Below are 55,581 nucleotides of genomic sequence, written 5' to 3'. Positions count from 1 at the left end.
CGTTCCGCTCGCCCGGCACCGGTCCTCCGTCCGGAAAACCCCGCTGCGGCAGCACCGGGCGTCCCCGTCGTCGCCGGCGGATATGGGGAGCTGCCCGGGTCACGCCGCCGGGCTGCCCGGTGTGCGCTCAGTGCGTGGGAGTGACCGGATTCGCCGCGCCGAGCAGCCGGCCCTCGGCGTACATCAGCGCCACCTCCGGCAGCGTCCCTTCGCGCCCGCTGTGCAGCACGGTCAGCCGGGTGCTCAAGGTCGCGGCGGGCTCGGGCCGGGCGTCGATGCGGCGCAGCGCCTGGGCGGCGACGGCCCCTGCGGAGCCGTGCAGGGCCAGCGGCGGCAGCCCGTCCGGGCGGCCTGCGCAGACGGCGGTACGGATGCGCTCGGCGACGAGCTCGTAATGGGTGCAGCCGAGGACGACGGCGCGTACGTCCATCGGAGTGAGAGCGGCGGCCGCGGCGACGGAACGGTCGATGGCGTCCTCGTCGGCCTGCTCGACGGCGTCCGCGAGCCCGGGGCAGGGCACCTCGGTGACGTCGACGCCGTCGGCGAAGTCGCGGATGAGGCCGCGCTGGTAGGCGCTGCCGGTGGTGGCGGGGGTGGCCCAGATGGCGACCCGGCCGCCGCCCGCGGCGGCCGGCTTGATGGCGGGGACCGTGCCGATGACGGGCAGGCCCGGCTCCAGTTCGGCCCGCAGCGCGGGCAGCGCGTGCACGGTCGCGGTGTTGCAGGCGACGATCAGCGCGTCGGGACGGTGGACGACGGCGGCGCGTGCGGCGGCGAGCGCGTGCTCGCTCACGTCGTCCGGCGTACGCGGGCCCCAGGGCATTCCGTCAGGGTCGGTCGAGAGGACCAGATCGGCGTCCGGCCGCAGCCGGCGCACGGCGGCGGCTGCCGGCAGCAGGCCGATTCCGGAGTCGATGAGCGCGATCTTCACCCGGTCACCCTAGCCGACGGCCCTTGCGGTCCTGTCGGTGTGGGGCACACTGCGGCGAATGAGCACCATTGCGTGGATCGCCACGGGATCGCTGGCCGCGTGGCTGTGGCTGCTGCTGGGTCAGGGCTTCTTCTGGCGTACGGACCAGCGGTTGCCGCGGCGTGCGGCGCCGCGGTCCTGGCCGTCCGTCGTGATCGTCGTACCGGCCAGGGACGAGGCCGGGGTCCTGCCCGAGAGCCTGCCGTCGCTGCTGCGGCAGTCCTATCCGGGCGACGCCGAGGTGATCCTCGTCGACGACGGCAGCACGGACGGCACGGGCGAGCTCGCCCGCAAGCTGTCCGAACAGTACGGAGGGCTGCCGCTCACCGTGACGTCGCCGGGCGAACCGGAAGCCGGCTGGACCGGCAAACTGTGGGCGCTGCGGCACGGCATCGCGCTCGCGCGGACCCGCAGGCCCGAGTATCTGCTCCTCACCGACGCCGACATCGCGCACGAGCCCGACAGCCTGTGCGAGCTGGTCGCAGCGGCCGGCACGAACGGACTCGACCTCGTCTCGCAGATGGCGCGGCTGCGGGTCGCCACGGCCTGGGAGCGGCTGGTGGTGCCGGCCTTCGTCTACTTCTTCGCGCAGCTCTATCCGTTCCGCCGGATCAACGGGAAGCGCGCCCGGGCGACGGCCGCGGCGGGCGGATGCATGCTGCTGCGCACGGAGACGGCCGAGCGGGCGGCGATCCCCGAGTCGGTGCGGCAGTCGGTCATCGACGACGTGGCGGTGGCGCGGGCGGTGCGCCGGGCAGGCGGCCGGGTGTGGCTGGGGCTCGCCGAGCGGGTGGACAGCATCCGCCCCTATCCCCGTCCGGCGGATCTGTGGCGGATGGTGTCGCGCAGCGCGTACGCCCAGCTGCGGCACAATCCGCTGCTGCTGGCCGGGACGGTGGCCGGGCTCGCGGTGGTCTACCTCGCGCCGCCCGTCGCGGTGTGCGCCGGGCTGTTCGGTGCGGACGCCCCCGGGGACGCGGTGGCGGGCTGGACGGGGTTCGTGGCGTGGGCGGTGATGGCCGGTACGTACATGCCGATGCTGCGGTACTACCGGCAGACGCTGTGGCTGGCTCCCCTGCTGCCCTTCACGGCCCTGCTGTATCTGCTGATGACCGTCGACTCGGCGGTGCAGCACTACCGGGGGCGCGGTGCGGCCTGGAAGGGGCGTACGTACGCCCGTCCCGAAGCCGCACCGGACCGTTGACGCCTGGCGTAGGTCACTTCCTGCCAGGTGTCCAGTTCATGCCCCATCCGTAGGCGTAATCGATGGTGCGCTGGGGGCTGACTCCGCGTTCCGGCACCAGATAGCGCGCCTCACGCTGGACGACGAGGTCCCCGCCCTGATTGGTGATCAGGGCGAGGGCACAGACCGTGGAAGGGACGGTGCACTCGTCCAGGGAGAAGTCGATGGGGGCGCCGTGCTGCGGCTGAAGGGTGACGGTGGCGTGCAGGTCGGCGAAGCTGCGGGCGCCCTCGTAGATGGCGACGAAGATGACGACGCGGCGGAGCTCGTCCTTGTGGTCGAGGTTGATGGTGAGGTTCTCGCCGGTGGCCACGGCGCCGGTGCGGTCGTCGCCGTCGAGATGGATGTACGGGGGCTGGTGGAGCGAGCCGTACGCGTTGCCGAGTGCCTGGACGACTCCCTTGCGGCCGTCCGTGAGTTCGAAGAGGGCGCACAGGTCGAGGTCGAGGTCGGCGTGCATGGCGACGGCGCGGCCGAGCTTGGCGCCCCAGCCCTTGAACTGTTTGCGCACTTCCCAGTTGAGGTTGACCCGCATGGTGCCGGACGTGCCGCCCTGCTTGCTGAGCGAGACGGTCGGCGACTCCTTCGTCAGGGTGACCTTGGTGAGGCGCACGGGTGCGGGCGCGGGCGCGGGCGGTGCCGGGCGCTCCGGCGCGACGGCGGGTACTGCGGGCGCCGGCGTGTACGCCGGTGTCGACGGGGCCTGGGGCCAGGCGGGTGCAGGCGCCGGTGCCGGTGCCGGAGGTACGGCCGGTGCCGGTGCCGGGGGCGCGGTCCGCTGCGGTGCCGCCGCCTGCTGGGGCTCGTCGACCGTGATGCCGAAGTCGGTGGCGAGACCCTCGAGCCCGCTCCCGTACCCCTGTCCGACCGCGCGGAACTTCCACGCGCCCTGGCGCCGGTACAGCTCACCGAGGATGAAGGCCGTCTCGACCGTCGCGTCCTGGCTCTCGTAGCGGGCGATCTCCTTGCCCCCGGCGGCGTCGAGCACGCGTACGTACAGCCCCGGCACCTGTCCGAAACTGCCGCCGTCCGCCGATGCGGCGACGACAATCCGCTCGATGGCCGGCTCGACGCGGCCCAGGTCGACGAGGAGACGGTCGGTCGTCCCGTCCCCGGCGGTGCGCTTGCCGTCGTGGCGCACCGCGCCCGAGGCGTGTTCGGGCTGGTTGTAGAAGACGAAGTCCGCGTCGGAGCGGACCTTTCCCGACCCGGAGTCGAGCAGCAGGGCGGACGCGTCGACGTCGGGAACCCCGTTTCCGGAACGCCATCCCAACTCGACATGAACGCTCGGCGCGGGTACTGGAACATTCGCTCCCTTGAGCATGGACATTCTCGCCCCCATCACGGGTCCTCGTGCCCGGACAATTCCGTGCCGACAACCTAGCCGCGACACCGTCCGAGCGCCCCCCGCGACCCGTGGGTAACCCCTTCCTAGCTTGCCCTTTACACGATCTAGACGGTGCGCGACGACCGTTTTTCCCGAGTTCGCTCGCATTGGGGATCCGTGGTCACTCGGAACACGTCAAACAACCCTCTTATCGGGCTCCCCAATCAGCACATCGTGGGCTTAACTTATGTGCCATGACCTCCCCCCGCTCCGCCTACGGCGGCGGTTACTACGCCGCGCCGTCGTTCCCCGACACCCCGATCTACGACTCCCTGGTCGCGGAGCGGGGCACGCCTCAGATCGCCCCGATCCGAGTGCCTGCCGCATACGACACCGTCGGCAGCTATCTGCCGGCGCTGCCGGCGGCCCTTCCCGCCCTCCCGGCGGCCCCCTCGCAGCCCGCACCTTCGTACGGCTACCCCCAGCCGATGCAGCAGCCTGTGCCGCTGCAGCAGGCGCCCGCGCCGTACATCCCGCAGCAGCCGGCCGGCCCCCGCGGCTACCCGGGCGCCCAGCCGCAGCCCATGCCCCGCCCGGCGGCCGGCGGGTACGAGTCGATGCGCCCCGCCGCGGCGCCGCGTCCGATGCCCGCCCCTGCGCCCTACGAGGACCCGTACAACCGCCCGTACCAGGGCGGCGGCTACTGACCGACCGGGCAGTGACGAACGGGCGCCGGCCCACGGTCACCGGCGCCCGGTTCCGAGCGGCGGGCAGCCGTCGTCCGGCGGGACGCACGGGGTTCCTGGCAGGATGACTGTATGGCGAATCCAGTGCTCCGTTCCGTCCATGTCCACCCGGTGAAGTCGGTCGCGGGATACGCGCCCGACGCGGCCGTCGTGGAGCCGTGGGGCCTCGCGGGTGACCGCCGGTGGATGCTCGTCGACCAGGCGAGCAGGGCCGTCACGCAACGCCAGCACGCCCGGCTGGCGTTGGCCTCCGCCGAGCCGCTCACGGACGGCGGGATCCGGCTGTCCGCGCCCGGCCTGGCGCCGCTGAGCGTCACGGTGCCGGAGCCCGCGGGCACGGCCGTCGTGGAGATTTTTGGGGAGAAGGTCGAGGCGGTGCCCGCGGGCGCCGCCTCCGCCGCGTGGTTCGGCGCGTTTCTGGGCGCGCCGGTCCGGCTGATGCATCTCGACGACCCGGCACACCGGCGCCCGGTCGATCCGGACTATGCGCTGCCGGGCGAGACGGTTTCCTTCGCCGACGGCTTTCCGCTGCTCGCCACCTCCGTCGCCTCCCTCGACGCGCTGAACTCGCTCATCGCGCAGGGCGACCACCCCGACGAAGGCCCGCTGCCCATGAACCGCTTCCGGCCCAATCTCGTCGTGGACGGCACGCCGCCGTGGGCCGAGGACGGCTGGCAGCGCATCCAGGTGGGCGAGGTCCGCTTCCGCGTGGCCAAGCCGTGCGGGCGGTGCGTCGTGACCACCACCGACCAGCGGACGGCGGAGCGCGGCAAGGAGCCGCTGCGGACCCTCGCCCGGCACCGGCGCTTCGGGGACCGGCTGGTCTTCGGACAGAACCTGGTCCCGGAGCAGACCGGAACCGTGCGGGTGGGGGATCCCGTACAGATCCTCGACTAGCGTTCCGCGCCGGAGATCCGTCGGCCGAAGCGGCGAGAGATTCGAGGACCTCCTCGGCTGTCCTGGTCCGGATGAATGGCTTGGCCGGCCCCTGCACGAAGCCGGACGCCGAACTCTGGCACCCTGCCCGACCCGTGGTGAAGCGGAACGGCTGACCACACCCGGCCCCTGTCGTCGCTGCACGCTCAAGCAGCGGATCGACGGCCTCCTCACCGACGATACGGGCGCCGTCCGACCGAAGCTTCAGGCCCTCCACGACGCCCTGGCCAGCACCCAGCGGCCAGCGGACGGCGACGGCCATGAGCTGGCTCTCGAAGCCTCGCCTTCACCGTCGTGTCCGACCTGGCCTCCGGCTGACGTCCCCTGACCCACAAGGCCCTGGACGAACTCCCTGACAGCAAGGGCGTCGAGCACCTCCGCAGCGTCCTCGTGGCCGCCGGCGCACTGCCGCCCCGGGACGAACAGATGGTCCGTCCTCGAACGGCACGTGAAGGACCTCGGCGCCTCCCACGCCACCCCCGAGGGCGGCAGATCCTGCACCGCTACGCGACCTGGCACCTGATCCGCCGGCTTCGCCGACGAAGCCGCGGCAACGACATCACGCACACCCGGCTCATTTTCGGCAGGTGGGGCCGGGCGCTCCGGCTTCGCGATGACCGCAGCGCCCCCTCTCCACGTCAGCGACCGCGGTCGGCGGCGTCGACGGCCGCGTGAATCCGCTCGAAGGCGGACCGGAGGGTCTCCAGCTCGCCGGGTTCCAGTGCGTCGAAGACCAGCCGGCGGACGTTCTCGACGTGCGCCGGCGCGGACGCGGCGAGCTTCTCGTAGCCCTCGGGGGTGAGGATGGCGAGGGTGTACCGGCCGTCGGCGGGATCGGGCACGCGGCGGACGAAGCCCTGTTGCTCCAGCCGCCTGACCACGTGGGAGAGCCGCGAGAGGGACGAGTTGGCGTTGCCGGCCAGCATGCTCATCCGCATCGTGTGGCGGTCCTGCTCGGAGAGCATCGCCAGCACGTGGTACTCCATCCAGTTCAGGTCGGCGTCGCGCTCCAGCTGCCGCTCCAGCGCCGGGGGGAGCAGGGTCAGGACCCGCGCCAGCGACACCCATGCGGACAGCTCGCCCCCCTGCAGCCAACGCGGCTCCGTCGTCGTCGCCGGCCGCCCTCCTGTGTTCTTCGTCATGCGGACCACACTACTCGAGGGAGTTGAAGCTTCAAGTTGATCGGGTATTATTCACTTGAAGCTTCAAGTCATTGCCCATGCACCGCACAGATCAGGAATGCGCACATGACCAGGATCGGCATCGTCCTCGGCAGCACCCGCCCCGGCCGCAACGGCGAGAGGGTGGCCCACTGGGTCGTCGACCAATCCCGCGCCCACGGCGGCGACGCCACCTTCGAGCTGGTGGACCTCGCGGACTACCCGCTCCCCCACCTCGACGAGCCGCTGCCGCCGTCCATGGGCCAGTACCGGAACGCCCACACCAAGGAGTGGGCCCCGACAAGATCGCGAGCTTCGATGGCTTCATCTTCGTCACCCCGGAGTACAACCATTCCACCTCGGGCGTGCTGAAGAACGCCATCGACTACCTGTTCGCCGAGTGGAACAACAAGGCGGTCGGCTTCGTCTCCTACGGCGCCGTGGGCGGCGCCCGCGCCGCCGAGCACCTGCGGCTGATCGTCGGTGAGCTGAAGATGGCCGACGTCCGCACCAACGTGACGCTGTCGCTCTACACCGACTTCGTCAACTTCAGCGACTTCGCGCCCGGCGAACACCAGGCGGCGAGCCTGTCCACCCTCATCGACGAGGTCGTCGCGTGGAGCCGCGCCCTGGCTCCGCTGCGGGGCTGACAGGAACTGCCGGGTCGGTCCACGCCGATCGGCCCGGCACGCACCCGACACGCATCAAGGCGACGAGCCGGACACGCGCAGGCCGTCCAGGGCAACGTCGCTGGTGTCGACCTCAAGGATGGGGCCTGCACCAAGACTTGGTGGCTCGTCCCTGAGGACCCCGTTCTCGGCGACGGCGTGGTTCCTGCCGGTTGCGGCGTTGCAGGCCGCCACGCAGCCCGGAGTCACGCACCCGCACCATGCCCAGCTTTCTCTGCTGATCGGACGGGTGGCCCATGGGGCCTGCTCATGGGCGTCAAGAGATCAACGTGCACCGCCCAGAGCGTTGAATCGCCCTGCCGCACATGGCTTGCAGGCCAAGGACCTCCCGGCGGCACCGTGTGATGCGACTCCGCGCCGTAACGCGCGTAGTCATTCGGCACGTCGCCATCCCCTCACCGTTCAGAACCATCCAGAAAGGCGGATCATCATGGAATTCGGAATCTTCGGCGTCGGCGACGTCAGCCGTGATCCGGTCACCGGGCGCACGCCCAGCGAGACGGAGCGCATCGACGGGGTCGTGCGCACCGCCAAGCACGCGGAGGAGGTGGGCCTGGACGTCTTCGCCATCGGCGAGCACCACAATCCGCCCTTCATTCCCTCCTCACCGACGACGCTCCTCGGACACATCGCGGCCATGACCGAGCGCATCACGCTCAGCACCTCGGTCACCCTCATCACGACCAACGACCCGGTGCGCATCGCCGAGGAGTACGCGATGCTGCAGCACCTCGCCAAGGGCCGGGTCGACCTGGTGCTCGGCCGCGGCAACACCGTGCCGGTCTACGCCTGGTTCGGACAGGACATCCGCAAGGGCCTCGAGCTCGCGCTGGAGAACTACAACCTGCTGCACCGGCTGTGGCGGGAGGACGTCGTGGACTGGGAGGGCACCTTCCGCACCGCGCTCCAGGGCTTCACCTCCACCCCGCGCCCGCTGAACGACGTCCCGCCCTTCGTCTGGCACGGCTCCATCCGCACCCCCGAGATCGCCGAACAGGCTGCCTACTACGGCAACGGCTTCTTCGCCAACAACATCCTCGCGCCGTACGGTCACTTCGAACGCCTCGTCTCCTTCTACCGGCAGCGCTACGCCCACTACGGCCACGGAACCCCGGAGCAGGCCATCGTCGGCCTCGGCGGACAGGTCCACATCGCCAAGCGGTCGCAGGATGCGGTCAAGGCGTTCCGCCCCTACTTCGAAGGCTTCCCCCTGTACGCCGGCCACCGGCTCGAGGACTACATGGCCACCACGCCGCTGTCGGTCGGCAGCCCGCAGGAGGTCATCGACAAGACCATGGCCTTCCGGGAGCGCTTCGGCGACTACCAGCGCCAACTGTGGAACGTGGACGGCATGGGCCTGCCCGTCGAAGCCGCCCTCGAGCAGATCGAGCTCCTCGGTACCGAGGTCGTCCCCGTGCTCCGCAAGGAGATGGCCGCGCTCCGCGCGCCCGGCGTACCCGAGACCCCCACCCACGCGAGCCTGGTCAAGGCCAAGTACGGCGACGAACAGCCCCGGCAGCCGCGCCCGAACCCCAACCGCGGCGACAACGTCACCGGCACATCGCCCTACCGGGACAGCGACCCCGCCATCGCTGCCCGCTTCCCCGGGATCGGCTGAGCCATGACCGACACCGCACCCCCGACCGCCCGCCCGCTGACGCTCGTCGTCGTCAACGCCGGCCTCAGCGACCCCTCCTCCTCCCGGCTGCTCGCCGACCGCATCGCACACAAGACCGTCGCAGCGCTGCGCGAGCAAGGGCGTACCGCCACGACCCGCCTCGTCGAACTCGGCCCTTTGGCCGTCGACATCGCGCGAGCGGTCGTCTCCGGCAACCCCGGTGACCGCCTCCAGGCCGCGATCCACGAACTCGCCACCGCCGACGGGCTCATCACCAGCACCCCGGTCTACACCGCCGGCGTCAGCGGCCTGTTCAAGTCCTTCTTCGACGTCCTCGACAGCGACCTCATCGTCGCCAAGCCCGTGCTGCCCGCCGCTACCGCGGGCAGCCCCCGCCACGCGCTGGTGGTCGAGGACCAAGTCCGCCCCATGTTCGCCTACCTTCGCGCCCTCACCGTGCCGACCTCGGTCTTCGCCGCTCCCGAGGACTGGAGCGCGACAGCGCTCGGCGAGCGGATCGACCGCGCGACGACAGAACTCGCCGCCCTGATGGCCAGCGGCGTCGGCGACACCATCGCCGACCGCGCCTGGTCCGGCTACCAGCACCGCTTCGGTGGCAACGCCACGCGCGCCGAACAGAGCGTCGACGACGTCGACTTCACAACACCGCTCATGCGACTCGCCGCGGGCGGCACCCCAACGTGACCCAACCAGAAGATCATCCCATCCGGCCAGTCGACGTGACAGAGCCGGGAATTTCGACAAGGAGTCGCCGACATGCCTGACGAGACGATGCCGGCCTACCGCATCCCGTCGATCCACAGTTCCGCGCAATGGTCGCGGGTGCCCGTGCCGAAGCCCAGCTCCGGCGAAGTCCTGATCCAGATGACGGCGGCCGGGCTGTGCCATACCGATCTGGAAATCATGGACAAGGGCGCACAGTTCGTACCCCACAAGGACCGCCCCTACACGCTCGGGCACGAGAACGTCGGCTACGTGGCCGCGCTCGGCCCCGGGGTCACGGACGCGGTCGTGGGCGAGGCGGTCGCAGTGAACTCGGGCATGACCTGTGGCACATGTGAGTACTGCCTGGCAGGCCAGGACAACTACTGCGAAAACCCGCCCGGTTTCTACGGTCTGAGTGACGACGGCGGCCTCGCCCCCTACCTCCTCGCGAGGCGCCGCGACCTCGTGCCCATCGGCGACCTCGATCCGATCCAGGCCGCACCGCTCGCCGACGCCGGCGGGACCGCGTACGGTGCCGTCAACGCCGTCCTGCCCTACATCCGCCCCAACGGATTCGTGGTCGTGATCGGCATCGGCGGCCTCGGTTCGTTCGCCCTGCAGCTGCTGCGCCTGAACACCTCGGCCACCGTCATCGCGGTCGACCTGGCGGACAAGCTTTCCCACGCCAGTGGCCGAGGCGCCCATCACACCGTCACCAGCGACGCCTCGGCAGCCGCGACGATCAAGGAGCTCACGGGCGGTCACGGTGTCGACGCGATCATCGACTTCGTGGGGATCGATGCCACGTTGCGGCTCGCCACCGACGTCGTGCGTCCCACGGGCTGCATCAACTTCGTCGGTACGGGTGGTGGCACCCTGCCATTCCGATTCCAGAACCCGCCCTTGGGTGTGCACGTCGTCGCCACGGCCAGCTATTCGATGCGGGAACTGCAGGACCTGGTCAGACTCGCCCAGCGTGGCCTGCTCACCATCGACGTCACCACGTACGCCTTCCAGGACCTGGAGCAGGCCTACCGCGACCTGCGGGACGGTCGGATCGTAGGGCGCGCGGTCGTGACCTTCGACGGTGACCGGCCCGGCTGGTGACGGTTCCGCCCGCCGGCACGCTCCCCATCACTGGAGAACCCATGAACCCGACAGCCAAGACCACCGTACTGCCGGCCTGCTGTTGCTCCTCTGTGCCCAGTACCGGCGGCGATAGCCCTGCTGACCACCGGTCACATCGAAGAGGCGGCCGCGACGGTCCGCATCCGCCCCGGTGATGTCGCGGTCGCCCTGCCCGGGCCCGTCGCCGAGCCGGCCCTGAAGCAAGTCCCCGCTCGTCGCAGCCACGCGGTCCTCGCCCAGACCGACTCGCCCTGGCTCTTCCCCGGCGGCCGGCCCGGCCGACCTGTCAGCGCCTGGACCATGGGCGAAAGGCTCCGCAGGCTCGGCATCCGGCTCGCGGAGACCCGCTCGACCGCTCTGTTCCCGCTTGCCACCGAACTGCCCGCCGCAGTCCTCGCCCGCACCCTGGGGATCCACATCACCGTCGTCGTCAAGTGGCAGCGAGCCGCCGCCGGTGACTGAGCCGCTTACGCCGCCGACGTCAGCAACCGCACTCGCCCGCTTCGGTGAGGACGAGAGCGAAGGGCCGGCCGGCGAAGAACGGGACACGGGACTTGGCCTGTTGCTCGCCATGCCGGGTGAGACGCCTGTCCGTCCAGCTGGTGTGCTGTCCGGACAGGCGCCACTCGGTCTCGCCGTGGCGGACCAGCAGGAGGTCGCCCGCGGCGACACGCACCCTTTGCCGAGTGAGGGTTACTCGGCGGACTCGACGGCGTGGCCGCCGAACTGGTTGCGCAGCGCGGCGATCATCTTCATCTGCGGCGAGTCCTCCTGGCGGGACGCGAAGCGCGCGAAGAGGGAGGCCGTGATCGCGGGCAGCGGCACCGCGTGGTCGATGGCCGCCTCGACGGTCCAGCGGCCCTCACCGGAGTCGGCGGCGTAGCCGCGCAGCTTGTCCAGGTGCTCGTCGTCGTGCAGGGCGTTGACGGCCAGGTCGAGGAGCCAGGAGCGGATGACCGTGCCCTCCTGCCAGGAGCGGAAGACCTCGCGCACGTCGGTCACCGAGTCGGCGGCCTCGAGCAGCTCCCAGCCTTCGGCGTACGCCTGCATCATGGCGTACTCGATGCCGTTGTGGACCATCTTGGAGAAGTGGCCCGCGCCGACCTTGCCCGCATGGACGTAGCCGTAGTCGCCTTCGGGCTTGAGCGCGTCGAAGATGGGCTTGACGCGCGCGACGTGGTCGTCGTCGCCGCCGACCATGAGGGCGTAGCCGTTCTGCAGGCCCCACACGCCGCCGGAGACGCCGGCGTCGACGAAGCCGATGCCGCGCTCGGCGAGCTCGGCGGCGTGCTTCTCGTCGTCGGTCCAGCGGGAGTTGCCGCCGTCGACGACGATGTCGCCCTCGGAGAGCAGGTCCTTCAGTTCGTCGACGGTCGACTGGGTGGGAGCGCCCGCCGGGACCATCACCCAGACCACGCGGGGGCCTTCGAGCTTGTCGACGAGTTCGGTGAGCGAGGCGACGTCGGAGACGTCCGGGTTGCGGTCGTAGCCGATGACGGTGTGGCCGGCGCGGCGGATGCGCTCGCGCATGTTGCCGCCCATCCTGCCGAGTCCTATGAGGCCCAGCTGCATCGATGCCATGTCAGTTCACTTGCCTTCGGTGCTTCGGCCGCGCAGGACACGGTAGGTGGCGACCAGGGACTGGGTGGAGGCGTCGAGGCCGGGGACCTCGGCACCCTCCGTGAGGGCGGGCTCGACGCGCTTGGCGAGCACCTTGCCGAGTTCGACGCCCCACTGGTCGAAGGAGTCGATGTTCCAGATCGCGCCCTGGACGAAGACCTTCTGCTCGTAGAGGGCGATGAGCTGACCGAGGACCGACGGGGTCAGTTCCTTCGCGAGGATGGTCGTCGTGGGGTGGTTGCCCTTGAACGTACGGTGGGCGACCTGCTCCTCCGCGACGCCCTCGGCCCGCACCTCGTCGGCGGTCCTGCCGAAGGCGAGCGCCTGACCCTGTGCGAACAGGTTGGCCATCAACAGGTCGTGCTGACCGGCCAGTTCACCGAGCTCCTCGACCGGCTTCGCGAAGCCGATGAGGTCCGCCGGGATCAGCTTCGTGCCCTGGTGGATGAGCTGATAGTAGGCGTGCTGGCCGTTGGTGCCGGGGGTGCCCCACACCACCGGGCCGGTCTGCCACTCCACGCCGCGGCCCCCGCGGTCCACGGACTTGCCGTTGGACTCCATGTCGAGCTGCTGGAGGTACGCGGTGAACGTGGAGAGGTAGTGGCTGTACGGGAGGACCGCGTGCGACTGGGCGCCGTGGAAGTTGCCGTACCAGATGCCCAGCAGGCCGAGGAGCAGCGGAGCGTTGGCCGCCGCCGGCGCGGTGCGGAAGTGCTCGTCGACGAGGCGGAAGCCGTCGAGCATCTCGCGGAACGCGTCCGGGCCGATGGCGATCTCAGCGAGAGGCCGATGGCGGATTCGTACGAGTAGCGTCCGCCGACCCAGTCCCAGAACTCGAACATGTTGGCCGTGTCGATGCCGAAGTCGGAGACCTTCTCGGCGTTGGTCGACAGGGCGACGAAGTGCTCGGCGACGGCGTCGTCGTCCTTGAGGGCCTTGAGCAGCCAGGCGCGCGCCGCCGTGGCGTTCGTGATCGTCTCGATCGTGGTGAACGTCTTCGACGCGATGATGAACAGCGTCTCGGCCGGGTCGAGGTCGCGGACGGCCTCGTGCAGGTCGGCGCCGTCGACGTTCGAGACGAAGCGGAACGTCAAGTCCCGTGCGGTGTACGGGCGGAGGGCCTCGTACGCCATGGCGGGACCGAGGTCCGAACCGCCGATGCCGACATTGACGATGTTCTTGACGCGCTTGCCGGTGTGGCCGGTCCACTCGCCGGAACGGACCTTCTCCACGAAGACGGCCATCTTGTCGAGGACGGCGTGCACCCTCGGTACGACGTTCTCCCCGTCCACCTCGATCACGGCGTCGGCCGGAGCGCGCAGGGCCGTGTGGAGCACGGCTCGGTCCTCGGTGGTGTTGATCTTCTCGCCGCGGTACATGGCGTCGCGCTGCCCGAACACATCGGTGGCGGCCGCGAGATCCTGGAGGAGGGCGAGGGTCTCGTCCGTGATCAGGTGCTTCGAGTAGTCGATGTGCAGGTCACCGACCTGGACGGTGTAGCGCCCGGCGCGGCCCGGGTCGGTGGCGAAAAGGTCGCGCAGGTGCGTGCCGTTGAGACTGGCGCGGTGGTCCAGCAAGGCGGTCCACTGCGGGCGGTGCTTCAACGAGGGCGCGTTGTCAGTCATGTTGAACAGACTCCTTGGTGCCGGGGGCGCCCCCGTGCAGCGCGACGGCGTACATCTCGTCGGCGTCGAGGCGGCGGAGCTCTTCGGCGATCAGCTCGGCGGTCGAGCGGACCTTCAGGGCGAGGGTGCGCTCAGGCTGACCCGGAAGGGAGAGGGTGGCGAGGGGGCCCTCGGGACGGTCGATGCGGATCTCTCCGTTCGCCGTACCGAGACGGACCGCGGTGACGACGGGCCCCTCGGTCGTCACGCGCTCGACCGGGACGCCGAGGCGGGCGCCGAGCCAGCGCGCGAGCAGTTCGGCGCTGGGGTTGTCGGCCTCGGACTCGACGGCCGCGGAGACGATGTCGGCGCGTGCCTGGTCGAGGGCTGCGGCCAGCATGGAGCGCCACGGCGTGAGCCGGGTCCAGGCGAGGTCGGTGTCGCCGGGGGCGTAGGACGCGGCGCGGGAGGCGAGGGCCGCGAGCGGGTCCTCGACGGCGTACGCGTCGGTGATGCGTCGGGCGGCGAGCGCGCCGAGCGGGTCCCTGGCGGGCTCCTGAGGGGCGTCGACCGGCCACCACACGACGACAGGGGCGTCGGGCAGGAGCAGCGGCAGGACGACGGAGTCGGCGTGCAGGCCCACCTCGCCGTACAGGCGCAGGATCACGGTCTCGCCGGTGCCGGCGTCGGCGCCGACCCGGACCTCCGCGTCGAGGCGGTTGCCCTGCCGGTCGCGCGGAGAGCGGGCGGTGCGGTGGATGACGACAAGGGTGCGCGACGGGTGCTCGCGGGACGCCTCCTCGGCAGCCTTGATCGAGTCGTACGCGTTCTCCTCGTCGGTGACGATCACCATCGTGAGGACCATGCCCACGGCCGGGGTCCCGATGGCGCGGCGCCCCTCGACGAGCGCCTTGTTGATCTTGCTTGCCGTGGTGTCGGTCAGGTCGATCTTCATGGCCTGCGCCAGCTCCGTCCGTCTCGTGCGAGCATCTCGTCCGCTTCCTTCGGGCCCCAACTGCCCGAGGCGTACTGAGCGGGCCTGCCGTGGGCGTCCCAATGCTCCTCGATGGGGTCCAGGATGCGCCAGGACTCCTCGACCTCTTCCGTGCGGGGGAAGAGGTTGGCGTCGCCCAGCAGGACGTCGAGGATGAGCCGCTCGTACGCTTCCGGGCTGGACTCCGTGAACGATTCTCCGTACGCGAAGTCCATGGACACGTCGCGGATCTCCATCGAGGTACCCGGCACCTTGGAACCGAAGCGCATCGTCACGCCCTCGTCCGGCTGGACGCGGATGACCAGGGCGTTCTGGCCCAGCTCCTCCGTCGCGGTCTGGTCGAAGGGGGAGTGCGGGGCACGCTGGAAGACGACCGCGATCTCGGTGACGCGGCGGCCGAGGCGCTTGCCTGTACGGAGGTAGAAGGGGACGCCCGCCCAGCGGCGGTTGTCGATCTCCAGCTTGATGGCCGCGTAGGTGTCGGTCTTCGACGCGGGATCGATGCCGTCTTCCTGGAGGTAGCCCTTGACCTTCTCGCCTCCCTGCCAGCCCTCGGCGTACTGCGCGCGCACCGTGGACTGCCCCGGATCGGCCGGAAGGCGCACGGACCTCAGGACCTTGAGCTTCTCCCTCACCAGCGACTCGGCGTCGAACGCGGCCGGCTCCTCCATCGCGGTGAGGGCCATGAGCTGGAGCAGGTGGTTCTGGATGACGTCGCGGGCGGCGCCGATGCCGTCGTAGTAGCCGGCGCGGCCGCCGATGCCGATGTCCTCGGCCATGGTGATCTGCACGTGGTCCACGTACGACCGGTTCCAGATGGGCTCGTACATCTGGTTGGCGAAGCGGAGCGCCAGGATGTTCTGGACGGTCTCCTTGCCGAGGTAGTGGTCGATGCGGAAGACCTGCTCGGGCGCGAAGACGTCGTGGACGATCGCGTTGAGCTCCTTGGCGGAGGCGATGTCGTGGCCGAAGGGCTTCTCGATGACCGCGCGGCGCCAGGAGCCCTCGGGGGCGTCGGCGAGGCCGTGCTTCTTGAGCTGCTGGACGACCTTCGGGAAGAACTTCGGCGGCACGGAGAGGTAGAAGGCGTAGTTGCCGCTGGTGCCCCGCGTCGCGTCCAACTCATCGACGGCGTTGCGCAGTTGCTTGAACGCGGCGTCGTCGTCGAAGTCGCCCGGGATGAAGCGCATGCCCTCGGCGAGCTGCTGCCAAACCTCCTCGCGGAAGGGGGTGCGGGCGTGCTCGCGCACGGAGTCATGGACGACCTGGGCGAAGTCCTGGTCCTCCCACTCGCGGCGGGCGAACCCGAGGAGCGAGAAGCCCGGCGGGAGCAGCCCGCGGTTGGCGAGGTCGTAGACGGCCGGCATCAGCTTCTTGCGGGACAGGTCGCCGGTGACGCCGAAGATGACGAGCCCGGAGGGGCCCGCGATGCGCGGCAGGCGACGGTCGCGGGGATCCCTCAGCGGATTCGACCAGCCTGTGACTGAGGTGGTCACTTCGCGTCAACTCCCTCGCGCCGGAGGCTCTGCAGGCGGGTCGTGACGGTGGCGAGCAGGTCGTTCCACGCCACCTCGAACTTGGCGACGCCCTCGTCCTCCAGTTGCTGGACGACCTCGTCGTAGGAAATGCCGAGCGCGTCGACGGCCTTCAGGTCGGCGCGGGCCTGCTCGTAGCGGCCGGTCACCGTGTCACCGGTGATCTCGCCGTGGTCGGCGGTGGCTTTCAGGGTGGCCTCCGGCATGGTGTTCACGGTGCCCGGAGCGACCAGCTCGTCGACGTACAGGGTGTCCTTGTACGCAGGGTCCTTCACGCCGGTCGAGGCCCACAGCGGGCGCTGCTTGTTGGCGCCGGCCGCCTCCAGCTTCGTGGCGCGCTCCGAGGCGAAGACCTGCTCGTACGCCTCGTAGGCCAGGCGGGCGTTGGCGAGTGCGGCCTTGCCCTTGAGGGCCTTGGCTTCGTCAGTACCGATCGTGCCGAGGCGCTTGTCGATCTCGGAGTCGACGCGAGAGACGAAGAAGGAGGCGACGGAGTGGATGGTCGAGAGGTCGATGCCGCGCTCGTGGGCGAGCTCAAGTCCCCTGAGGAACGCGTCCATGACGGCGCGGTAGCGCTCGAGCGAGAAGATCAGCGTGACGTTCACCGAGACGCCCAGGCCGATGACCTCGGTGATGGCCGGGAGGCCCGCCTCGGTCGCCGGGATCTTGATCATGAGGTTCGGGCGGTCGACGAGCCAGGCCAGCTGCTTGGCCTCGGCGATCGTGGCCTCGGTGTGGTGCGCCAGGCGCGGATCGACCTCGATCGAGACGCGGCCGTCGCGGCCCTGCGTCGTGTCGTACACCGGACGCAGGACGTCGGCGGCGGCGCGGACGTCGGCCGTGGTCATCATGCGGACGGCCTCGCCGACGGTGACACCGCGGACGGCCAGGTCGGCGAGCTGGTCCTCGTAGCCCACGCCGGAGCCGATGGCGGCCTGGAAGATCGAGGGGTTCGTCGTGACGCCGACGACATGGCTCTTCTCTATGAGCTCGGCCAGGTTGCCGGACTCGATGCGCTTGCGGGACAGGTCGTCCAGCCAGAGGGAAACGCCTTCGTCGGAAAGGGACTTGAGGAGCGACGAGGAGGGGACGGCCTTGATCACTGAGTTCATCTTCTTTCGGGAGTACTGAGTACGAACAGATCAAGCGCGGGCGGCGGCCAGGGCCTGGACGGAATGGAGAGCAGCCCGGGCCTCGGCAGCGACGTTGTCGGCGGTGAAGCCGAACTCGGCGAAGAGGACATTGGCGTCCGCGGAGGCACCGAAGTGCTCCAGGGAGACGATGCGTCCCGCGTCCCCGACGAAGCGGTACCAGGTCAGGCCGATGCCGGCCTCGACGGCGACGCGGGCCTTCACGGCGGGCGGCAGGACGCTGTCGCGGTACTCCTGCGACTGCTCCTCGAACCACTCGACGGACGGCATGGACACGACGCGGGTGGCGACGCCCTCGGCCTCCAGCTGCTCGCGGGCCCCGACGGCGAGGTGCACCTCGGAACCGGTGGCGATCAGGATGACGTCCGGCGTCTCCTTGGACGCCTCGGCCCGCACGTATCCGCCCTTCGCCGCAAGCTCGTCGGCCTCGTACGTCGGCACGCCCTGCCGGGTCAGCGCCAGGCCGTGCGGGGCCGGCTTGACCGAGCCGCGGTGCAGGATCTCGCGCCAGGCGATCGCGGTCTCGTTGGCGTCGGCCGGGCGGACGATGTTCAGGCCCGGGATGGCACGCAGGGAGGCGAGGTGCTCGACGGGCTGGTGGGTCGGGCCGTCCTCGCCGAGCCCGATGGAGTCGTGGGTCCACACGTACGTGACCGGGAGCTGCATCAGCGCGGACATGCGGACCGCGTTGCGCATGTAGTCGGAGAAGACCAGGAACGTGCCGCCGTAGATCCGGGTGTTGCCGTGCAGTGCGATGCCGTTCATCTCCGCGGCCATCGAGAACTCGCGGATGCCGAAGTGGACGGTGCGGCCGTACGGGTCGGCCTCGGGCAGCGGGTTGCCCTTCGGGAGGAACGACGACGACGTGTCGATGGTCGTGTTGTTCGAGCCGGCCAGGTCTGCGGACCCGCCCCACAGTTCGGGGAGGACCGGGCCGATGGCCTGGAGGACCGTGCCGGACGCGGCGCGCGTGGCGACCTTCGTCCCGGCCTCGAAGACGGGAAGCGCCTGCTCCCATCCCTCGGGCAGACGCCCGGCCACGATGCGGTCGAGCAGCTCGGAGCGCTCGGGGTTGTCGGCGCGCCACTCGGCAAGCTGCTTGTCCCAGGCGGTGTGGGCCTCGGCGCCGCGGTCGAGGGCGGCGCGGCTGTGGGCGAGGACCTCGTCCTCGACGATGAAGGACTGCTCCGGGTCGAAGCCGAGGAGGCGCTTGGTGGCAGCGATCTCGTCGGTACCGAGCGCGGAGCCGTGCGAGGCCTCGGTGTTCTGGGCGTTCGGGGCCGGCCAGGCGATGATCGTGCGCATCGCGATGATGGACGGACGCTCGGTCTCGGCCTTGGCGGCGGCAAGGGCCTCGTACAGGGCCTTCACGTCGACGTCGCCGTTCTCCTTGGGCTCGATGCGCCGGATGTGCCAGCCGTACGCCTCGTAGCGCTTCAGGACGTCCTCGGAGAACGCGGTCGCGGTGTCGCCCTCGATGGAGATGTGGTTGTCGTCGTAGACGAAGACGAGGTTGCCGAGCTTCTGGTGGCCGGCGAGGGAGGAGGCCTCGGCGGAGACGCCCTCCTCCAGGTCGCCGTCGGAGACGATTGCCCAGATGGTGTGGTCGAAGGGGCTGGTGCCCTCGGGGGCCTCGGGGTCGAACAGGCCCCGCTCGTAGCGGGCGGCCATGGCCATGCCGACGGCGTTGGCGACGCCCTGGCCGAGGGGCCCGGTCGTCGTTTCGACACCGGCGGTGTGCCCGTACTCGGGGTGGCCCGGGGTCTTGGAGCCCTGCGTGCGGAACGCCTTCAGGTCGTCCAGTTCCAGCTCGTAGCCGGAGAGGAACAGCTGGGTGTAGAGGGTGAGGCTCGTGTGGCCGGGGGAAAGGACGAAGCGGTCGCGCCCGGTCCACTCCGGGTCGGCCGGGTCGTGCCGCATGACCTTCTGAAAGAGGGTGTACGCGGCGGGGGCCAGGCTCATGGCCGTGCCGGGGTGCCCGTTGCCGACCTTCTGCACGGCATCGGCCGCCAGGAGGCGGGCGGTGTCGACGGCACGCCGGTCGAGTTCGGTCCACTCGAAGGGGCCGAGGCGATCCGGTGTCTGCGTGCTCATCTGTATGACTTCCTTCGCATCTGTTGCGCACCCGAGGTGCCGAAAGACACCGGGTGGCAGGGTGTAAATTCCCTGGTCAAGCCACCCACGAACTTAAACGTCATACTTTTGGCACGGTAGGTGTCCCCGTGCCAGTGTTCGGTGAAAATGGGACACAGGAGTCGCTCGGAGGCGAGGGAAGAGAATGACGGAGCAGGGCAGCGCACATCCGAGCGCACGTCTGGAAGCCGCGGAGCTCATCCGTACCCATCCCTTCAACGCGAGTGCAAGCGTCTCCGGGGTCGGTATGCAGGTCGGCCCCATGGGCGCGGACGACTCCTGGGCCGGAGACATAGGCCTCTCGCGGCGCGTGCACCGGATCGACTTCCACGTTCTGCTGTTGTTCCGCGAGGGCCCGGTCCACCACATGATCGACTTCACGGAGTTCGAGGTCGGGGCGGGCGACATCCTGTGGATCCGGCCCGGCCAGGTGCACGGCCCATCGGCAACCGATCGGTACGTGGGCACGGCGCTCACGATGCAGCCCGGTTTCCTGCCGCGCGCGATCGTGGAGGCGACGGGCCTCTACCGCTACGACCGCCCGCCGCTCCTCCACCCCGACAAGGGCCAACTTGCCGCCCTGGACGGCTCGCTGGAGCAGCTTCAGCGCGAGTACCTGGACACGGCGACGCTGCCGTTGAGCCTGCACACCTCGGTGTTGCGGCACTCCCTGGCGGCCTTCATGCTGCGGGTGGCGCACGTCTCGGCGCAGGCGGCGGGGGACGAGTGCAGAGCGCAGCAGGACACGACGTTCTCCCGGTTCCGCACCGCGGTCGAGCAGGGCTTCACGACCAATCACAGCGTCAGCACGTATGCCACCGAGCTCGGCTACTCGCGCCGCACGCTCGTCCGTGCCGTACGCGCCGCCACCGGCCGGACCCCGAAGGGCTTCATCGACCGGCGCGTGATCCTGGAGGCGAAGCGGCTGCTCGCGCACACCGACGTGCCGGTGGGGCGGATCGGAGTGGCCGTCGGCTTCGCGGACTCGGCAAACTTCTCGAAGTTCTTCCTGCAGCACACCGGAGTGACACCGGCGGGGTTCCGGGCCGAGCAGGTCTGAGCGCTTCCCATGCGGCCGGATCCGCGGACCCGCCGGCGGCGGCCGGTCACGCCGTGTCGGCCGAAGACACCGCGGATGGCCGCGCGGCTGGTCGAGGAGGTCTTCACCGCGGCCGGCCGAAGAGGCCGTCACCGCGGCCGGCCGAAGAGGTCGTCACCGCCTGGACCGACGGACCGTCACCGTTCCCGGCGCGGACGCGGCCGCGCTCATCGACCCGAGACTGGCGGGTTCGCTGACCCCGGTGCCGGGGTGCGGTCGGCGGGGAACGCGAGCCGGCTCATGACGTCCGTGACCGGCCGGCCGTCGTTCGTCTTGTCGGAAGGTGAGCACTGCGGGGCCGGGCGCGTCGAGGATGGAGGGGATCGCGAGGGAGCTCTCCCGCAGCTCCTCGGTCTCCCGAAGATCCACGACCGGCAGCACTCCGCCACCGGCCGCACGATCAGAACAACCTGACGAAGCACTACCGGGCCGGCCTTCCGGATCACGCGGGGCGGGGCCGGACCACGCGGGGCCGGCTTTCCGGATCACGCGGGTCGGGGCCGGACCACGCCGGCCAGGCCCGTTCCGCGTGTCTCAGGCCGGTTCCGGGCGCGCCGGGCCGGTCCGGGCCTTCCTCGAGCGGCCGACCGGGGAACACGGCGCGGAGCCCGGCACGTTGGGACGGGTGCCGGGTGAGTTTGGTCTCTCTTCGTTCCACCCGCGCGTACACCGTGCCGTACGGGGTCTATGACGGACGGAGAAGGGGGTGCAGGACCATGCGCACGCTCACCGGACTCTGGCGCTGGCGGCACAATCCCCTGCGCCGCACCACTGATCTCGTCGAGGCCTGGGCGGCGCTGGCCGCGGTGCTGCTGCTGACCGTCGCGGTGCCGGCCGTCGGGTTCCTCTGCGGCGGCCTTGCCGACGCCGCGCTCCGCGAGTCCGCGCGCGCCCAGCGGGCGGAGCGGCATCCCACGACGGCACGGGTGCTGCGAGAGGCGCCGAAGGCGCAGCAGGCCGTGGCCGATCCGGAGGCGGGAATGGAGCGCCGGTCGAGCCGGATGGTGGTGGCCGAGTGGACGGGTGCGGACGGCAGTCGGCACACCGGCACGATGGCCGCGGGCGTCAGGACGACGGATCCCGGTGACACATTCCGGATATGGGTCGACGACCGGGGGAATTCCGTCACCCGCCCCATGACCGCGGACACCGCCCGGGCGCACGCCGTGCTCGCGGGCCTCGGCGCGGCGGCCGTCGCGGCCGGTGCGGTGGAGGGCGGCAGGCGGCTGTTCGTACGGCGGCTGATACAGCGGCGGTACGTGCGGCTCGACCGCGCATGGGCGAAAACCGGTCCCGACTGGCCCCTTACGGGCACAGGCAGCTGACCGGTCAGTTCCCACCCGTCGGGCGCGCTACGGTGGTGCGACGCGTGGCACGGAAGTCGAGCGACGAGGTGGGGGCAGATCAGCACCATGGCAGGCACGGTCCAGGTGACGCACACCGGCTCATCGCGGTGGCGGCGCCGCACGGGCGAGTACGCCTCCCTCGCCGCAGCCCTCGAGGCCGCCGGTGACGGTGACGTCCTCACCGTATCTCCCGGTACGTACCGGGAGAATCTGGTGGTGCAGCGCGCCGTGACCCTGCGCGGGACCGACGGTTCGGCCGGCTCGGTGCGGATCGCCCCGCCCGAAGGGGTTCCCCTGACCGTGCGCGCCTCCGCCACCGTGCACGACCTTCATGTCGAGGGGCAGGACACGGCGGCGCCCGCGCTGCTCGTCGAGGACGGCGCACCGGAGCTGACGGATCTGCGGATCGTCACGCGGTCCGCCGCCGGCATCGAGGTGCGCGGCGCGGCCCGCCCGACCGTTCGGCGGTGCACCGTCGACAATCCCGCCGGGGTCGGCATCGGCGTACTGGACGGCGCCGGCGGCGTGTTCGAGGAGTGCGAGGTCCTCGCGGCGGGGCAGTCCGGCGTCTCGGTGCGCGGCGGCGCGCATCCCCGGCTCGAACGATGCCGCGTGCACCATGCGTCGGGCGCCGGGCTGAGCGTCACCGGCGAGGCCAGTGCGCTGGAGGCACTGGGCTGCGAGGTGTACGAGATCAAGGGCGCCGGCGTGCAGATCGCCTCGCGGGCCACGGCCCATCTCACCGACTCCAGCGTGCACCGCACCTCGTCGGACGGCATCACCCTCGACACCGACGCCGTGCTCACGCTCTCGGACTGCGACATCCACGACGTCCCGGAGAACGCGGTGGACCTGCGCTCCCGTTCGGTGCTCACACTCACCCGCTCGACGGTGCGGCGGTTCGGACGCAACGGTCTGTCGGTGTGGGACCCGGGCACGCGGGTGGACGCCAACCAGTGCGAGATCCACGACAGTACGGGCGACTATCCGGCGGTGTGGGTCAGCGACGGCGCGACCGTGGTCCTCGACTCCTGCCGCGTCCACGATGTTCCGGACGCGCTCTTCGTCCTCGACCGCGGCTCGCGTGCCGACGTCGTCGACAGCGATCTCTCGCAGGTGCGCAACACGGCGGTGTCGGTCAGCGACGGCGCCACGGCACAGCTCGACGACTGCCGCATCCGGGAGGCCTCCACGGGCGCCTGGTTCCGCGACCACGGGAGCGGCGGCACCCTCAGCAACTGCACCATCGACCAGGCCCAGACGGGCGTCATCGTCACCAAGGGCGCGGATCCGTCGATCGAGCGCTGCACGGTGACCTCCCCTGCGGAGGCCGGCTTCTACGTCTCCGCGGAGGGCCGCGGCACGTTCCACGGCTGCCAGGTGACGGGCAGCGGCGGCTACGGCTTCCATGTCATGGACGGCTGCCGTACGACGCTGAAGCGCTGCCGTACCGAGCGGTGCGCACGCGGGGGTTACGAGTTCCCCGAAGAGGGTCTGACCGTGGAGGACTGCACGAGCGACGAGAGCGGCGTACGGTCGTCCCCGCGGCGGACCCCGGCCGTGCTGACGACCACGCAGCCCGATCGCTCCTCCCTCGGGCTGCTGGGCACGATCCCCGGACAGCGCACCGCCGAGCCCGAGCCGGGGCCCGAGGCGCAGCCGCCGGCCCCGGTCCGTACGTCGGCCGCGGTCCTGGGTGAACTCGACGCACTGGTCGGCCTGGAGAGCGTCAAGCGGGAGGTCCGCACGCTCACGAACATGATCGAGGTCGGCCGGAGGCGCCAGGAGGCGGGGCTGAAGGCCGCCTCCGTCCGCCGCCATCTGGTCTTCACCGGCTCCCCCGGCACCGGCAAGACGACGGTGGCCCGGCTGTACGGCGAGATCCTGGCCTCGCTCGGGGTGCTGGAGCGCGGACATCTCGTCGAGGTGTCCCGGGTGGACCTGGTGGGCGAGCACATCGGCTCGACCGCGATCCGCACGCAGGAGGCGTTCGACCGGGCGCGCGGCGGGGTGCTCTTCATCGACGAGGCGTACGCGCTCTCCCCCGAGGACTCCGGGCGGGACTTCGGCCGCGAGGCCATCGACACGCTGGTGAAGCTGATGGAGGACCACCGGGACGCGGTCGTGGTCATCGTCGCCGGGTACACAGCGGAGATGGAGCGGTTCCTCTCGGTCAACCCCGGTGTGGCGTCCCGCTTCTCACGCACCATCACCTTCAGCGACTACGTCCCGGACGAGCTGCTGCGGATCGTGGAGCAGCAGGCCGAGGAGCACGAGTACCGCCTGGCCGACGGCACGGCCGAGGCGCTGCACAAGTACTTCACGGCGCTCCCGAAGGGACCCGCGTTCGGTAACGGCCGCACCGCGCGTCAGACCTTCGAGTCGATGGTGGAGCGGCACGCGGGCCGGGTCGCCGAACTCACCGAGGCGAGCACCGACGACCTGACCCTGCTCTACCCGGAGGATCTGCCCGAACTGCCCTGAGGCCGCAGGGCCCCGCCCCCAGCCTCGGTGCCGGCCTCGGCACCGCCACGCTGGCGCGGCAGCGGCGGTGGCAGCCGGTTCAGGAGCTCCTCGCGCTCCTGGGCGAAGGCCGGGTCGGCCTGGTAGTCGGAGTGCCCGAGGATGGGCTCCGGCAGCGGATGCCTGTCCGTACGCCCGTACACGACGGGGTCCTTGAGGGCCTCCCGGTCGACCTCGGGCTTGTCCCCTTCGGCCGGGACCCGGACCGGGCCGCCGATCGGGTCGGTGTGCCGCCAGAGGTTGCGCCAGCAGTGCAGCTCCTGGTGGAGCGCCCGCAGCGGGGCCGCCCCGAAGTAGGCGGGGAACCAGCGGCCGTAGAGCCGCTCCAGCGGGGAGCCGTACGTGAGCAGGGCGACCCGGCGCCGGGTGTGCGGCGGGAGCTGCCAGACCGCGGCGGCAGCCAGCACACTGCCCTGCGAATGGCCGGAGATGACGAGCCGCCCGCCGGTGCTGCCGGTCCAGGAGGCCATCCGCCAGGTGAGGTCGGGCACGGCGCGCTCGGCGTAGCAGGGCGGGGCGAAGGGATGAGCGGCGCGCGGCCAGAACGTGCCGACGTCCCAGAGGATGCCGATGGTGCGGCGGGCGGAGGCGTCCCGGTACGCCCGCCGGCCCCAGGTCACGAAGAGGATGAAGCCCAGCCCGATGAGCCAGGATCCGAGTGCCTGGGCGGCTTCGGCGGCGGCCTCCACGACCGGGTGGGCCCGGTGGAACGCCTCGCTCGGAACGTCGCCGCTCATCCAGGCACCGGCCACCGCACCGGCCCCCAGCAGCAGGGTCGCCACGCAGACGATGCCGATGAGGGTGGGCGCGGCGTCGGTGAGCGCCGCCCGGGCCCTGGTACCGGCGATCCGCCGGGTACGGACCTCGTCGGGCCGCTCGGCCGGATAGTCCTCCTCCACCCGGCCGGCGAGGGCACGGGCGGTGCGCCAGGTCCGTACGCCGAGAGCCGCCAGCGGGGCGAGGAGCAGGAGCAGCAGCACGGGAATGACGGATGCCTGCCAGCTCAGCAGTACCGGCGGCCCGACGATGGGTCCCCCGCTCACGCCCGGGGTGCCGGAACCGTCCAGCCAGTCGGCGACGCGCTGGGCGACTCCGCCGGTCATGACACCTCCGAGTGCGCAGGCGAGCAGCGCGACGGCGGGGCCCGCCATGCCGTACATGGAGGTGCGCGAGTGCCGGACCCTGCGGTACAGGACGTGCGCGGTGACGGCGAGGGCGACGATCAGGCCGCCCTGGGCGAGGACGATGACGCGGAAGACGGTGTCGCCGGGGAGGGTGCCGTGGGAGGCCCAGCCCGGCCGCGACCAGGAGGCGTACAGCATCGACAGGGCGAGCAGCCCGAGGGAGAGGCCGGGCAGCCAGGTGACGACGGCATGGTCGATGCGGTTGTCGAGGACCTTCTCGCTACGGCCCCGGCGGAACACGACGGCGACGACGACGGCTCCGGCGGCCAGGAGCACCGACTCCAGGGCCCAGCCCGCGACTTCGAGCGCGGGGACGTCCGCGCGACGGTCGTGCCGGGCGGCCGCCCCGGCGACGGCGGCGGCGATGACGAGGAACCCGGCGCCGGTGTGCGCGGCCCGCAGCCGGGCGACGATGCGCCGTCCGTACCAGAAGCCGGGGCGGCCGAGGGCGGGGCGGACCGCCGCTGGTGCGTCCGTTTCCACCCCTCTCTCCGCGTCCGAACCCGGCCCCGGCCCCGTCCCCGAGGCCTGCCCGGCGTCCTTGTCCCGGGCCTGCTCAGGCTCGCTCGCGGGGTCCTTCTCGGGGTCGCGACCTGCAGATACGGCGGTGGCGCCCGTGACCGTCGCGGCGCTGGGCGGGCGCTGCGACTCGTACGCGCTCCACGTGCGGTTGGAGAGGTACCAGAGCAGCCCCACCAACCCGGCCGGCACCAGCGCTGCGAGCGAGAGGCGGCGGCCCGGCTGCGCCCACCATCCGCCGTCAGCGGCGGAGAGGAAGCCCAGCCAGGAGCGGTCCGCCGCGCAGTCGGCCGAGCCCGCGCACTGCCAGGCCGTCAGGTCGAGCGCCACCTCACAGGCGGCGGCCGTGAGCAGGACGGTCAGACTCAGCGCCACGAGCCGTACGAGCATCCCGTAGAAGCGGACAGCCTTCGCGGGTCCCCCGGTCGTGGGCCGCATCCAGTGGGCCAGATTGACCACCATGAACGGCAGGAGCAGCAGCCAGAGCGCACGGGCGCCGTTCCCCGAGGTGAGGTTCGACCAGCAGTACGCCTCGGGCACCGGCCCGTTCTCGTACCGCTCGGGGTGGTGGTCGGCGTCGGCGTCCTCGGGACGCCGGTAGACGGCGGCGGTCGCGTCGCCGGTGATCCGGACCGTACGCGGATCGTCGAGCATGTCCTGCGGGGTGGCCCCGCCGACACCGTGGACCAGAAGCTCCAGCGCGGCACCGCCGCTGTCCGGGGCCGGGGTGGCAGGGGACACTTCGGTGGCTCGCTCTCTGATGGGATGATCGGCGCGACCAGAATCCCCGATCATGGCCTGCGCCGCACGGCTCTCACGGAATCTCCCCGCACCCGGCGCGAACCGGGCATGGGAGGATGAGCCGCCCTGGTGAAGTGCGGCGATTCGGCACAGGCGAAACGGAAGGACCGGCCCCGGCGGTGAGCGACAACCAGAACCTCCTCGCGGAACAGCGGCGCGCCCTGATCCTCGACGAGGTACGGCGGCGGGGCGGTGTGCGGGTGAACGAACTCACCCGCAAGCTGAACGTCTCCGACATGACCGTGCGCCGGGATCTCGACGCGCTCGCCCGACAGGGCGTCATCGAGAAGGTCCACGGCGGCGCGGTGCCCGTGGTCGAGGCGAGCACGCACGAGCCGGGGTTCGAGGCCAAGTCCTCGCTGGAGCTCAGCGCGAAGGAGGACATCGCGCGGGCGGCGGCGGCGATGGCGGTGCCGGGCAGCGCGATCGCCCTGTCCGGCGGCACGACGACGTACGCCCTGGCGCAGCACCTGGTGGACGTCCCCGATCTGACGGTCGTGACGAACTCGGTGCGGGTCGCCGATGTGTTCCACGCCGCGCAGCGGGCGGGCGCGGCGAGCGGCCAGCGGGCGGCGGCGACCGTGGTGCTCACCGGTGGCGTGCGGACACCGTCGGACTCGCTCGTCGGCCCGGTCGCGGACCAGGCGATCCGCTCGCTCCACTTCGACGTGCTCTTCCTCGGGGTGCACGGCATCTCGGTCGAGGCGGGGCTGTCGACGCCGAACCTGGCGGAGGCGGAGACGAACCGGCGGTTCGTCCGCTCCGCGCGGCGGGTGGTGGTCGTGGCCGACCACACCAAGTGGGGGACGGTGGGGCTGAGTTCGTTCGCCCGGCTGGACGAGGTCGACACGCTCGTGACGGACGCGGGGCTGCCGGCGGAGGCGCGGGAGGAGATCGCGGAGCATCTGCCGCATCTGGTGGTGGCGGGTGAGTCGTCCGAGGCGGCGTCGGAGTGACCGTCTTCCGGGTCGTACGGATGACGCCGTTGTCGCCGGGTGAGGCATGGCGCCGGCTCACCGACTGGCCCGCCCACGCGGGGAAGGTGCCGCTGACGGGGATTTCCGTGCTGACGGCGGGGCCCACGGGCGTGGGCAGCCGGTTCTCCGCCCGTACGGGTGCGGGGCCGGTGGGCTTCGACGATCCGATGGAGGTCGTGCGCTGGGAGCCACCGGAAGCCGGGCGGCCGGGGCACTGCCGGCTGGAGAAGCGCGGCCGGACCGTGCTCGGGTGGGCGGAGATCGAGGTGCGGGCAGCGCCCGGCGGGACGCGAGTGACCTGGACCGAGGAGCTGGGGGTGCGGGGACTGCCGCGCGTGGCCGGCCCGTTGCTCGCGCGGGCGGCCCGGCAGGTCTTCGGCAGGGCGGTGGACGGTCTGCTCGCCGCGCCCACGGGTTCGGCACGGTAGTGCCCATCTGACGGTCCGCCAGCTATCGTGTCCGGGCCCGAGCCGCGCAGGCGCCCCGCTCGCCGACCCCGGAGGTACCGTCCATGCCACGCCGACTCGACCCCGTGGAACTCGAGTTCGCCGAGACCGCACCGGTGCGGCTCGTCTTCAGCGCCGAGGTGCGCGCCGAGCCGTCGGCCGTCTATCGCGCGCTCGCGGAGGACGTGGAGGGTTGGGCGTCCTGGTTCAGGGCGGTGACCTCCGCCCGGCCCACCCGCGGGGGCGCCGGCCGGGAGGTCCGGCTGATGGGCGGCACCCGCTTCGACGAGACGATAGTGGCCGCGGAACCCGGCGTCCGGTACGCCTACCGGGTCGACGAGACCAACGTCCCCGGCGTGCGGGCCATGCTGGAGGAGTGGCGGATCACGCCCAACGGGTCGGGGACGCGGCTGCAGTGGACCATGGCGGCGGCCGGGCCCGCGCCGTTCAGGGTCGGGCTGCGGCTCGGACGGGCGGGCATGGGGCACGCCTTCCGTGACGCCGTCCGCAGCCTCGACCGCCGGCTCGCGGCACCGGCCGCGTAGGCCGGCCGCCCGGGCCGCAGGGCCCTGGGCCCCAGCACCAGTCCCCGTCCCGTCCCCGCCCCGTCCCGTCCCCGTCCCGTCCCGTCCCCGTCCCCGTCCCGTCCCCGTCTCGTCCCCCTCCCCCGGGTCAGTCCGGCCAGACGCCGCTGCCGAGGAACTGGTCGATCGCCTCGGCGTACGGGGCGATGTCCAGAGCCTGTCCGGCCAGCCACTCGTCGGAGTAGTACTTGTCGAGGTAGCGGTCGCCGGGGTCGCAGATCAGCGTGACCACACTGCCCTTCTCACCCTCCGCCACCATCTCCGCGACGATCTTCAGGGCGCTCCACAGCCCCGTGCCGGTGGAGCCGCCCGCCTTGCGCCCGATGGCCTGCTCCAGGGCACGCACGGCGGCGACGGTCGCCGCGTCCGGCACCTTCATCATCCGGTCGATGGCGCCGGGGACGAAGCTCGGCTCCATGCGCGGGCGTCCGATGCCCTCGATGCGTGAGCCGCGGTCGCTCGTCGCCAGCGGGTCGTGACGGGTCCAGCCGTGGAAGAAACAGGAGTTCTCCGGGTCGGGCACACAGATCCTGGTGTCGTACTGCATGTAGTGGACGTAGCGCGCGATGGTCGCCGACGTGCCGCCCGTACCGGCGGTGGCGACGATCCACGCGGGCTCCGGGTAGCGCTCCAGCTTCAGCTGCTCGTAGATCGATTCGGCGATGTTGTTGTTGCCGCGCCAGTCGGTGGCCCGCTCGGCGTAGGTGAACTGGTCCATGTAGTGGCCGCCGGTCTCCGCGGCGAGCGCGGCGGACTCCTCGTACATCTTCCGCGAGTCGTCCACGAAGTGGCACTGTCCGCCGTGGAATTCGATGAGACGGCACTTCTCGCCACTCGTGGTACGCGGCATCACGGCGATGAACGGCACACCGATCAGCTTCGCGAAGTACGCCTCGGACACGGCCGTCGAGCCGCTGGACGCCTCGATGACGGGCTTTCCCGGCCTGATCCAGCCGTTGCAGAGCCCGTACAGGAACAGCGAGCGGGCGAGCCGGTGCTTGAGGCTGCCGGTGGGATGGGTGGACTCGTCCTTGAGGTACAGGTCGATCCCCCACTGCTCCGGCAGCGGGAAGCGCAGCAGGTGGGTGTCGGCCGAGCGGTTCGCGTCGGCCTGCACCTTGCGCACGGCCTCCTTGAGCCACGCCCGGTACTCCGGATCGCTGCGGTCCACGTCGATGGTGGCCGCTGCCTCGTACGCGCTCATGCGCCCCGCTCCTCATCTTGTCGGCTCCGCTGCCGCTCCTACTCCCGCACCGCCCACCATAAGCCCCTCACCTGCACAAACGCTGACTTTGGGGTTCCATAGCAACTCCTTGTGGGACCGTGCCGGAATGCGCCCTGGTGTCGTGGAGGTTCCATGGGCAGACTGAGGTGCAGGAACTGGTGCGAAGGGGGCGGACGGCCATGCAGGAGCCGGAGTTCAACGCCACGGGCGTGCGGATCGAGCGGTGGCCCCGCTCGCTCACGAAGGCCGGTCAGGTCCTGATCGAGGACGGCCGTCTCGCGCTGCTGACCAGCAACGGCCGGGTGATCGACTGCGCCCCGGTGGCGACGGTGCGGGCGGGGAAGCCCTGGTTCGCGGGCGGCGAGATTACGGTCGCGACGGTCAACGGGACGCGCTACCGGCTGACCATGGACCGGCACGGCCGGGGGGACGACGGCCGCAGCCTCGACGGAGCGGCGCTCGCGGGACGGTTCCTGGACGCGCTCCGCAGGGCGGGCGGCGACCGGGCCTGACCGCGGGTCCGGTGCCCGGCCCTTTCGGGCACACAGAGCATGTGCACGGCGTCCGCCGTGGCAGCGGCGCGGCACAGCCGAGCACGGGCGTGGCACACGTGTGTCATGCGCCGCTTCGTCTGACGTTCTCCGCCTTGTGTGCGCGGAGTTGCGAAGTCGTCACCCGGGGTTCACGCTTGACTACATCACTCAGGGTTGACCGGCGGTGACACTGTGACCCAGGCCGCCGGCGCACACAGCAGGCAGCCAACTGCTGGATCCGTTCCTTCGTCTTCTTCCGGACCTCATTCGGGGAGTCGCAGCCGTGATCAGCGAGGCAAGCAGGCATTGCAGGGTGGAGCTCCAGGCCCTCCCGCCGCGGATCGGTCAGGTCCGCAGGATCGTCTCGGCGCAACTGCGCTACTGGCAGCTCGATCCCTTGATAGACCATGCGGCGCTCGGCGTCACAGAGTTGCTGACCAACGTCCACCGGCATGCCGAGCCGGACAAACTCTGCACCGTCGAGATGGAGCTGCTGCTCGACCGACTCACGATCTCGGTGCACGACCACGACCCCAGGCTTCCGGTCGCCGGCACCGCCGGACCGCTCGAGACCACGGGCCGCGGGCTCTCGCTGATCGCGGCCCTCAGCGAGAGCTGGGGCGTGCTGCCCAAGGGCAACGAGGGCAAGGTCGTCTGGTTCACGCTCCCGACGACGCTGCCCATGGGTACGGCGAAGGCGCCCTGCGCGGTCGCCTCCACGTACGGGGCGAGAGCCGGCGCCGCTGTCGCGGCGCGGGCTGCCGTGGCCCTCGACGTTCCGTTCGCGACTGACGCGCCCGTGGCCGGAGCTCCCTTCGCGGTCGCGGACGCCGGACCCTCGTCCGAGCCGCGTACACCCGCGGCGGCCCGGTCGGCCGCTTCCGGCTGACCGGGCCTGCCGGACGACCCGCCGACCGGCCGAGCGAACAGGCCGACCGGAACCGAAACGACCGGAACGACCGGAACGAGCGGAACGAGCGGCTCACTCGGTGGCGATGGCCCGCAGTACGTCGACACGAGCCGCCCGGCGTGCGGGCCGCAGGCCCAGCGAGTGCTCCGGCGGCCAGGTTCGTACCGGTGCATGCCATGCATTACGAGATAAACCTAGGAGGTGAGACACTACTGGTTGGGCGGTAGAGCCCAGGTCAGAGGGGTGGGCAGCATGGCAGACAGGATCTGCTCTCCGCGCTGCACTCGCTGCCGGAGCGTGACGACAGCCCTCCATCTGACACTGTGTCAGGTGGAGGGCTTTTCGTCGTTGGTTGCCACGTAGGTCCCGCGCTGAGGGACGACGAACAGGACGCCCTCCGCCACAAGGGCGGCGATGGCGCGGCGCACGGTGGTCCGCGCTACGCCGTACTGCTGCACAAGCTGAGTCTCCGAGGAGATGGCCCTCCCGGGTGCCCAGTCCCCGCGCTGGATCCGCGCGCGGACGATCTCCGCCAACTGGAGATAGGGCGTCAGTGGTGCGCCGTGGTCAATCTCGCTGTCTGGGTCAACGGCCATGCCGTGATCGTCCCGCCGGTACTACGTAGCGGCATTTCGAGCTACGTCTATGTACGTCTCGGTACGAGGCTGTACCTTGAGATACAAGGAATGACCAGAAGCCAGCGAGGCGGCACCTATGGAGCCAGTCCGCTACTCGACACCACCCGTAGAACTCCCACTTGGCCCGTGGCTGCTGGAGGGGACACCCGCCAAAGGTTGCGGAGTGTGCATGGCGCTGGCGCGCGACCGTGAGGCGGCCGTCAGCGCTGGTGACCACAAGGTGGCATTCGATGCTGCCGCTGGGATCCGGCGGCACCCTCACGGGCGGTCCCAATGAGCCGCGCTGTCTTCCGCCACGCACGCCACCAGATCACCCACGTGCCGGAGGGTGGGATTACCGCTGAGATCACTTGCGTGGCGTACGGCTGTGACGCCACCAGCGGCCCCCAGGGCGATGCCGACGATGCCCAGGACTGGGCGCTGGCCCATACCGGCCGTACGGGACACGCGCTGTTCCGGCGGGAGTACACGGACCACGCCCGTGTGACGCGCCTGGAGTAGCTCCTCCAGGCCCTCAATGCGACCTCCTCCGTACGCCGATGCGGAGGGGATTTTCGTATGTCCGCTGGCCGCTTTGGGCCTATGCGAGTGTCACTGCTACCACGACTACGACATGGGGATCATCCGCAAGCGCGTCGCCACGAAGGGGCATCTGCTCGACGACTTCCCCGGGCTGGGCCTCAAGGCGTATCTGATCCGCGAGCGCGCGGACGGCTCCCCGGTCGACCAGTACGCGCCGTTCTATCTGTGGACCGCGCCCGAGGGAATGAACTCCTTTCTCTTGGGGCCCGGATTCCGGGGCATCGTGAACGACTTCGGGCGGCCGCAGGTGCAGCAATGGACGGGGCTGGCGTACGAGGAAGGCCCGGCGTCCGGGTCCGTGCCGCTGAGCGCGACGCGCCGGCTCGTGCGGCTGCGGGGCGACGAGAGCCCCTCCGAAGCCGTGGAGCGGGCACTCGTGGAGCACCGGGAACTGGCGAGCAGGGACGGTGCGGTGGCGGCCGCCGCCGCGATCGACCCGCGGCACTGGGAGCTCGTCCACTTCGTGCTCTGGGCGGACGGTGCCGCCGCCCGGGACGCGGACGGCGACCGGTTCCAGGTGCTTCATGTGTCCGCCCCGCATCGGGGCGAGCTCGCCCGGGGCAGACAGTGGTGATGCACCGTCAGCCGACAGGGATCGGCGTGAGACAGGGATCGGCGTGAGACAGGGATCAGCGTGAGACAGGGATCAGCGTGAGACAGGGATCAGCGTGAGGTAGACGAGGCCCAGGATCCCGCGGTAGCCGCGCAGCCAGCTCGCCCGGTGGCGGTCCACGCGGGTCCGGATCCCGGCGGCCAGGGGGTGGCCCTCGTGGGCGGCGAGCCATTCCTCCTCGTCGGCGAGGTAGCCGGACTCGAAGTGCTCCCACTCCTCCTCGGTCGCCGTCTCGATCCATTCGACGCGGAACCCGGCGTCGGTGGCGGCCTCCGCGATCGCCGCGAGCGGCAGATGCTCGTCCGCGCGGGCGTCCGGCCACATGGCGGCCAGCTCCTCCGGCGTGGGGGTGCGCTGCCAGAATCCCTCGCCGAACAGCACGCGTCCGCCGGGCGTGACCAGGGCGCGCAGGGCCCGCAGCGCGGCGGTTGTGGCGGACAGTGTCGTCGCCCGGTCCGCACCCGGTGCCGCGTCGAGCAGCGCCTGACCGGAGCCCACGCACAGCACGACGTCGGCCGGTCCGCGCGTCGTACCGGTGGCGGACTCCTCGATGAACTCGACCCGCCCGTCGAGGCCGCGCTCCCCGGCATGACGCCGTCCGCGCGCGAGGTCGCCGGCATTGAGGTCGAGTCCCACCCCCTTCGCTCCCGGCGCGGCCTCCAGCACCCGCAGCGTCAACTCGCCCCATCCGCACCCGATGTCGAGAACCGAGGCAGGGCTGTGCCGCGTCAGGCGCGCGACCAGTCGAGCGGCCCGGGCTTCGGAGAGGGGCCCGTGGAAGGCGAGGCGCGTGAGCCTGGGCGGGAGATCGGTGGCAGACATGGTGGGGACGGTACGACACACGGGCCGCGCGCACACCTGAAATTCCGCGCGGTGCGGCAGGCGCCTCGGCCCCGGGCGGGCGACGGGCGGCGGCCGCACCGATGCCGCAGCCCGGGTCAGGACGCGCGCGCCGGCAGCACGACCAACGGGTCGTCCAGAACCGGCTGCCACGCCAGCTCCGCCGCGCCCACGAGGCTGTTGTGGTCGAGGGTGCAGGGGAGGATCGGGACTCCGCCGCTGCGGCCCCAGAGGCTGCGGTCGGCGACGACGGCGCGCAGGCGTTCCGGGTCGGCGTCGAGCAGTTCGCGGTGGAGGCCGCCGAGGATGATGCGGTCCGGATTGAGGATGTTGACGAGGCCCGCGAGGCCGAGGCCGAGGCGGTCGACGAGCTCCTCGGCGGCCGCGCGAACCGAGGGGTCGCCGTACTCCGTGCGGAGCAGGTCGCGCGACCGCTGGAGCAGGGACACCTCGGGCCCCGGCTCGCGGCCCGCGGCGGTGAGGAAGGCGAGGGGGTCGGCCTCGACGTCGAGGCACCCGCGGCTGCCGCAGTGGCAGGGGCGGCCCTCGGGGTTGACGGTGAGGTGGCCGACCTCCAGGGCGAGGCCCGAACTGCCCGTGTGCAGGCGGCCGTCGAGGACGAGGGCACCACCGACGCCGCGGTGGCCGGTGGCCACGCAGAGCAGATGCTGGGCGCCGCGGCCGGCGCCGTGGCGGTGCTCTGCGAGAGCGGCGAGGTTGACGTCGTTGCCCGTGAAGGCCGGTCCCGTGATGCCGGCCGCGCGGACGCGTTCGGCGAAGATGTCGCGCACCGGTGCGCCCGCGGGCCAGGCGAGATGCAGCGGGTTGAGCGCGGTGCCCTCGGGCTCGGCCACGGCGGAGGGGACGGCGAGCCCCGCGCCCACACAGTGGCGGCCGGTGGCACGCAGCAGAGCGGCTCCGGCGTCGACGACCTCGCCGAGCACCTGGGCCGGGTCGGCGGAGACCGTGACACAGCCGGGCGCGGTCGCGACGATCCGCCCTCCGAGCCCGACGAGCGCGGCCCGGAACCCGTCCGCGTGCACCTGTGCGGCGAGTGCGACGGGGCCCGTGTCGTCGACGGACAGCCGGTGCGAGGGGCGGCCCTGCGAACCGGCGGCGGCGCCCGGCCGGGAGTCGACGCGGATCAGCCCGAGCGCTTCGAGTTCGGCGGCGACGGCACCGGCGGTGGCACGCGTGACGCCCAGTTCGGCGGTGAGTACGGCGCGGGTGGGCGCCCGGCCCGTGTGCACCAGTTCCAGTGCGGGGCCGAGCGCGCTGCGGCCTCTCTCCAGCCGCGTCCGGGCGGTCGTCGCCTTGCCGTTCATGGAGGCGAGTCTCCCATGATCCAGCGGGCGGGTGGAGGCTGCTGCGGCGGCCGCCGAGCGGCGCGGGCCGGTGCCGCGTCCGGGGCGGCGCGGGTCCGTGCCGCGTCCGGGGCCTGAGCAGAGCTCCGGGCGGCCCGGGCGCCAGGGCGGTCCCGTTGCTCCCGTGGCGCGTTCCTGCGCGCTTGTGCCGGACCGGCGCCGCCCCCTATCCTGACTTTGTGCCGCTACTAAACAAACTGCGCACGGCCACACCGGGCAGCCACGGCGGAGATCCCGCCTCCCGCTCCCTGACCCGCCTACGCGCCGCTCTGACCGTCTTCTTCGCCCTCGACGGCTTCCTCTTCGCCGGCTGGGTGGTCCGCATCCCCGCCATCAAGCAGCAGACCGGCGCCTCGGAGAGCGGTCTGGGCCTCGCCCTTCTCGGGGTGTCGGCCGGTGCCGTGGTGACGATGACCCTCACGGGGCGGCTGTGCCGGCGCTTCGGGAGCGACCCGGTGACCGTGGCGGCCGGGGTCCTGATGTCGCTGAGCATCGCGCTGCCCGCGCTGACGCACTCGACGCTCGCGCTCGGCCTGGTGCTGCTGGTCTTCGGCACGGCGTACGGCGGCATCAACGTGGCGATGAACAGCGCCGCCGTGGATCTCGTCGCCGCGCTGCGACGGCCGGTCATGCCCAGCTTCCACGCCGCCTTCAGCCTCGGTGGCATGATCGGGGCCGGGCTCGGCGGCCTGGTCGCCGCGGGCCTCTCCCCCACGGCGCACCTGCTCACGCTCACCGGGATCGGGCTGATCGTCACGGCTGCGGCGGGCCCGACGCTGCTCCGGCACCCCTCGCCCGTGCCGCTCACGTCGCCGGGCGCCGACGGGCCACGGTCCGCACCCACCGCCCCGGCCGCACGGCTGAGCGGCCGGACCCGCCGCCTGGTCGTGCTCTTCGGCGTGATCGCGCTCTGCACGGCGTACGGCGAGGGCGCGCTGGCCGACTGGGGCGCGCTCCATCTGGAGCAGGACCTGGACGCGCACCCGGGTGTGGCTGCCGCCGGGTACTCGCTGTTCGCCCTCGCCATGACCGCGGGCAGGCTCAGCGGCACCGCCCTGCTGGAACGGCTCGGCCAGACCCGGACCCTGGTCGCGGGCGGCTCGACCGCCGCGGCCGGCATGCTGCTCGGCGCACTGGCCCCGACCACATGGCCGGCGCTGCTGGGGTTCGCCGTGACCGGGCTCGGCCTCGCCAACATCTTCCCGGTGGCAGTCGCCCGAGCGGGCGCCCTCGCCGGTCCCGCCGGAGTAGCCGCCGCGTCCACGCTGGGCTACGGAGGGATGCTGCTCGGGCCACCCGCGATCGGCTTCCTCGCCGACTGGTTCTCCCTGCCGGTGGCCCTGACGACGGTGGCGGCGCTCGCGGGTGCCGCGGCCGTGATCGGGTACGCGTCGGGCAAGGCCCACGTGCCCGTATCGGCACAGGCCGCGTAGAAACTCAGGCACCAGAAGCCGCTGAGCAGCCGTACTCAGGCGTCCGCGCAGCCGGCGCCCCACCATGGGGACATCGACCTCGGGGGCAACCGACGACGAACTCGACCGGACGTCTCAGCCGGATCGCCCGGCTGACCTTCGCCAGTCCGGCGTCGCTCGTGTATCCCGGGCCCGTGGCCGTGGCCACTCTGCTCGCCGCGTACGACACGCTCTTCGTGCACCACGAGGATGCATCGTTCGCCCGGTTGCTGCCCATGCTCCTCACCGACACCGACGTTCTTCGTCGTCGCGGAGAGCGGCGAAAGGCTCGGCGGTCCCATGGCCGGATCTGACTGGTTCCCATGCGTGGCACCGGCGCTGTCGGCGCTGATCCGGTCGTACGCGCTCGGCCGGCTCCTACGACTGCTGCGCGGCAGGCCACACGCCGCACACGCACGGGGTGTCCGACATCGCTGGCACAATGCCCCGCATGGAAACCGCGGAGCTGATCACCTGCCTCGCCGACGAGGGCCGTTCGCTGGCCGGTGCCGCGTCGAAGGCGGGCACGGACGCCGCCGTGCCGACCTGCCCGGGCTGGCAGGTCGGGGACCTGCTCCGGCACACCGGCATGGTCCACCGCTGGGCGACGGCGTTCGTGGTCGAGGGGCACACGGCGTACCACCCGGACGCGGGTGAGCCGGACCTCGACGGGGACGAGTTGCTGGAATGGTTCCGCGAGGGGCACGGGCTGTTGGTCGCGGCGCTCACCGACGCGCCGGACGATCTGGACTGCTGGAGCTTCCTGCCCGCGCCCTCGCCCCGGGCCTTCTGGGCACGGCGTCAGGCCCATGAGACCGCCGTGCACCGTGTGGACGCGGAGGCCGCGCTCGGCGAAGGCGGTCCCCTCGCGACGTCGGCGGCCGTGCCGGCCCGGCTTGCGGCCGACGGGATCGACGAGCTGCTCTGCGCGTTCCACGCCCGGTCCAGGAGCCGGGTGCGCACGGACGCGCCGCGGACCTTCCGGGTACGGGCCACGGACACGGACGACGTCTGGACCGTGCATCTGTCCCAGGAGCCGGCGCGCACCGACCGGACCGGCGCGGGACCGGCGGACTGCGAGCTGGGCGGTCCCGCCGGGCGGCTCTACCTGGCGCTGTGGAACCGCCTGCCACTGACCGCCGTGACCGTCACCGGCGACACCGCACTCGCGCGGCTCTGGGGCAAGAAGTCCGCGATCACCTGGTCCTGAGCGCCCGGAGCCCCGGAACCCAGGCATCACCGGCCCGGGCCTCAGCCGTCCGGGCCTCAGCCGTCCGGGCCTCAGCCGTCCGCGCCCGCCGGCATCCGGGAGAGCACCGCCCGCTGCAACGGCTGAACCTCGGCAGGGCGCTCGCGGCCCTTGTCCGTGAGCACCACACGCACCCCGCGCCGGTCCTCACCACACCCGCCGCGCGTCACCAGGCCGTCTTTCTCCAGTCGTGCGACCGGACGCGACAGCGCGCGCCGGCTCACATGCACGCTTCGGGCCAGCTCCTGCACGAGCCCGTCGGAGCCCACAACTGACCGGCACGACACGGGGATCGGCGGTGTGCGGGTGGTTGCCCGAACACCACCGCGCTGTGAGACTCCCGTCCATGGGGGACGCCATGGGGAGACGTACACAGGCCGAGCGGGACACGATCACCGTCGAGATCGGGTACGCCCTGTTCAGCGCCGTCTTCGCAGCGGCCCTGGTCTTCGGCGCTATCGCGGGACCCGCGCTGCTGCTCGATCCGCCCCGCGCGGTGGAGCGCATCCTGGTGGTCGCCGGAGGCGTGGTCGCGGGGCTCGTCTTCGTGGCGCGGGTCGTGCACGTGCTGTGGCGGTTTCCCCGGGGGACCGGCGGAGGTCAGCCGAGCCAGCCGGGGCGGACGAGCCCCGACTCGTAGGCCAGGACGACCAGTTGGGCCCGGTCGCGGGCGCCCAGCTTCACCATCGTCCGGCTGACGTGGGTCTTGGCCGTGAGAGGGCTCACCACGAGCCGGCGGGCGATCTCCTCGTTGGAGAGTCCGATCCCGACGAGGGCCATCACCTCCCGCTCCCGCTCGGTGAGTTCGGCCAGGCGCTCGTCCTGCGCGGGCGCCTTGGACCGGGCGGCGAACTCGGCGATGAGACGGCGCGTCACCCCTGGCGAGAGCAGCGCGTCGCCGTCCACCACCGCCCGTACGGCGCGCAGCAGTTCGTCCGGCTCGGTGTCCTTCACCAGGAACCCGGAGGCGCCGGCACGGATCGCCTCGAAGACGTACTCGTCCAGCTCGAAGGTGGTCAGCATGACGACCTTCACGCCGTCGAGGGAGTCGTCCTCGGTGATACGGCGCGTGGCGGCGAGCCCGTCGAGCAGCGGCATGCGGATGTCCATCAGGACGACGTCGGGCTTGAGCGCGGCGACTTCGCGCAGCGCTGCCTCGCCGTCCGCGGCCTCCCCCGCCACCTCGATGTCGGGCTGGGCGTCGAGCAGTGCCCGGAAGCCGGCGCGTACCAGTGACTGGTCGTCGGCGAGCAGTACCCGGATCACGGTGCGTCCTCCAGTGCCCTCGGCTCGAACGGCAGGTCGGCCTGCACCCGGAAGCCGCCGTCCGGACGGATGCCCGCCTCGATCGTGCCACCGAGCGCCGCGGCCCGCTCCCGCATCCCGGCGAGTCCGTTGCCGCTCCCACCCTGTTCGGTGCCGGTGGCGGGGCCGTCGTCGTCGATACGGAGATCCAGAAGGCCCGGCGCGTAGCGGATGGCCACGCGTGCGGTACGGGACCCGGAGTGGCGCACCACGTTGGTCAGCGCCTCCTGCACGATCCGGAAGGCGGCGAGATCGGCTCCGGGCGGCAGCGCGGTCTTCGTCCCCTCGGTGGTGATCTCCACGGTGAGTCCGGTCCTGGCGGCCTGCTCGACGAGCTCGGGAAGCCGGTCGAGGCCGGGTGCGGGAGCGCGGGGTGCGTCGCCGGGGGTGCGCAGGGTGTCCAGGACCTGTCGCACCTCCCCCAGGGCCTCCTTGCTCGCCGCCTTGATGGTCGTGAGTGCCGTACGGGCCTGCTCGGGGTCGGAGTCCAGCAGCGCGAGGCCGACCCCGGCCTGGACGTTGATGACGGAGATGGAGTGGGCGAGCACGTCGTGGAGTTCGCGGGCGATGCGCAGCCGCTCCTCGTCGGCGCGGCGCTTCTCGGCGGCGGCGCGCTCGGCGCGCTCACGGAGCCGCTGCTCCCTGCGGGCACGGACGAGTTCGGCGCCGGCGAGGATGGCCACGACCCAGGCGGTGCCGATCAGTTCCTGGCCCCATGGCGCGGGGCTGTCGCCCTCCGGTGGGAGATACCGGTAGAGCCAGTGACCGACCAGCAGATGGCCGACGGCGAGCACCCCCACGGCCCACCAGGCGGCGCGCCGGTGTCCGGCGACGATCGCCGAGAAGACCCCGACGGCCACGGTGACGAAGACAGGCCCGTACGGATAGCCGGCGGCCAGATACGCCAGGGCGGTCGCCGCCGCGCCGAAGAGCGCGGCGACCGGGTGCGTGCCGCGCAGCAGGAGGAAGGCGGGACCGGCGAGCAGCAGGGCACGCGCGAAGGCGTCGAGCGGCTCCCGGTCGGTCTGGTTCTTCGCCGCGAAGCCCGTCGCGACCATCACGAAGACGGCGAGCACCAGCGTGGATCGCCAGGGCACGCCGGTCCCGCCCCACCGGTCCGCCCAACGGTCCGGTCCATGACGCCACCGCGGTGGCCCGCCGTGCGTCCACGGCGGGCCACCGCGGTGGTGGCGCGTGCGCTGCTCATCCATACCGGTCACGCTAGACCGCCCTGGTCGGCGGGCGTCGGTCGAGCGCGGTGATCGGACGTACTCCCTGTGGAGTACGCGAGCCGCTGTCAGAGGGCCGTGGCAGGGGGGCCGCCGGCGGCCGGGCCGGGGGCGACGAGTCCGGTCTCGCGGGCGATGCGGGAGACCGCGTACGAGAAGAAGGTCTCCCGGTCCTCCACGATGCGGTGGAACTGGCCGAAGATCTCGAAGGAGATCAGCCCGAACACCTGGGACCAGGCGGCCACCAGGGCGACGACGAGACCCGGGGGAAGGTCGAGCGCGAGATCGGCGGTCAACCGGTCGGCTTCGGTGCGCAGTTCGGCGGGGAGCGGGGGCGGGGCGACGCCGGGACCCTGGTGGGCGTCGCGGGCGATGGAGATGAGGACGAGGCCGACGCGGGACGCCGGCCCGATGGTGGTCGCCGGTGCCGCGTATCCCGGAACGGGCGAGCCGTAGATCAGGGCGTACTCGTGGGGGTGGGCGAGGGCCCAGGCCCGGACGGCCGCGCAGACGGCGGTCCAGCGGACGACGGGGTCGGCCGGTCCGGCGGCGTCGGCCGGTCCCGCCGCCCCGGCGGAGGCCGCTGCGCCGGCAGGGGCATCGACATCGGCGAGGGCCCGCTCGGCGGCGGCGCCGACGGCATCGTACGCGTCGACGATCAGCGCGGTGAGCAGCTCGTCACGGCTCGGGAAATAGCGGTACAGCGCCGAGGACACCATGCCGAGCTCGCGCGCGACGGCGCGCAGGGAGAGCTTCGCGGCGCCCTCGGCGGCGAGCTGTCTGCGCGCCTCGTCCTTGATGGCGGTGGTGATCTCGCTGCGGGCGCGCTCCCTGGCTCCGCGCATGGTGCTGCTCGTTCTGCTCGATCCGCTCGCACGGCTGGCGCTGTTCATGCGAGACAGTGTGTCACGTTTCGGAGCACCGGCCAATAACGAAAGCACTGCTCTTGCTCTGGGCCACCGATCCCGTGCAGACTGCTCCTGACCGAGAGCAGTGCTCTCTCAACCTCACACGCTGGAGATCGCCATGTCGTCGTCGCCGCACTACATCAAGGCCAACGCGTTCGAGGGCCGCATGAACCGCGTCGTGGGCTGGCTCGCCCGTCGCGGCGTCAGCCTCCTCGGCTCCGCCGAGCTCTCCGTGCGCGGCCGCAAGAGCGGCACCATGCAGCGCATCCCCGTCAATCCCTTCACCCAGGAAGGAGCGCAGTTCCTGGTCTCGGCCCGCGGTCACTCCCAGTGGGTGCGCAACATGCGCACCGCGGGCGGCGGCGAGCTGCGTGTCGGCCGCAAGGTGCGCACCTTCACCGCCGTGGAGATCCCGGACAGCGAGAAGCTCCCCGTCCTGCGCGGCTACCTCGAGCGCTGGGGCTGGGAGGTCGACCGGTTCTTCAAGGGCGTCACCGCCAAGTCCTCCGACGAGGAGATCCTGGCGGCCGCCCCCGATCACCCGGTCTTCCGGATCACGATCACGAAGTGACGCGCGCTCCGTCGGCGTCCTGCTCGCCCGTTGCCGCCTCGCCGCCGGCGGCCCGGGCGCGGTCCGCTCCCGTGCGCGGCGGCCGTGCCCGGTCCAGCGCCTCCAGCGCGCGCCGGGCCATGGGCCGGGAGCGCACGATGCCCGCCAGCGACGTCGAACCGCGGGTGATGTCCGCGAAGGCCTTCCAGGCCGGCCGGAAGCCGGTGATCGCCGCCTGCAGCAGGCCCGGACGCCGCTCGAACACCGCGAGCATGCGCCGCCCAACGCCCATCTCCACACCCAGCCCCGCCTTGATGGCGAAGGCGTAGTTCAGCGCCTGGCGGCGGGCGTCCACGGCGTCGTTCGCCTCGGCGATCCGTACCGCCCACTCCCCCGCGAGGCGCCCCGAGCGCAGGGCGAACGAGATGCCCTCGCGCGTCCACGGCTCCAGCAGCCCGGCCGCGTCACCACAGACCAGCACCCGTCCGCGCGACAGCGGCGAGTCGTCGGCGCGGCAGCGGGTCAGATGCCCGGACGAGATGGAGGGCTCGAAACCGGCCAGCCCCAGACGGGCGATGAAGTCCTCCAGGTAGCGTTTGGTGGCGGCCCCCTCGCCGCGCGCCGAGATCACCCCGACGGTCAGCACCTTGCCCTTGGGGAAGACCCAGCCGTAGCTTCCGGGCAGCGGCCCCCAGTCGATCAGCACCCGCCCCGCCCAGTCCTCGGCCACCGTCGCGGGCACCGGGATCTCGGCCTCCAGGCCCAGGTCCACCTGGTCGAGCTTGACCCCGACATGCGCTCCTATGCGGCCGGCACTGCCGTCGGCGCCGACGACGGCCCGCGCGAGGACCGTCTCGCCGTCGGCGAGGACGACCGCGACCGTGCGGCGGTCCGGCACGGCGGGTCCGTGCTGCTCGACGCGGGAGACCGTCGCCCCGGTGCGCAGTTGCGCGCCCGCCTTCTGCGCCTGCTCGACCAGCGCGGCGTCGAACTCGGGCCGGTTGACGAGCCCGAAGAGCATCCGCCGCGAGCGGCGCGTGCGGGACAGCCTTCCGTTCAGCGAGAAGGTGACCGCGTGCACCCGGTCCTGGAGCGGCAGTTCGAAGCCGGGCGGCAGGGCGTCCCGCGAGGGCCCGATGATCCCTCCGCCGCAGGTCTTGTAGCGGGGCAGCTCGGCCTTCTCCAGGAGGAGCACCCGGCGTCCTGCGACCGCGGCGGCATAGGCCGCCGACGCTCCCGCCGGTCCGGCACCGACCACGACGACATCCCACACCGGCTCGCCGTGTCCGCCCACGACATCTGCGTTCTCGCTGCTCACGATGTGCTTCTGCTCCCGATCCGACCCAAGGCCCAAGCTCTCGACGGCATCCTACGGGCGCGGCCCGCGCCACCCGCTGTGGGAGGATCGGCCGTACCTTCGCCGTACACACGATGAACACAACGTCGCACCCACAAGGAGCGTGCCCATGTCCGCCAATCCGATCGCCGAGACCGTCGCCACACTGATGCCCCGCGCCAAGACGGAGCTCACGGAGCTGGTGGCGTTCCATTCGGTGGCGGACCCGGCCGTGGCTCCGAAGAGCGAGTGCGAGGCGGCCGCGAAGTGGGTGGCCGGCGCCCTGGGCGCTGAGGGCTTCCAGGACGTGGCGCTGCTGGACACCCCCGACGGTTCGCAGTCGGTGTACGGACTGCTGCCCGGCCCCGAGGGCGCGCCGACCGTTCTCCTGTACGCGCACTACGACGTGCAGCCGATGCTGGACGAGTCGGCGTGGGTGAGCCCTCCGTTCGAGCTGACCGAGCGCGACGGCCGCTGGTACGGGCGCGGGGCCGCCGACTGCAAGGGCGGCTTCATCATGCACCTGCTCGCCCTGCGCGCCCTCAAGGCGAACGGCGGCATTCCCGTCTCCGTGAAGGTCATCGTCGAGGGCTCCGAGGAGCAGGGCACCGGCGGTCTCGAGCGGTACGCCGAGGCGCACCCGGAACTGCTGCGCGCCGACGCGATCGTGATCGGCGACACCGGAAACTTCCGGGTCGGGCTGCCGACCGTGACGGCGACGCTGCGCGGTATGACGATGGTCCGGGTCCAGGTCGACACCCTCGGAGGGAACCTGCACTCGGGGCAGTTCGGCGGTGCCGCGCCCGACGCCCTGGCCGCGCTGATCCGTGTCCTGGACTCGCTGCGCGCGGAGGACGGCTCGACGGTCGTCGACGGGCTCGCGGCGGACGCGGCCTGGGACGGACTGCAGTACCCGGAGGACGACTTCCGCAAGGACGCGAAGGTCCTGGACGGCGTCGGGCTGATCGGCCACGGCACGGTCGCCGACCGGATCTGGGCGCGTCCCGCGGTCACCGTCATCGGCATCGACTGCCCGCCGGTGGCCGGCGCGACGCCGTCGATCCCGGCGAGTGCCCGCGCGCAGATCAGCCTTCGGGTGCCGCCCGGACAGGACGCGGCCGAGGCGACGAAGCTGCTGTTCGCCCACATCGAGAAGCACACGCCGTGGAACGCCCGGGTGAGCCTGGAGCAGGTGGGCCAGGGCCAGCCGTTCCGTGCGGATGTGAACAGCCCCGCGTACACGTCGATGGCCGAGGCCATGCGGATCGCGTACCCGGGCGAGGAGATGCAGTCGTCGGGCATGGGCGGCTCGATCCCGCTGTGCAACACGCTCGCCGCGCTCTACCCGCAGGCCGAGATCCTGCTGATCGGGCTGAGCGAGCCGGAGGCGCAGATCCACGCGGTGAACGAGAGCGTGTCGCCGCAGGAGCTGGAGCGGCTGTCGGTGGCGGAGGCGCTGTTCCTGCAGAACTACGCGGCCTCGAAGCAGGGTTGAGCCTCGGAGGACGATTCAGCCTCGAAGCAGGGTTCAGCCTCGAAGCAGGGTTTGGGTTGACACTGCAACCGCATGTGGGTGACCGAGTCAGGCGTCACCGTGCGGCAGCTTGTCCGTCAAGGATCCAGAACCCGACGGGCCCGTGAGGGCAGAACGTGGGAGGACCGGTCGGCACCCAGCACCACCGGTCTTCCCACAGACCTCGCAGGGTCGGAGGGGTCGTGGGGTTCACCACGGCACCGACCGAATCACGCACGTCCTGTCACGGAGCGGAAAACGCGCCGCCCGGACCCATCGGAGATCGAGCACGTCTCATTGCTGCCGAAAGGGAGGTCGTCTCGACCGGTGACCGATGGCGCCGGTAGACGCGGCGTGGCGGCGGTCGAATGACAGCGGTTCACCCATGGGACCGCAGCAGGGGTGTGGGTGAGGTTCCACCGCGTGATCCTCGACCAGCTCGGCGCCAACGAGGCCCTTGGGCTTGCCCAGCACGCGCGGTAGGTCACCCGCGGTGACCGGTGACCTGGGCCATGTGACCGTTCCGGTGGCACGCATCGGTCGAGGCGCACGTCGGTGTGTGTGACCGACGCGTGCAACTCCCCCAGGCGGGTCGGTCCCGCCGGTTCGGGTGGGCCGGCTGCCGAGGCGGACCGACCGCCGGCGTCGCCGCCGCGGCTGATCAGGTCCGGCTCCTGAAGGGGGCCGAGCTGATGGGCGACCGATCCGGTGCTGGAGAGGCTGACCGGCTCGCCGATCCGGCGGATCGTCGGCCCCTCGCGGCACCGGCGGAATGAGCGACAGTCGGCGGCGCGTTGGCGGGGTGTAGGGCGAGGAGCACTGGAGCACCGACGTGACACCTGCGACCAACACGACGCCACTGGCCGAGAGGGTGCGGGCCTGGCGCCGGTCGGCGCCCGGTCCGCTGTGGCTGGTGGGGCCCCTGGTGCTGATCGTCGCCATACCGGTGGCCGACCGCTTCCTGCCGCCGGACATCCATCTCGCCCACCTGCTCGTCGTGGCCCCGGCGGTCACCGCCGCCGTCGCGGGGCCGCGGCTCACCGCGCTGATCGGCGGACTGGCGGTGGTGTCCCTCGTCGTCGCCGGGGCGGAGCGGGGGACCCTCACCACCGAGAGCGTCCTCGTCGAGCTCGCGTCCCTCGCGGCGCTCTCCGCCCTCTTGGTGCTCTTCGCCCTTCTGCGGGACCACCGCGAACTGGAGCTGCGCCGGGTGCGCTCGGTCTCCGACGCGACACAGAGGGTCGTCCTGCGCCCGCTGCCGGACCGGGCCGGGCCGGTGTCCATCGCCTCGGAGTACCGCAGCGCCGAGGCCGACACGCGCATCGGCGGCGATCTGTACGCCGTCGCCCGCGCCTCCGACTGCACCCGGCTGGTCATCGGGGACGTACGGGGCAAGGGCCTCGCCTCGATCAGCGACACCGCGATCATGCTCGGCGCCTTTCACGCTGCGGCCCACCGCCAGCCCCCGCTGCCGGAACTGGTCGAGTATCTGGAGTGCGCCGTCCGGTGGGGTCTGGCGGCGTTCTCGGAGTGTTCGGGTTCCGAGGCAGACGTCGGGGAGCGCTTCGTGACCGCCGCGGTGGTGGACATCCCGGACAACGAGCCGGTGGTCCACGTGATCAGCTGCGGGCATCCGCCGCCCCTGCTGCTGCGCAACGCCACCGCAACCGCGCTGAGTGTGCCCGACCCCGCTCCGCCCCTCGGTCTGGGCTGGCTGTCCGACGGCTCCTACGTCCAGGCGACCTTCCCGTTCGCCTACGGGGACCGGCTCCTGCTCTACACCGACGGTGTCAGCGAGACCCGCGACGGGCAGGGCGCCTTCTATCCGCTCGCCGAGCGCGCCGCCGCCTGGACCGACGAGGCGCCCCGACGACTGGTGCAGAAGATCACGGCCGATCTCGAGGCGTACGCGGCAGGTCCGCTGGACGACGACATGGCGATGATCGTCGTCCAGCGGAATGAGGCACCGGCGGTCTGAGCGGGCCCTCGAGTCCGCGCCGTCTCCACCCGTCCCCCTTCTCCAACGGCGCCAGCAGGCCCGTCATGTGGTCCAGAGCCCTATCCATGGCTCCGACCTGCCAGAACGTCTCGCGAACCGAACTGGCTACCCTGCTGCGCCCTCGGACCATGCCTCGATCTGCTCAACCGTCAGCGACTGATCACACTGTCGGACCGGCGACCAGCGGCGGCAACCGTCGCACCACATGCGGTTGCAGGGGGAAGCGCACCGCGAAGCTCGCGGAGAGCTGACATCCGTGTGGCGGGCCCACGGAGCACGTACGTTCGCCGCATGGACGTCAGCGAGGTACTGCCTCAGCTGCACATGTTCCGTTCCCGATCGGCCAGGCCTACCTCTGGCGCGACGGTGACGAGCTCACCCTGGTCGACGCGGGCCATGTGCGTGCCGCCGCGGACGTCGAGGCCGCGGTGCACGACCTCGGGCTCGACCCCACGGGTGTCCGCCGGATCGTCCTGACCCACTGCCATCGCGATCATGTCGGCGCGGCCCGGGAACCCGCGGACCGGTACGGGGCGGAGGTGCTCGCACACCGGCTGGACGCGCCGGTGATCCGCGGCGCTGCTCCCGTGCCCGAACCCGTGCTGCTCGACTGGGAGATCCCGCTGTACGAGCATGGGCTCACCGTGCCCGAGGCGCCGCCGACCCTGGTGGACCGGGAACCGGAGGACGGCGACGAGCTCGCCTTCGGCGGCGGGGCCCGGGTGATGCACGTCCCGGGCCACACCGACGGCTCGATCGCCCTTCATCTGCCGCGCCACGGTGTGCTGTTCACCGGGGACGCGGTCGCGTCCGTGGGGCAGGTGATGCTGCGCGTGTTCAACGTGGACCGCGAGCGGGCGAAGGCGTCGATGCGCCGACTGGCCGCGCTCGCGCCGTCCACCCTGTGCTGCAGCCACGGTGACCCGGTGACGGCCGACACGGCGGCGGCACCGGGCACCTGCTGAGACCGTCCGGAGTTCGATGACGGACGGACACCCGGGCCGACCGCACGGTACCGGGCACACCCCCGAGGTCCTGGGCGGAGCCCCGGTTCGGAAAGGATTGGGGTGGGGGCAACGCCGCCGCAGGCACCCCACCCCGTGGGCTGCCCGCACAACGCCGGTGCGGCCCCGGCCGCGTCACCCCACGGGCACGCCGGCCTCCAGATTGAGCACCGTCCCGCGCTCCCGGGCGCGCAACGCCCACCGCAGCCGTTCGTAGCGGACCGGCGGCAGCATCCCCGCCGCCTCCTCCTCCGACGCGAACCGCCACCCCCTCAGCTCCGAACCGGGCAACAGCACCCGCGCGGCCGCCTCGCCGCTGAGCCGCCCACCGTCGAAGAGCATCCGCAGACCGCCGTAGCCGGGGGGCCGCGGCGGCTCCCAGTCGACGACCAGCAGGCGGGGTACGGCCTCGAGGTGGATGCCGATCTCCTCGGCGACCTCGCGCATCCCGGCACGCGCCGGGGCCTCGCCCTGCTCCACCACTCCGCCGGGGAACTCCCAGCCCGGTTTGTAGGTGGGGTCGACGAGCAGCACCCGGTCCTCGTCGTCGAAGAGGAGCACCCCGGCTGCGAGGGTCTCGGCGGTCGGCTCGGGTGTCTGCACGATCTCGCAGATCCCGGCGGCGCCGGTGCGTACGGCCTCCGCGACCGCCTCGGCGGTCTCGCGGGGTGTCAGATACGAGGTGTCGACGACATGGGCGTCGGCGGTGAGCCAGCCGAGTGCGTTGCGGTAGGGCTCGATGTGGTCGTACGCCCATTGCCGCACGCGCTGTTCGGCGTCGGGGATGTCGGGTTCCTCGCGTTCGGCGATACGCCTTCGCAGGATCGTTTCCTCGGGGGCGAGAAGGACATGGCGGACCGGTATTCGGCGGGAGGCGAGCCCGCCGAAGATCTCGTCGCGGTACTCCTGTCGCAGCACCGTCATGGGCACGATGAGCACGCCGCCGACCTCGGCGAGCAGCGCGGCGGCCGCGTCCACGACCAGCCGGCGCCAGATCGGCAGGTCCTGATGGTCGGTCACTTCGTCGAGGCGCTTCTGCGGCAGGAGATACCGCAGCGCACCACCGATCACCTCGGGGTCGTACACAGTGCTGTTCGGGATCAGATCGATCAGTTCGCGAGCGGTGGAGGTCTTGCCCGCGCTGAACGCACCGTTGATCCAGACGATCACGGTTCCCCCTCTTCCGTAGCCCCCAGTGGACTGCCCGCAACACCCTGCCACGGAAACCCGTGTCACCGGATGAGTCGGACGGGCCGGGTCCGTACGAGCAACGGCCCGGCGGGGCCCGGCCGTAACAGATCCGGAGGAAGCGTCGTTGGGGAACACGACGACGAGGGGGGTGCGCAGATGCGCCGCAGGGTGCTGGAAGTGTTTCCCGCCGGGGGACCGTGGGGCAGCCGGCCTGCGGAGGAGTTCGCGCGGGCCCGGCGTGACGAGGGCCTGCCGGCGGAGGTCGTGATGGACCTCGACACGGACGCGTTCCTGGTGGTCGTCCCCCACCAGCCGACGGAGGGCCGGCACCCGCGCGGCTGACCTTGCCCGCGCCGGGCTCAGCGCGTCGGAGCCGGGCTCGGCCTCGGCCCGTCGGCTCCGGCCGCGGTGCGTCAGCTGTCAGAGCCAGCAGTTCGTCCACCGACCACTGGTCGTAGACGTGCTCGCCGTACTCGGCTGCGACGACGCGACCGTCATGGGCTATCAGGAATTCGGCGGGCAGCCCGAGCCGGACGCGGGGGTGCGGGGGCGGAGACCCCGGTTCGGGAAGGGGCGGGGCGGGGAAAGGCCCGCCGCAGGCACCCGTCCCCCTCCCCGGAGTCAGCCGTTCAGCGTCGCCGCCGCCTCCCCGCGCAGCGCGGGCGACGCGGCCGCCGCCGCGCCCAGGAGGCCCGCGTCGGTGCCCGTCAGAGCAGGGGCGACGACGATGTTCTGGACGAACGACAGCGTGGCGTAGCCGTGCAGGGCCCGTCGCAGCGGAGTGAAGAGGACATCGCCCGCACCCGCCACTCCCCCGCCGATGACGGCGATGCGGATCTCCACCAGAGTCGCGGTCGCGGCGATCCCGGCGGCCAGCGCCTGCGCCGCCCGCTCGAAGGAGGCGACGGCGACGGGATCGCCCGCCGCTGCCGCCGCTGCCACGGCGGCAGCCGAGGTGTCGCCGTCGGGCCCCGGCCGCCAGCCGTTCTCGATGGCGCGGCGCGCGATGTTGGGACCGCTCGCGATCCGCTCCACGCACCCGCGCCCACCGCACGGGCAGAGGTCTCCGTCGAGGTCCACACTGATGTGGCCGATGTGGCCCGCGTTGCCCGTCGGCCCGGGGTGCAGCTTGCCGCCCAGGACCAGCCCGCCGCCGACGCCGGTCGAGACCACCATGCACAGCGCGTCGTCGTACCCGCGGGCGGCGCCCTGCCAGTGCTCGGCCGCGGTCATCGCGACTCCGTCGCCGACGAGTTCGACGCGGAGTCCGCCGGAGGCGGCACGGACCCGGTCCACCAGGGGGAAACCGCGCCAGCCTGGCACGTTGACCGGGCTCACCGTGCCGGCGGAGGCGTCCACCGGCCCCGCGCTGCCGATGCCGACGGCCGTCGCGTGCAGCCACAGCGGCGACGCCGCGAGCTCGCCGAGTACCGACTCCACCGCCCGCATCACGGTCTCGCCGTCCTCGCGTGCCGGGGTCGGCCGCTGGGCCCGAACGAGAATCCTGCCGCTGCTGTCCACCAACGCTCCGGCGATCTTGGTGCCGCCGATGTCGAGCGCGGCGACGAGGTCGTTATGCATCGGTGAACGATCTCCAAGGGACTGGCAGTCAGGACGGAGCGGTTTCGTTGACCAGTCTCCATTGCCCTGACAACGTTGTCCAGGGCCTATGCTCGACGCCACAGCGTTGCACAGCACCGCACGTGTCCGCAGGGCCCACCGCCAGGCGCCCACAAGGGGCACCCCGACGACGACAGGACAGCGCACCGTGGCCGAGTTCGCCCGCCGCCCCGAGACCGTCCGCTACGGCACCCGGCCCACCATGAAGGACGTGGCCGCCCGTGCTGGAGTGGGCCTCAAGACGGTCTCCCGGGTGGTGAACGGCGAGCCCGGCGTCACTCCGGACACCGAGCGGCGCGTGCAGGAGGCCATCGAGGCGCTGGGCTTCCGGCGCAACGACAGCGCACGGGTGCTGCGCAAGGGCCGTACGGCGTCGGTGGGGCTGGTCCTGGAGGATCTGGCCGACCCCTTCTACGGTCCGCTGAGCCGCGCCGTGGAGGAGGTCGCCCGGGCCCACGGCGCGCTGCTGATCAACGGGTCCAGCGCGGAGGACCCGGACCGCGAGCAGGAGCTGGTGCTCGCGCTGTGCGCCCGCCGCGTGGACGGGCTGATCGTGATCCCGGCGGGTCACGACCACCGCTATCTGGAGCCCGAGATCAAGGCGGGCATCGCGACGGTGTTCGTGGACCGGCCGGCCGGGCGGATCGACGCGGACGTCGTCCTGTCGGACAGCTTCGGCGGCTCCCGGGAGGGCGTTGCCCATCTCGTCGCACACGGGCACCGCAGGATCGGGTTCATCGGCGACCAGCCGCGCATCCACACCGCCACGGAGCGACTGCGCGGCTACCGCGCCGCGATGGAGGACGCGGGGCTGCCGGTCGACGAGCGGTGGGTCTCGCTCGGGTCCACCGATCCCGAGCGCGTCACGTCCGCCGTGGAGGCGATGCTCTCCGGGCCCGACCCGGTCACCGCGATCTTCGCGGGCAACAACCGGGTGACGGTGACGGCGGTACGGGTGCTGGCGGGGCGCGAACAGCCGGTCGCCCTGGTCGGGTTCGACGACATCGAGCTCGCCGACCTGCTGGGCATCACCGTCATCGCGCAGGACGCGGCGGCGCTGGGCCGCACGGCCGCCGAGCGGCTGTTCCGCCGGCTCGACGGGGTGGCCGAGGAGCCGACGCGTGTCGAGCTCACGACCAGGCTGCTGGCGCGGGGGTCGGGCGAGGTGCCGCCGCCACTCTAGGGCGGCGCCTGCGGCGGGCCTTCTCACCGCTCCGCCCCTTCCCGCACCGGGGCGGCTCCGCCCCCGACCCCCGGACGTGCCTGGTGCCGTCGAGTGGGCAGGGTGCCCGTCGGCGGTCCGTCCTCGAACGCGCCCGTCAGCAGACCCGGAAGCCCGGGACGGGGTGGTCGTTGTCGCCGCCCTTGATGTGGACGACGCCGACGCAGACATCGGTGCTGCCGCTGTCGTCGTCGGTGCGCGCCCACCAGACGGTCGTCCATCGGCCGTACGTCTCGCGGCGGCCCAGGTCGGCCTGGCAGGGGAAGCAGTTGGTGCCCGCGTTCAGGACGCCCGTCTCGCTGCCGGAGTGGCTGTACGGCTTCGCTGTCCGCCAGACCTCGCAGTTGTGCTTCCCACCACCGATGGAGTGGCACACCGGGGCGGGCGACGGGGCGCCGCCGCCACCGGTGGTGGCGCTGCCCGTGGTGGTGCTCCCGCCGGTGGTCGTGGAGGCACCACTGCTGCCGGAGCCGCCGCCTGAGTCCGAACCTCCGTTCCCGCCGCCTCCGGTGGCGGCACCGCCGTCGGGCCCGGTGGGCTGCGAAGCACCGCTCTCAGCAGGCCGAGAGGAGCTCCCGGCGGCGAGCTGCCGACCATCCGGCGGCGTCGACGAAGGGGCCGCGGCGGCGCTGCCCGCCGCTGCGTCCCGCACGGGCCGGTCTCTCTCGACCAGCGGGCTGTCCCTACCCGGCTGGCCCTGCAGGGCTGTTCCTGCAGGGCTGGTCCTGCAGGGCTGGTCCTGCAGGGCTGTTCCTACTGGGCCGTTGCCGTGAGGTCGCCGCGCCGAGGCCGCGCGAATCCGTCGAGCTCCTTGCGGCTCAGCCCGGTCAGGCGCGTGACCTCGTCCTCGTCGAGCGCACCGCAGTCGAGCCCGCGCAGCAGATAGCCGCTCAGGGCCTTCGCGGTCGCGGGCTCGTCCATGATGTCGCCCTCGGTCTTGGCGACGTACGCGGCGAGGCGGGCCGCGGCGGCCTCCACGCCCTCGCGGTAGAAGGCGAAGACCGCGGCGTAACGGGTGGGAAGGTGGCCCGGGTGCATGTCCCAGCCCTGGTAGTACGCGCGGGCCAGCGCACGGCGGGTCAGGCCGTAGTGCAGCCTCCAGGCCTCGTGGACGTGCTCGGTGGAGCCGACGGGCAGCACGTTCGTGGAGCCGTCGGACACGCGGACGCCCGTGCCGGCCGCGGCGACCTGCATGATCGCCTTGGCGTGGTCGGCGGCCGGGTGGTCGCTCGCCTGGTACGCGGCGCTGACGCCGAGGCAGGCGCTGTAGTCGAAGGTGCCGTAGTGCAGACCGGTGGCGCGGCCCTCGGCGGCGTCGATCATCCTGGCCACGGTGGCGGTTCCGTCGGCGGCGAGGATGGACTGGCTGGTCTCGATCTGGATCTCGAAGCCGATCCGGCCTGCGTCCAGGGTGTGGGCCTTCTCGAAGGCTTCGAGGAGCCGGACGAACGCCCTGACCTGCTCGGGGTAGGTGACCTTGGGAAGGGTGAGGACGAGGCCTTCCGGGAGACCGCCGTGCTCCATGAGGCCGGTCAGGAAGATGTCCGTGGTGCGGATGCCGCGGTCGCGTACGGCGGCCTCCATGCACTTCATCCGGATGCCCATGTACGGCGCTGCGGTCCCGGTCTCGTACGCCCCCGAGATCAGCCGGGCGGCGCGGGCGGCGTCCGCGTCCTCGTCACGGCCGTGGTAGCCGTCCTCGAAGTCGACGCGGAGGTCCTCGACGGGCTCGCGCTCCAGCTTGGCCCGTACGCGCCTGTACACGGGCTCGGCGAGCTCGTCGGACAGGTCGAGTACGCGCGCGAGGGTCGCGGCGTCCGGCGCGTGCTCGTCCAGCGCGGCGAGCGCCTGGCCGCCCCAGGAGTGGATGGTGTCGGAACCGAAGGCGTCGCCGGGCACGTAGACGGTGTGGATGGGCTGGCGGGTGCCGGGGTCACCCGGGTAGCGGCGGGCGAGCTCCGCGTCCACCGGTGCGAGGGAGGCGCTGATGCTCTCGCTGACCGCGCCGGCGAGGCTCGTCGCCACCTTCTCGTGCTGACCCATTACGACACCCTCCACACTCTCGCCACTTCCGCCTGCCGGAATCAACAATCCGCATGGTGAAGCTATCCGGGTGACTGACCTGCGTCAATGGTCTCCTGGAACGGCGTGGGGCCGCGCGGTGTGGTGCACCGTGCGGCCCCGGGGGGTGGTGTGTCGTGGTTCAGCCCTTGCGGGTGTTGATCTCCTCGGTGAGCTGGGGGAGGACCTGGAAGAGGTCGCCGACCACGCCGTAGTCGACCAGGTCGAAGATCGGGGCCTCGGCGTCCTTGTTGATGGCCACGATGGTCTTGGAGGTCTGCATGCCGGCCCGGTGCTGGATCGCGCCGGAGATACCGGAGGCGATGTACAGCTGCGGGGAGACGGACTTGCCGGTCTGGCCGACCTGGTTGGAGTGCGGGTACCAGCCGGCGTCGACGGCGGCACGCGAGGCGCCGACCGCGGCGCCCAGGGAGTCGGCCAGTGCTTCGATGACGGCGAAGTTCTCGGCGCCGTTGACGCCGCGGCCGCCGGAGACCACGATCGCGGCCTCGGTCAGTTCCGGGCGTCCGGTCGACTCGCGCGGCGTGCGGGCGGTGACCTTGGTGCCGGTGGCCTGCTGCGAGAAGGACACCGGCAGGGCCTCGACCGCGCCCGCGGCCGGGGCCGGGGCGACCGGGGCCGAGTTCGGCTTCACGGTGATGACCGGGGTGCCCTTGGACACCCGGGACTTGGTGGTGAAGGACGCGGCGAACGCGGACTGCGTGGCCACCGGACCCGCCTCACCGGCCTCCAGGTCGACGGCGTCGGTGATGATGCCCGAACCGATCCGCACCGCCAGCCGGGCGGCGATCTCCTTGCCCTCCGCCGAGGACGGCACCAGCACCGCCACCGGCGAGGTCGCCTCGTGGGCGGCCTGCAGCGCGTCGACCTTCGGCACGACCAGGTAGTCGGCGAACTCGGGGGCGTCGGCGGTCAGCACCCGCACGGCACCGTGCTCGGCGAGCGTGGCGGCCGTCGCCTCGGCGCCGGCACCCAGCGCGACGGCGACCGGCTCACCGATACGCCGGGCCAGCGTCAACAGCTCCAGGGTGGGCTTGCGGACGGCACCGTCCACGTGGTCGACATAGACGAGAACTTCAGCCATGGAACGTCTTCTCTCCTGCTTACGAAGCTTGCGAAGTGTGAAGGGCGGTTGAGGCGTTGAACCTCATGAGGTGA

48 protein-coding genes and 5 pseudogenes are annotated in these 55,581 nt (G+C 71.9%); 28 read left to right on the top strand and 25 right to left on the bottom strand.

What is annotated here, in order from left to right:
• Positions 1–127 precede the first annotated feature (127 nt).
• Positions 128–931: a glutamate racemase gene (locus tag ACWCP0_RS27540; RefSeq protein WP_451081466.1), complete on the bottom strand. Its 804-nt coding sequence runs from the start codon at positions 929–931 to the stop codon at positions 128–130.
• 58 nt (positions 932–989) lie between these two features.
• On the opposite strand from ACWCP0_RS27540, the gene ACWCP0_RS27535 reads away from it, so the two are divergent.
• On the top strand, positions 990–2,174 hold the full coding sequence (locus ACWCP0_RS27535; protein WP_451081465.1) for a glycosyltransferase: 1,185 nt from the start codon (positions 990–992) through the stop codon (positions 2,172–2,174).
• A 13-nt stretch (positions 2,175–2,187) separates the two neighbouring features.
• On the opposite strand, the gene ACWCP0_RS27530 is transcribed toward ACWCP0_RS27535, so the two are convergent.
• Positions 2,188–3,555, bottom strand: a complete 1,368-nt coding sequence (locus ACWCP0_RS27530; RefSeq protein WP_451081464.1) for a TerD family protein — start codon at positions 3,553–3,555, stop codon at positions 2,188–2,190.
• A 239-nt stretch (positions 3,556–3,794) separates the two neighbouring features.
• Here ACWCP0_RS27530 and ACWCP0_RS27525 point away from each other — a divergent pair, with 239 nt between their 5' ends.
• Positions 3,795–4,247, top strand: a complete 453-nt coding sequence (locus ACWCP0_RS27525) for a DUF6643 family protein (protein WP_451081463.1) — start codon at positions 3,795–3,797, stop codon at positions 4,245–4,247.
• Between the two features lie 111 nt (positions 4,248–4,358).
• Positions 4,359–5,183 carry an MOSC domain-containing protein gene (locus tag ACWCP0_RS27520; protein ID WP_451081462.1) on the top strand — a complete coding sequence of 275 codons (825 nt, stop codon included), beginning with the start codon at positions 4,359–4,361 and terminating at the stop codon, positions 5,181–5,183.
• Between the two features lie 677 nt (positions 5,184–5,860).
• On the opposite strand, the gene ACWCP0_RS27515 is transcribed toward ACWCP0_RS27520, so the two are convergent.
• Positions 5,861–6,364 (bottom strand): MarR family winged helix-turn-helix transcriptional regulator, encoded by a 504-nt coding sequence (locus tag ACWCP0_RS27515; RefSeq protein WP_451081461.1) that lies wholly within the window; start codon positions 6,362–6,364, stop codon positions 5,861–5,863.
• Positions 6,365–6,469: 105 nt separating this feature from the next.
• Between ACWCP0_RS27515 and ACWCP0_RS27510 the strand changes: the two are divergent.
• The 5 genes and pseudogenes from ACWCP0_RS27510 (at position 6,470) to ACWCP0_RS27490 (ending at position 11,005) form a co-directional block, all read left to right on the top strand.
• Positions 6,470–7,032, top strand: a pseudogene (locus ACWCP0_RS27510) (NADPH-dependent FMN reductase).
• 469 nt (positions 7,033–7,501) lie between these two features.
• Entirely contained in the window at positions 7,502–8,689 is a 1,188-nt protein-coding gene (locus ACWCP0_RS27505) for a CE1758 family FMN-dependent luciferase-like monooxygenase (RefSeq protein ID WP_451081460.1), read from the top strand.
• 3 nt (positions 8,690–8,692) lie between these two features.
• Positions 8,693–9,394 carry a CE1759 family FMN reductase gene (locus ACWCP0_RS27500; RefSeq protein WP_451081459.1) on the top strand — a complete coding sequence of 234 codons (702 nt, stop codon included), beginning with the start codon at positions 8,693–8,695 and terminating at the stop codon, positions 9,392–9,394.
• Positions 9,395–9,466: 72 nt separating this feature from the next.
• Positions 9,467–10,522, top strand: coding sequence for an NAD(P)-dependent alcohol dehydrogenase (locus ACWCP0_RS27495; protein ID WP_451081458.1), 1,056 nt, complete (start codon positions 9,467–9,469; stop codon positions 10,520–10,522).
• A 321-nt stretch (positions 10,523–10,843) separates the two neighbouring features.
• On the top strand, positions 10,844–11,005 hold the full coding sequence (locus tag ACWCP0_RS27490; protein WP_451081457.1) for a hypothetical protein: 162 nt from the start codon (positions 10,844–10,846) through the stop codon (positions 11,003–11,005).
• A gap of 43 nt (positions 11,006–11,048) precedes the next feature.
• Here the strand turns inward: ACWCP0_RS27490 and ACWCP0_RS27485 are convergent.
• From ACWCP0_RS27485 to tkt, 7 genes and pseudogenes are all read right to left on the bottom strand, one after another.
• Positions 11,049–11,219 (bottom strand): annotated as a pseudogene (locus ACWCP0_RS27485) (histidine phosphatase family protein); the annotation flags it as partial.
• Between the two features lie 17 nt (positions 11,220–11,236).
• Positions 11,237–12,115 carry a phosphogluconate dehydrogenase (NAD(+)-dependent, decarboxylating) gene (gene gnd / locus ACWCP0_RS27480; RefSeq protein WP_451081540.1) on the bottom strand — a complete coding sequence of 293 codons (879 nt, stop codon included), beginning with the start codon at positions 12,113–12,115 and terminating at the stop codon, positions 11,237–11,239.
• A 15-nt stretch (positions 12,116–12,130) separates the two neighbouring features.
• Positions 12,131–13,788: pseudogene (gene pgi, locus ACWCP0_RS27475) on the bottom strand (glucose-6-phosphate isomerase).
• Complete coding sequence (gene opcA / locus ACWCP0_RS27470; protein ID WP_451081456.1) at positions 13,781–14,722, bottom strand: glucose-6-phosphate dehydrogenase assembly protein OpcA; 942 nt, start codon at positions 14,720–14,722, stop codon at positions 13,781–13,783. Before opcA ends, pgi begins: the two are co-directional and overlap by 8 nt.
• On the bottom strand, positions 14,719–16,257 hold the full coding sequence (gene zwf / locus ACWCP0_RS27465; RefSeq protein WP_451081455.1) for a glucose-6-phosphate dehydrogenase: 1,539 nt from the start codon (positions 16,255–16,257) through the stop codon (positions 14,719–14,721). The genes opcA and zwf overlap by 4 nt, the downstream gene beginning before the upstream one ends.
• Complete coding sequence (gene tal / locus ACWCP0_RS27460) at positions 16,254–17,408, bottom strand: transaldolase (protein ID WP_451081454.1); 1,155 nt, start codon at positions 17,406–17,408, stop codon at positions 16,254–16,256. The genes zwf and tal overlap by 4 nt, the downstream gene beginning before the upstream one ends.
• Before the next feature lie 30 nt (positions 17,409–17,438).
• A complete protein-coding gene (tkt, locus tag ACWCP0_RS27455) occupies positions 17,439–19,541 on the bottom strand; it encodes a transketolase (protein WP_451081453.1) in 2,103 nt (700 codons plus the stop codon).
• 184 nt (positions 19,542–19,725) lie between these two features.
• On the opposite strand from tkt, the gene ACWCP0_RS27450 reads away from it, so the two are divergent.
• The 3 genes from ACWCP0_RS27450 (at position 19,726) to ACWCP0_RS27440 (ending at position 24,509) form a co-directional block, all read left to right on the top strand.
• Positions 19,726–20,640, top strand: a complete 915-nt coding sequence (locus ACWCP0_RS27450) for a helix-turn-helix domain-containing protein (protein WP_451081452.1) — start codon at positions 19,726–19,728, stop codon at positions 20,638–20,640.
• A gap of 755 nt (positions 20,641–21,395) precedes the next feature.
• On the top strand, positions 21,396–22,004 hold the full coding sequence (locus ACWCP0_RS27445) for an Rv1733c family protein (RefSeq protein ID WP_451081451.1): 609 nt from the start codon (positions 21,396–21,398) through the stop codon (positions 22,002–22,004).
• An 87-nt stretch (positions 22,005–22,091) separates the two neighbouring features.
• Complete coding sequence (locus ACWCP0_RS27440; protein ID WP_451081450.1) at positions 22,092–24,509, top strand: right-handed parallel beta-helix repeat-containing protein; 2,418 nt, start codon at positions 22,092–22,094, stop codon at positions 24,507–24,509.
• Here the strand turns inward: ACWCP0_RS27440 and ACWCP0_RS27435 are convergent.
• Positions 24,479–26,992: a hypothetical protein gene (locus ACWCP0_RS27435; protein WP_451081449.1), complete on the bottom strand. Its 2,514-nt coding sequence runs from the start codon at positions 26,990–26,992 to the stop codon at positions 24,479–24,481. The genes ACWCP0_RS27440 and ACWCP0_RS27435 overlap by 31 nt on opposite strands.
• A gap of 179 nt (positions 26,993–27,171) precedes the next feature.
• Here ACWCP0_RS27435 and ACWCP0_RS27430 point away from each other — a divergent pair, with 179 nt between their 5' ends.
• From ACWCP0_RS27430 to ACWCP0_RS27420, 3 genes are all read left to right on the top strand, one after another.
• Entirely contained in the window at positions 27,172–28,008 is an 837-nt protein-coding gene (locus ACWCP0_RS27430; protein ID WP_451081448.1) for a DeoR/GlpR family DNA-binding transcription regulator, read from the top strand.
• Positions 28,005–28,457, top strand: coding sequence for an SRPBCC family protein (locus ACWCP0_RS27425; RefSeq protein ID WP_451081447.1), 453 nt, complete (start codon positions 28,005–28,007; stop codon positions 28,455–28,457). Before ACWCP0_RS27430 ends, ACWCP0_RS27425 begins: the two co-directional genes overlap by 4 nt.
• A gap of 83 nt (positions 28,458–28,540) precedes the next feature.
• Complete coding sequence (locus ACWCP0_RS27420) at positions 28,541–29,020, top strand: SRPBCC family protein (protein WP_451081446.1); 480 nt, start codon at positions 28,541–28,543, stop codon at positions 29,018–29,020.
• Positions 29,021–29,147: 127 nt separating this feature from the next.
• Here the strand turns inward: ACWCP0_RS27420 and ACWCP0_RS27415 are convergent, their stop codons facing one another.
• Positions 29,148–30,263, bottom strand: a complete 1,116-nt coding sequence (locus tag ACWCP0_RS27415) for a PLP-dependent cysteine synthase family protein (RefSeq protein WP_451081445.1) — start codon at positions 30,261–30,263, stop codon at positions 29,148–29,150.
• 200 nt (positions 30,264–30,463) lie between these two features.
• Between ACWCP0_RS27415 and ACWCP0_RS27410 the strand changes: the two genes are divergently transcribed.
• Positions 30,464–30,796: a hypothetical protein gene (locus tag ACWCP0_RS27410; protein WP_451081444.1), complete on the top strand. Its 333-nt coding sequence runs from the start codon at positions 30,464–30,466 to the stop codon at positions 30,794–30,796.
• A 304-nt stretch (positions 30,797–31,100) separates the two neighbouring features.
• Positions 31,101–31,706, top strand: a complete 606-nt coding sequence (locus tag ACWCP0_RS27405) for an ATP-binding protein (RefSeq protein WP_451081443.1) — start codon at positions 31,101–31,103, stop codon at positions 31,704–31,706.
• A 347-nt stretch (positions 31,707–32,053) separates the two neighbouring features.
• Here the strand turns inward: ACWCP0_RS27405 and ACWCP0_RS27400 are convergent, their stop codons facing one another.
• Positions 32,054–32,323: a GntR family transcriptional regulator gene (locus tag ACWCP0_RS27400; protein ID WP_451081442.1), complete on the bottom strand. Its 270-nt coding sequence runs from the start codon at positions 32,321–32,323 to the stop codon at positions 32,054–32,056.
• Positions 32,324–32,638: 315 nt separating this feature from the next.
• Between ACWCP0_RS27400 and ACWCP0_RS27395 the strand changes: the two genes are divergently transcribed.
• Together ACWCP0_RS27395 and ACWCP0_RS27390 are read left to right on the top strand one after the other, a co-directional pair.
• Entirely contained in the window at positions 32,639–32,866 is a 228-nt protein-coding gene (locus ACWCP0_RS27395; protein WP_451081441.1) for a DUF7848 domain-containing protein, read from the top strand.
• A gap of 112 nt (positions 32,867–32,978) precedes the next feature.
• Positions 32,979–33,521 (top strand): DUF4865 family protein, encoded by a 543-nt coding sequence (locus ACWCP0_RS27390; protein ID WP_451081440.1) that lies wholly within the window; start codon positions 32,979–32,981, stop codon positions 33,519–33,521.
• Between the two features lie 72 nt (positions 33,522–33,593).
• Here the strand turns inward: ACWCP0_RS27390 and ACWCP0_RS27385 are convergent, their stop codons facing one another.
• The gene (locus ACWCP0_RS27385; protein ID WP_451081439.1) at positions 33,594–34,382 is read right to left on the bottom strand and encodes an SAM-dependent methyltransferase; all 789 of its coding nucleotides are present in this window, start codon (positions 34,380–34,382) and stop codon (positions 33,594–33,596) included.
• Positions 34,383–34,498: 116 nt separating this feature from the next.
• A complete protein-coding gene (locus ACWCP0_RS27380) occupies positions 34,499–35,725 on the bottom strand; it encodes an ROK family protein (RefSeq protein ID WP_451081438.1) in 1,227 nt (408 codons plus the stop codon).
• A gap of 218 nt (positions 35,726–35,943) precedes the next feature.
• Here ACWCP0_RS27380 and ACWCP0_RS27375 point away from each other — a divergent pair, with 218 nt between their 5' ends.
• From ACWCP0_RS27375 to ACWCP0_RS27365, 3 genes are all read left to right on the top strand, one after another.
• The gene (locus ACWCP0_RS27375; protein WP_451081437.1) at positions 35,944–37,197 is read left to right on the top strand and encodes an MFS transporter; all 1,254 of its coding nucleotides are present in this window, start codon (positions 35,944–35,946) and stop codon (positions 37,195–37,197) included.
• On the top strand, positions 37,083–37,529 hold the full coding sequence (locus ACWCP0_RS27370) for an SCO4225 family membrane protein (protein ID WP_451081539.1): 447 nt from the start codon (positions 37,083–37,085) through the stop codon (positions 37,527–37,529). The genes ACWCP0_RS27375 and ACWCP0_RS27370 overlap by 115 nt, the downstream gene beginning before the upstream one ends.
• Before the next feature lie 137 nt (positions 37,530–37,666).
• Complete coding sequence (locus tag ACWCP0_RS27365; protein WP_451081436.1) at positions 37,667–38,425, top strand: maleylpyruvate isomerase family mycothiol-dependent enzyme; 759 nt, start codon at positions 37,667–37,669, stop codon at positions 38,423–38,425.
• 71 nt (positions 38,426–38,496) lie between these two features.
• Here ACWCP0_RS27365 and ACWCP0_RS27360 read toward each other — a convergent pair.
• A pseudogene (locus tag ACWCP0_RS27360) lies at positions 38,497–38,715 on the bottom strand (MarR family transcriptional regulator); the annotation flags it as partial.
• Positions 38,716–38,810: 95 nt separating this feature from the next.
• Here ACWCP0_RS27360 and ACWCP0_RS27355 point away from each other — a divergent pair.
• A complete protein-coding gene (locus ACWCP0_RS27355) occupies positions 38,811–39,104 on the top strand; it encodes a DUF6332 family protein (protein ID WP_451081435.1) in 294 nt (97 codons plus the stop codon).
• Here the strand turns inward: ACWCP0_RS27355 and ACWCP0_RS27350 are convergent.
• The 3 genes from ACWCP0_RS27350 to ACWCP0_RS27340 form a co-directional block, all read right to left on the bottom strand.
• A complete protein-coding gene (locus ACWCP0_RS27350) occupies positions 39,065–39,730 on the bottom strand; it encodes a response regulator transcription factor (protein WP_351237139.1) in 666 nt (221 codons plus the stop codon). The two genes, ACWCP0_RS27355 and ACWCP0_RS27350, sit on opposite strands and share 40 nt — an antisense overlap.
• Positions 39,727–40,980 carry a sensor histidine kinase gene (locus ACWCP0_RS27345; protein WP_451081434.1) on the bottom strand — a complete coding sequence of 418 codons (1,254 nt, stop codon included), beginning with the start codon at positions 40,978–40,980 and terminating at the stop codon, positions 39,727–39,729. Before ACWCP0_RS27345 ends, ACWCP0_RS27350 begins: the two co-directional genes overlap by 4 nt.
• Positions 40,981–41,066: 86 nt before the next feature.
• Entirely contained in the window at positions 41,067–41,891 is an 825-nt protein-coding gene (locus tag ACWCP0_RS27340) for a TetR/AcrR family transcriptional regulator (protein WP_451081433.1), read from the bottom strand.
• A gap of 133 nt (positions 41,892–42,024) precedes the next feature.
• Between ACWCP0_RS27340 and ACWCP0_RS27335 the strand changes: the two genes are divergently transcribed.
• Positions 42,025–42,477: a nitroreductase/quinone reductase family protein gene (locus ACWCP0_RS27335; protein ID WP_451081432.1), complete on the top strand. Its 453-nt coding sequence runs from the start codon at positions 42,025–42,027 to the stop codon at positions 42,475–42,477.
• Here the strand turns inward: ACWCP0_RS27335 and ACWCP0_RS27330 are convergent.
• Positions 42,467–43,774: a geranylgeranyl reductase family protein gene (locus ACWCP0_RS27330; RefSeq protein ID WP_451081431.1), complete on the bottom strand. Its 1,308-nt coding sequence runs from the start codon at positions 43,772–43,774 to the stop codon at positions 42,467–42,469. The two genes, ACWCP0_RS27335 and ACWCP0_RS27330, sit on opposite strands and share 11 nt — an antisense overlap.
• 148 nt (positions 43,775–43,922) lie before the next feature.
• Between ACWCP0_RS27330 and ACWCP0_RS27325 the strand changes: the two genes are divergently transcribed.
• From ACWCP0_RS27325 to ACWCP0_RS27315, 3 genes and pseudogenes are all read left to right on the top strand, one after another.
• Positions 43,923–45,287, top strand: a complete 1,365-nt coding sequence (locus ACWCP0_RS27325) for a M20/M25/M40 family metallo-hydrolase (protein WP_451081430.1) — start codon at positions 43,923–43,925, stop codon at positions 45,285–45,287.
• 850 nt (positions 45,288–46,137) lie between these two features.
• On the top strand, positions 46,138–47,283 hold the full coding sequence (locus tag ACWCP0_RS27320) for a PP2C family protein-serine/threonine phosphatase (RefSeq protein ID WP_451081429.1): 1,146 nt from the start codon (positions 46,138–46,140) through the stop codon (positions 47,281–47,283).
• A gap of 312 nt (positions 47,284–47,595) precedes the next feature.
• A pseudogene (locus ACWCP0_RS27315) lies at positions 47,596–48,269 on the top strand (MBL fold metallo-hydrolase).
• 174 nt (positions 48,270–48,443) lie between these two features.
• On the opposite strand, the gene ACWCP0_RS27310 reads toward ACWCP0_RS27315, so the two are convergent.
• Complete coding sequence (locus ACWCP0_RS27310) at positions 48,444–49,478, bottom strand: NUDIX domain-containing protein (protein ID WP_451081428.1); 1,035 nt, start codon at positions 49,476–49,478, stop codon at positions 48,444–48,446.
• A gap of 177 nt (positions 49,479–49,655) precedes the next feature.
• Here ACWCP0_RS27310 and ACWCP0_RS27305 point away from each other — a divergent pair, with 177 nt between their 5' ends.
• On the top strand, positions 49,656–49,841 hold the full coding sequence (locus tag ACWCP0_RS27305; protein ID WP_451081427.1) for a hypothetical protein: 186 nt from the start codon (positions 49,656–49,658) through the stop codon (positions 49,839–49,841).
• Between the two features lie 279 nt (positions 49,842–50,120).
• On the opposite strand, the gene ACWCP0_RS27300 is transcribed toward ACWCP0_RS27305, so the two are convergent.
• Positions 50,121–51,080 carry an ROK family protein gene (locus tag ACWCP0_RS27300; protein WP_451081426.1) on the bottom strand — a complete coding sequence of 320 codons (960 nt, stop codon included), beginning with the start codon at positions 51,078–51,080 and terminating at the stop codon, positions 50,121–50,123.
• A 187-nt stretch (positions 51,081–51,267) separates the two neighbouring features.
• Here ACWCP0_RS27300 and ACWCP0_RS27295 point away from each other — a divergent pair, with 187 nt between their 5' ends.
• Positions 51,268–52,302 (top strand): LacI family DNA-binding transcriptional regulator, encoded by a 1,035-nt coding sequence (locus ACWCP0_RS27295; protein WP_451081425.1) that lies wholly within the window; start codon positions 51,268–51,270, stop codon positions 52,300–52,302.
• Positions 52,303–52,438: 136 nt separating this feature from the next.
• Here the strand turns inward: ACWCP0_RS27295 and ACWCP0_RS27290 are convergent, their stop codons facing one another.
• The 3 genes from ACWCP0_RS27290 to ACWCP0_RS27280 all read right to left on the bottom strand — a co-directional run bounded on the left by ACWCP0_RS27290 (position 52,439) and on the right by ACWCP0_RS27280 (position 55,507).
• Complete coding sequence (locus ACWCP0_RS27290) at positions 52,439–52,993, bottom strand: hypothetical protein (protein ID WP_451081424.1); 555 nt, start codon at positions 52,991–52,993, stop codon at positions 52,439–52,441.
• 101 nt (positions 52,994–53,094) lie between these two features.
• Entirely contained in the window at positions 53,095–54,384 is a 1,290-nt protein-coding gene (locus tag ACWCP0_RS27285) for a DUF6986 family protein (protein WP_451081423.1), read from the bottom strand.
• 160 nt (positions 54,385–54,544) lie between these two features.
• On the bottom strand, positions 54,545–55,507 hold the full coding sequence (locus ACWCP0_RS27280) for an electron transfer flavoprotein subunit alpha/FixB family protein (protein ID WP_451081422.1): 963 nt from the start codon (positions 55,505–55,507) through the stop codon (positions 54,545–54,547).
• Positions 55,508–55,581 lie beyond the last annotated feature (74 nt).

This window comes from Streptomyces sp. NPDC001970 (assembly GCF_053594115.1).
Note: the sequence above shows the minus strand (reverse complement) of the source record. Positions and strands in the feature narration are given on the sequence as shown.

Bases quoted from the DNA above. Each gene is read 5' to 3' on its own strand.
- ACWCP0_RS27535 (WP_451081465.1), top strand. From the start codon at position 990: ATGAGCACCATTGCGTGGATCGCCACGGGATCGCTGGCCGCGTGGCTG.
- ACWCP0_RS27530 (WP_451081464.1), bottom strand. From the start codon at position 3,555: ATGGGGGCGAGAATGTCCATGCTCAAGGGAGCGAATGTTCCAGTACCC.
- ACWCP0_RS27525 (WP_451081463.1), top strand. From the start codon at position 3,795: ATGACCTCCCCCCGCTCCGCCTACGGCGGCGGTTACTACGCCGCGCCG.
- ACWCP0_RS27520 (WP_451081462.1), top strand. From the start codon at position 4,359: ATGGCGAATCCAGTGCTCCGTTCCGTCCATGTCCACCCGGTGAAGTCG.
- ACWCP0_RS27515 (WP_451081461.1), bottom strand. From the start codon at position 6,364: ATGACGAAGAACACAGGAGGGCGGCCGGCGACGACGACGGAGCCGCGT.
- ACWCP0_RS27505 (WP_451081460.1), top strand. From the start codon at position 7,502: ATGGAATTCGGAATCTTCGGCGTCGGCGACGTCAGCCGTGATCCGGTC.
- ACWCP0_RS27500 (WP_451081459.1), top strand. From the start codon at position 8,693: ATGACCGACACCGCACCCCCGACCGCCCGCCCGCTGACGCTCGTCGTC.
- ACWCP0_RS27495 (WP_451081458.1), top strand. From the start codon at position 9,467: ATGCCTGACGAGACGATGCCGGCCTACCGCATCCCGTCGATCCACAGT.
- ACWCP0_RS27490 (WP_451081457.1), top strand. From the start codon at position 10,844: ATGGGCGAAAGGCTCCGCAGGCTCGGCATCCGGCTCGCGGAGACCCGC.
- gnd (WP_451081540.1), bottom strand. From the start codon at position 12,115: ATGCAGCTGGGCCTCATAGGACTCGGCAGGATGGGCGGCAACATGCGC.
- opcA (WP_451081456.1), bottom strand. From the start codon at position 14,722: ATGAAGATCGACCTGACCGACACCACGGCAAGCAAGATCAACAAGGCG.
- tal (WP_451081454.1), bottom strand. From the start codon at position 17,408: ATGAACTCAGTGATCAAGGCCGTCCCCTCCTCGTCGCTCCTCAAGTCC.
- tkt (WP_451081453.1), bottom strand. From the start codon at position 19,541: ATGAGCACGCAGACACCGGATCGCCTCGGCCCCTTCGAGTGGACCGAA.
- ACWCP0_RS27450 (WP_451081452.1), top strand. From the start codon at position 19,726: ATGACGGAGCAGGGCAGCGCACATCCGAGCGCACGTCTGGAAGCCGCG.
- ACWCP0_RS27445 (WP_451081451.1), top strand. From the start codon at position 21,396: ATGCGCACGCTCACCGGACTCTGGCGCTGGCGGCACAATCCCCTGCGC.
- ACWCP0_RS27440 (WP_451081450.1), top strand. From the start codon at position 22,092: ATGGCAGGCACGGTCCAGGTGACGCACACCGGCTCATCGCGGTGGCGG.
- ACWCP0_RS27420 (WP_451081446.1), top strand. From the start codon at position 28,541: ATGCCACGCCGACTCGACCCCGTGGAACTCGAGTTCGCCGAGACCGCA.
- ACWCP0_RS27415 (WP_451081445.1), bottom strand. From the start codon at position 30,263: ATGAGCGCGTACGAGGCAGCGGCCACCATCGACGTGGACCGCAGCGAT.
- ACWCP0_RS27410 (WP_451081444.1), top strand. From the start codon at position 30,464: ATGCAGGAGCCGGAGTTCAACGCCACGGGCGTGCGGATCGAGCGGTGG.
- ACWCP0_RS27400 (WP_451081442.1), bottom strand. From the start codon at position 32,323: ATGGCCGTTGACCCAGACAGCGAGATTGACCACGGCGCACCACTGACG.
- ACWCP0_RS27395 (WP_451081441.1), top strand. From the start codon at position 32,639: ATGAGCCGCGCTGTCTTCCGCCACGCACGCCACCAGATCACCCACGTG.
- ACWCP0_RS27390 (WP_451081440.1), top strand. From the start codon at position 32,979: ATGGGGATCATCCGCAAGCGCGTCGCCACGAAGGGGCATCTGCTCGAC.
- ACWCP0_RS27385 (WP_451081439.1), bottom strand. From the start codon at position 34,382: ATGTCTGCCACCGATCTCCCGCCCAGGCTCACGCGCCTCGCCTTCCAC.
- ACWCP0_RS27380 (WP_451081438.1), bottom strand. From the start codon at position 35,725: ATGAACGGCAAGGCGACGACCGCCCGGACGCGGCTGGAGAGAGGCCGC.
- ACWCP0_RS27365 (WP_451081436.1), top strand. From the start codon at position 37,667: ATGGAAACCGCGGAGCTGATCACCTGCCTCGCCGACGAGGGCCGTTCG.
- ACWCP0_RS27355 (WP_451081435.1), top strand. From the start codon at position 38,811: ATGGGGGACGCCATGGGGAGACGTACACAGGCCGAGCGGGACACGATC.
- ACWCP0_RS27345 (WP_451081434.1), bottom strand. From the start codon at position 40,980: ATGGATGAGCAGCGCACGCGCCACCACCGCGGTGGCCCGCCGTGGACG.
- ACWCP0_RS27340 (WP_451081433.1), bottom strand. From the start codon at position 41,891: ATGAACAGCGCCAGCCGTGCGAGCGGATCGAGCAGAACGAGCAGCACC.
- ACWCP0_RS27335 (WP_451081432.1), top strand. From the start codon at position 42,025: ATGTCGTCGTCGCCGCACTACATCAAGGCCAACGCGTTCGAGGGCCGC.
- ACWCP0_RS27325 (WP_451081430.1), top strand. From the start codon at position 43,923: ATGTCCGCCAATCCGATCGCCGAGACCGTCGCCACACTGATGCCCCGC.
- ACWCP0_RS27305 (WP_451081427.1), top strand. From the start codon at position 49,656: ATGCGCCGCAGGGTGCTGGAAGTGTTTCCCGCCGGGGGACCGTGGGGC.
- ACWCP0_RS27300 (WP_451081426.1), bottom strand. From the start codon at position 51,080: ATGCATAACGACCTCGTCGCCGCGCTCGACATCGGCGGCACCAAGATC.
- ACWCP0_RS27285 (WP_451081423.1), bottom strand. From the start codon at position 54,384: ATGGGTCAGCACGAGAAGGTGGCGACGAGCCTCGCCGGCGCGGTCAGC.
- ACWCP0_RS27280 (WP_451081422.1), bottom strand. From the start codon at position 55,507: ATGGCTGAAGTTCTCGTCTATGTCGACCACGTGGACGGTGCCGTCCGC.